The sequence below is a fragment of the Streptomyces sp. NPDC059832 genome, from assembly GCF_042731715.1.
Taxonomy (GTDB): domain Bacteria; phylum Actinomycetota; class Actinomycetes; order Streptomycetales; family Streptomycetaceae; genus Streptomyces.
This window is the reverse complement of record NZ_JBHWIY010000035.1, coordinates 1-55,571: the sequence shown is the minus strand read 5'-3', so window position 1 is coordinate 55,571 and position 55,571 is coordinate 1. Positions and strand designations below refer to the sequence as shown.

Below are 55,571 nucleotides of genomic sequence, written 5' to 3'. Positions count from 1 at the left end.
GGAGGCGCAGGTCATGCCGCCGATCGCGAGCTCGACCTCTGCGGCGGTGCCGGTGGCGTTGCCGGTGCCGGTTGTGGCGGTGTGCGCGGACACGATGTCCTCCCTGGCGGAGACGTTGATACCCCTGGGGGGTATGCATTGCTGATTCAGGTATACCCCCCTCCCCTATGAAACGCAAGGGCGGATATGCCGCGCGGGCCCGGAACATGAGCGTTCGATCACCCGATGTGCGTCTGACCTCACGTATCTTCGCCTGGCATTGAGGCTGCATCCTCGGTGTACTGACCCGTAGGCTGGCCATTGGACTAGACCTATTGACGTTTCCTGTCGATGTTCCCTGTCGATGTTTCCTGGAGGATTGGGATCCCATGAGCAACCGTGCAGTCCTGGAGGTGATCGCTCTCGACGCGGAGGACGCGGTCGCTGCCCAGGCGGGTGGTGCGGACCGGCTTGAGCTGGTCACCGACATGGCGGCGGACGGCCTGACCCCGTCCTGTGCGACCTTCGCGGAGATCCGGGCGGCGGTGGACATTCCGCTGCGGGTGATGCTCAGGGTGGCGGACGGCTTCGCGGCCGGCGACATCGAGGTGCTCGTGGCCAAGGCGCGTGAGCTGCGCGCGGAGGGCGCCGAGGAGTTCGTCCTCGGCTTCCTCGACGCGCAGGGCCGCCCGGACCTGGTCGCCGTCGAACGGCTCGTCGCCGAGCTGGACGGCTGCCGCTGGACCTTCCACCGCGCGATCGACCGGGCCGCCGACCGGGACGCCCTGCGCAAGCAGCTGGCGGACCTGCCCGGCCTGGACACCTACCTCACCGCCGGCTCGTCCAAGGGCGTCGACGACGGCATCCCGACACTGCTGGTCGAGGCGGCGCGCTCCGGCGAGCCCGGGTACGAGCCGCAGATCCTGGTGGGCGGCGGCCTGCGCCTGGAGCACCTGCCGGAGCTGCTGGCCGCGGGCATCGACGCCGTGCACATCGGCGGCGCGGCGCGCCCGCACGGGTGGTCGGGGCCGGTGGACGCGGCGGCGGTGCGGGAGTGGCGGGCGGTGCTTGACGCGTAGCGGGGCGGGGGTGGGGATACGGGGCGGGGTGGGGCGGGTCGCCTGCGGCGGGCCTGTTCCCCTGCCCGCCCCTTCCCGTAACCGGGGGCTCCGCCCCCGGACCCCCGCTCCTCAAACGACGGAGGGGCTGGATTCGGCTCGCGGTGCCAGTTCGTCCGGCAGGGGCGTCGCGTGGACCACCGTCAATCCCGACACCGCACGCGTCAGCGCCACGTACAACCGGCGCAAGCCCGTGCGTTCGTCCGGTTCGCCGTCGACCACCGCGGCCGGCTCGTCCAGTACCACGTAGTCGTACTCCAGGCCCTTCGCCAGCGACGCCGGGACCAGGGTCAGACGGGACTCGGCGGTCGTCTCCTCACCGGGGGAGAGGTACGCGTGCCCCGCCGCCATCAGGGCCTCCGCCAGCGCGGGGATCCGCGCGTCGGCCGCGATCAGGCCGATCGACCCCTCCCGCGTCAGCGACTCCTCGCACGCCGCCAGCACCGCCGCGTCCAGCTCCGCCGGACCGGCGGCCTCCCGCACCTCCAGCGAACCCGGCGACTCACGCACCGATTCCACCGCCGCGAGGCCCGGCGAGATCACCGGCAGCAGCCGGGAGGCGTACGCGATCACCTCGCGCGGCACACGGAAGCCCGCCGTCAGCTCCTCCACCACCGCGTCCGACTTGCCGAGATGGTGCAGCGCCTGCGCCCAGCTCTCCGTCGACCACGGCGTCGTGCCCTGCGCGAGGTCGCCGAGGACCGTCGCCGAACCGGTCGTGCAGCGCCGGCCCACCGCCCGGTACTGCATGGGGGACAGGTCCTGCGCCTCGTCGAGCACCACATGGCCGAGCGAGTGCGTACGCGCCACCAGATCGTTCGCCTCGTCGATCAGCACCGCGTCGGCCGCCGACCACTTCGCCGACTTCACGCTCCGGGCAGGCTTCGTCCACAGGATCGTCTTCTGCTCGTCCTCGCTGAGCAGCCCCTGCGCGTGGGCGGCCAGGAACTCCGCGTCGATGAGCAGCCGCAGCACCAGCTTCGCCGGGTCGACGGCCGGCCAGATCGCCTTCACGGCCGCCTTCACCGCGGGGTTGCGGGCCACCGCGTTCTGCACCCGGTCGTCGGGCGCCTCGCCCGCCTCCTCCATCCGGACCAGGACGGAGTGCGCGATGCGCTGCGGAAGCGCTTCGTGGGCGGCCCCGTACCGCATGTCGCGGGCCAGCAGCTCGGTGACCATCTCCTCCAGCTCGTACGCGGGCACCCGCCAGCGCCGCGAACCGCGCACCACCACGACCGGCTCCGTCGGGAGCGTCACATGCGAACGGATCGCCCGCCGCAGCACCTGGGCCATCCGGGCGTCGCCCTTGACGACGGCGGCGTCCGCCGCGTCCGAGCCGCGCACCTCGATGCCGGCCGTCACCAGATCGTCGACGGTCGCCTGCTTCACCGCCAGCTCACCGAGGGCCGGCAACACCTGCTCGATGTACTGGAGGAAGGACCGGTTCGGCCCGATGACCAGCGTGCCGGTGCGGGCCAGCCGCTCGCGGTGCGCGTACAGCAGATACGCGACCCGGTGCAGGCCGACGGCCGTCTTACCGGTACCGGGGCCACCCTGCACGCAGACCGTCCCGCCGAGCTCGCTGCGGACGATCTCGTCCTGCTCGGGCTGGATCGTCGCGACGATGTCCCGCATCGGACCGACGCGCGGGCGCTCGATCTCCGCCTGGAGGAGCTTGCTGGTCTGCTCGGCCTCGGCGGGGTCGGTGAGGTGCTCGTCCTCGTACGCGGTCAGCTCACCGCCGGTGTAGCCGAAGCGGCGGCGCTGACCCACGTCCTGCGGGTCCTTCCTGGACGCCCGGTAGAACGGCTGCGAGACGGGCGCGCGCCAGTCGATGACCATCGGGTCGCCGTCGGCATCGTGGACATGGCGGCGCCCGATGTAGAACTGCTCGCCCTCCGCACCCTCGGCCTGCTCGGCACCGACCCGGTGCAGATAGTCCAGGCGCCCGAAGAAGAGCGGGGTGTGGGCGAGATCGGCGAGCGACTTGATGCGCTCGTCGATCTGGGCCTGCAGGACGGCCGCGTTGACCCAGTTCGCGGTGACATCGCGGATGTCCAGGGCCTGGGCGTCCTCACGCATGGCCCGCAGGGCGGAGCGGGACGCGGTGAGATGGGCGCGTTCGCGAGCCAGGGGATCGGTGGTGGTGTCGCTTTCGTGTTCGTGCGCGGGCACGGTGTTGCCTCCGGCTTTTCAACGCAGGACGGCGGACCGCAGCTCGTCCCCGGCCGGTGCTCGGGGGCGATGCGGTCCGCTCGGGGATCGATCACGGGTACGCGCAACAGGTGCGCGTACGGCTGTCGGCCGGTTTCCGTCCGGTCGGCGGCGCTCCCCCGGCTGCCGGCGCGCGCCCTGGGGCGAAAAGCCCTCGGGCTGCCGGTACCACGGTGCGGGAGGCGGGCAGACCGGCGATTGTATCGACCACGTTCGCCCGGGGCGAGCGGATTAATTCCGGGTCCGTCCCGTAGGGGACGGCATGCGACCGCAGACCTACTCGCACCGCCGCCGGATTCCGCCCCCGGGCCGATGCCCGCACGGGCCGGGCGCAGGACCATGGAACACATGAGCACAGTCAGCCTGAACCCCCGCAGGACCGGTCCCGCGCACGGCGCGACCGCGGCCACCGGTCACCACCGCACCCACCGTGTCGGCGACGCGGTCCACGCCGTCAAGGTCTTCGCCCGCGCCGCGTTCGGCGTGGTCGTGCTCGGTGAGTACGCGGAGGAGGCGGGCGTCCGCCGCCACCACGCCCACTGAACACGCGCCGGTCGGCCGCCGGTCAGCTGTCGGTCAGCAACTCGTCCGCGTCCACGATCCGGTACGCGTACCCCTGCTCGGCCAGGAACCGCTGGCGGTGCGCCGCGAAGTCCTGGTCGATCGTGTCGCGTGCGACCACCGAGTAGAACCGTGCCTCGTGCCCGTCCGCCTTCGGCCGCAGCACCCGGCCGAGCCGCTGCGCCTCCTCCTGGCGCGAGCCGAACGTCCCCGAGACCTGAATGGCGACGGTCGCCTCCGGCAGGTCGATGGAGAAGTTCGCGACCTTCGAGACCACCAGGACGTTGAGTTCGCCCTCCCGGAACGCGTCGAAGAGCTTCTCGCGCTGGGCGTTGCTCGTCTCGCCCTTGATCACCGGGGCGTTCAGATGCTCACCCAGCTCGTCGAGCTGGTCGATGTACTGCCCGATGACCAGGGTCTGCTCGCCGCGGTGCTTGCGCACCAGCGCCTCCGTCACCTTCCGCTTCGTGGCGGTCGTCGCACAGAACCGGTACTTCTCCTCGGCCTCGGCGGTCGCGTACGCCAGCCGCTCCGAGTCCGTCAGATTGACCCGCACCTCGACACAGTCGGCCGGCGCGATGTAGCCCTGCGCCTCGATCTCCTTCCACGGGGCGTCGAACCGCTTGGGCCCGATCAGCGAGAAGACGTCCGACTCGCGGCCGTCCTCACGCACCAGCGTCGCGGTGAGGCCCAGGCGCCGCCGGGCCTGGAGGTCGGCGGTGAACTTGAAGACGGGCGCGGGCAGCAGGTGCACCTCGTCGTAGATCACCAGCCCCCAGTCGCGGGAGTCGAACAGCTCCAGGTGCGGATAGACGCCCTTGCGGCGGGTCGTCAGCACCTGGTACGTGGCGATGGTGACCGGCCGGATCTCCTTGCGCGTACCGCTGTACTCGCCGATCTCGTCCGCAGTCAGCGAAGTCCGCTTCACCAGCTCGTGCTTCCACTGCCGGGCCGAGACGGTGTTCGTCACCAGGATCAGCGTGGTCGCCTTGGCCTCGGCCATGGCACCGGCCCCGACCAGCGTCTTCCCCGCGCCACAGGGCAGTACGACGACACCCGAGCCGCCGTGCCAGAACCCCTCGACGGCCTGCTTCTGGTACGGCCGCAGCGCCCAGCCGTCCTCGGCCAGCTCGATGGGGTGCGCCTCGCCGTCGACGTAACCGGCGAGGTCCTCGGCCGGCCAGCCCAGCTTCAGCAGCGTCTGCTTGATCTGACCGCGCTCGGACGGGTGCACGGCCACGGTGTCCGGGTCGATCCGCGCCCCGACCAGCGGCTGCACCTTCTTCGACCGGAGGATCTCCTCCAGCACGGGCCGGTCGGTGGAGGTCAGCACCAGACCGTGCACCGGATGCTTGGAGAGGGTGAGGCGGCCGTACCTGGCCATCGTCTCGGCGATGTCGACGAGCAGCGCGTGCGGAACGGGATAGCGCGAGTACTGCACGAGCGCGTCGACGACCTGCTCGGCGTCGTGCCCGGCGGCGCGCGCGTTCCACAGCCCGAGCGGGGTCAGCCGGTAGGTGTGGATGTGCTCGGGGGCGCGCTCCAGCTCCGCGAAGGGCGCGATGGCCCGACGGCAGGCGTCGGCCTGGTCGTGGTCGACTTCGAGGAGCAGTGTCTTGTCGCTCTGGACGATCAGGCAGGACACACATACCTCCGGAAGTAGGATCGTCCCGTGACAGACAGCACACCCGCCATGGCTCGGGCTTTGCCCCGTGCCAGACGCTCTAAAGGCGTCTCGGCCAGTGCGCCGGGAATGCGCGCTGCCATCTACGTACGACTTTCACGCGAAACAGAAGAGTCTACCTCGCCCGAGCGTCAGCGGGCTGCGTGCGAGGCGTTGTGCCAGGCCAGAGGCTGGAACGTCGTTGCAGTGGAAGAAGACATCGACGTGTCCGGCTATTCCCGGGGGCTGGACCGCCCGGGGCTGCAAAGGGTCCTTTCCCGTCTCGCCGAGTTCGACGTGATCGTCTTCTTCAAGATCGATCGTCTGGCCCGGTCCACGGTGGACTTCGCCGAGATCATGAAGATCACGCAGAGCGCGAGCGTGGCCCTGGCGTCGGCAAGCGAACCGCTGGACCTCACGTCGTCCATGGGCCGCGCCATGGCGAAGGTGATCGCGGTCTTCGCGGAACTGGAGTCGGACACCATAGGCATGCGCGTCTCCAGCGCCCATGAGCACCTGCGCCGGGAAGGGCGCTACACGGGCGGCAGAGTGCCGTACGGCTATCGGGTGGCCCCGAACCCCGACGGGGCGGGGAAGGTGCTGGAGATCAACCCTGAGGAAGCCGAGACTATCCACGGGATCGTGGAACGCGTCCTCAACAAGGACTCCCTCCTCAAGATCGCATCCGACCTCACCGCCTCGGACAAGCCGTCACCCGGCCACTCGTCCCGCCAGACGACGGGCAAGCGCAGCGATTCGAAGCAGTGGTACACGTCCACGCTGCGCAGTCTGCTGACCAACCCCCAGTTGCTGGGGCAGGTCATCGAGGACGGCAAGCCGATCCTGATGACGGACGGCCTTCCGCTGGTCAACCGCACGCCGATTCTCGACATGGACACGTGGCAGGCGTTGCAGGACGAGTTGGGCAGCCGGCGGGCCAACCCCGGTGATCGGCGCCGGGAAGGTACGTCGCTGCTGCGCGGGATCGTCTACTGCGCGGTGTGCCGGACGCGGATGTACACGTACATCGCGAAGGGGCGGACCCGGTACCGCTGCATCGGCCGGTTGAAGGCGCGGCAGGCAGGCGTGGAGAGCACCTGCTACGGCGTGAGCATCGCCGGTGAGGGCATGGAGCAGCACGTCACGGACATGTTCCTCAAGGCGTTCGGCGCGTTCCCGGTCGTGCGCATGGTGGAGCACGTCGGGGAGGACTTCCGCCCACAGATCCGACAGGCCCGGGAAGCATTGGAAGACCTGGAGAGGGACCGTTATGACCGTGGTCTCTTCAAGGGCGAGGAAGGCGCAGCACGCTACGCGGCGCAGTACGCCAAGCTGGAGGAGCGGTTGGCCTCGCTGAACGAGAAGCAGCGCACCGCCAAGCCTGCGGGCGTCGAAGCAGTCCCAACCGGTCGCACACACGGCCAGTTGTGGAAGGACGCCGACACGGCAGGGAAGCGAGATCTGCTGCTGAACGCCGGGACGTACGTCGAGGTCGGAATGTCTCGCAAGGGCGGCCCGAGGCTCGACACGTCCCGCCTGGCGGTCCACTTCGGCGAGGACGGCGAGATCCGCCGTGCGGACGCTGACGGCAAGGACGTTGAAGCCGTCATACAGCGCGCCGTGGCTCGGGACCTCGAACTGTTCTGAGCCCGTCTGGGCGCCTCTCACGGTCCGTCGCTGGGGAAACCTGGTGGCGGGCCGTTCGGCGTTCCTGTGAGCGTGTGTGACGACGGGGCGCTGTCAGCCGACGCCGCTACGGTCGCTGGAGAGCGGGTGCGAGGGCGGGCCGTTGCCGCTGTGCAGCCTGCCGCAGGTGTGCCCTCGCGTCGGCCATCGACGTGGACCACGTAAAGCCGCTCGCGCTTGGTGGCGAGGACACAGACGGGAACGTGCACGTGCTGTGCCACGACTGCCACCAGCTCAAGACGCGCGGAACTTCGGGGTTACGAACACCCCGTTCTGACGCTGCTTGGGCTCAGTTGCCGTGCGGGTCGACCCTGTTGATGGGGTCGCCTGCGCAGTACATATAGGAGCTGCCGTAGCCCCGTTCTTGAGCAGCGCCAGAGGCGGGCCCTGCCAAGTACGCAGCAACAGCGTTCCCAGCCCCATCAACGACTGTGAGCCCTGCCGGAATGGCCGTTCCGCCACTGACGACGATGACGGGCTGACCGTCGCGGTACTCAATCGCCAGCGTGCCGATGCCCTCGGGACTGGCTGTTTGGGTGCGGATCTCGAACAAATCAAGCAGAGTGAAGGCGTCGGCTGTGCCCCCCGAGAATCCAACAAGGACACGATTCTGCGCCGTATATGCGCCCACCGGGTTTCCAGATCCATCCACGACCGTCAACCCTGCCTGAATGACTGTCCCGCCGCTGACAACAAGCTGGGGTTGCCCGTCGATGTAGCGCAGGCTGAGCGCGCCGATGTCGTCGGGGTTGACCTGGTCGGCCGGGATCAACGTGGGCTCGGTTGCTGCGGGCTTGTACTGGACCGGGGCCGGTCCCTTGGCGCTCCGCACGGCCGAAGTGCCCATCTCGTTCTCGTCGCTGCCTTCCAACGCCATGCGAGCGTCGGTCGTCTCAGTCGGCAACTGAACCGGGGCCGGTCCCTTGGCGTTGGGCGTGGTTTCAGACATGACTGTCTCCCGCTGTTGGTGAGGGTGTGGGTTTCGGGCACGGACGGGAAGGCTCAATCGCTCTGCCGTCCGTGTTACCGCTCAACTGCCGTAAAGATCATCGGCCTCTGAGGGGACGGCGTCGGGAAACTTGAAAGAGTTCCCCAAAAGTCCACGTGCTCCGGCTTCCGTGGCGGAACCAGCCGCGTACACCGCAACAGCGTCCCCGGACCCGTCAACAACCGTCAGCCCAGCTGGCAGGACCGTCCCGCCGCTGACAACAATCAAGGGCTGACCGTCGCGGTACTCGATCGACAGCGTGCCGATGTCCTCGGGGTTGACCTGGTCCGCCGGGATCAACGCGGGTTCGGTTGTCTCGGGCGTGAGTTGGACCGGGGTCGGTTCCTTGGTCTGCGTGACCTGCCGCTCGGAAATCGAGCGTTCGTCAGCCCAGAAGAGCATCCCTGATACAGAAACTGGGAGTTTGTTCAGGGAGTCAGTCATTGAAAAGGTGGTGCTGGAAACGACCTTTCCTGCGATGTATGGAGCAACGGGATCGCCGGACCCGTCGACAACCGTGAGCCCTGCCGGAATGACTGTCCCGCCGCTGACGACGAGTTGGGGCTGACCGTCCACGTAGCGCAGGCTGAGCGCGCCGACATGCTCGGGGTTGACCTCGGCGGCCGGGATGAGAGCAACGTCGGCTCCCTCGGTTGCTGTCTCCGGAGCTTGGTCGCCTGAACCGGTCGGCTCGATCTGTGCCGCAGCGTTCCGGTATCCGTAGTAGTAGAGCCCTGAGTGATCCCGTGCCTCGCCGGAGTAGCGCGCCGAGCTAATCGACTCTTCAGACATGCCTATGCACCCTCCTTGGCCGACGCGTTGCCAGCCTGGTCAGAGCGTCGCAGCACGGAGCGTGACCGGTCTATGACTCTTAGCGGAACGGCCGGGAATCGACTTGGTGGCGCGAATGGCATCGCCCGTGTGGCCCTCGACTCCACTACCCCACCCCTCGGGAGGTGTTCCCCCATACCCAGACGGCCCCGCCCCCCTTGCTCGGTACCCGGGTGCCCCGAGCTGACCCGAGCCGGCGGACGCTGCGCCGAGCACGAGCGTGAGGCGAACGCGGACCGTGCGTCCCGTGGTGGTGCTGTCTATGGCACACGCTGGCAGCGCATCCGCAGGGCCTACCTCTATAGGCATCCGTGTTGCGTGCTGTGCGGTTGTCTCGCCAATGTTGCGGACCATCACCCGTTGTCCGATACGCCCGAGTCTCCACCGATGACCAGGAAGCGCAGTTGCAGCACGACGCGCTGACCGAGGCAGGCTGCGCCCGGATCTTCACGGACAAGGCGAGTGGCAAGAACACGGACCGCCCGGAGCTGACGGCCGCTCTGGACTATGCCCGCCCCGGGGACACGCTGTGCGTGTGGAAGCTGGACCGGTTCGCTCGCTCGCTGATCGATCTGGTGAACATGGTGGACGCTCTCGCGGCCCGTGGGATCGGCTTCAAGGTGCTGACGGGCGCGCTGGCGAGCATCGACCCGAACACCCCGGACGGGCGGCTCATGCTTCAGGTGGTGGGCGCGATGGCGGAGTTCGAGCGGAGCCTGATCAAGGACCGGACCCGGGCGGGTCTGGACGCTGCCAGGGCTCAGGGGCACGTGGGTGGCCGTCCGGCCGTGATGGACGCGGACAAGCTCGCTGCGGCCAAGGCCAGGAAGGCCAAGGGTGAGAGCGTCACGGCCATTGCCAAGGCCCTCGGGGTGTCCCGCGCGACGCTGTACCGGGCGCTGGATGAGAGCAAGTAGCCGTAACTCCGAGAGACCGTCTGCCCGCTGTGGTGGACGGTCTTTCTGCTGTCCGGGACCAGAGGGAGGGCGGTTCGAAAGTTCAGCCGAAAGACCCGTCGGCGATCCCGGCCCAAGCTCGGAATGCGTGCCCTAGGTCCAAGCCTGTTTCCCCGCCCTCACGCTCCGCTGACCTGCGGAAACAATCCGTCAACGGGGTCAGAATGGCCTAGTTAAGGGGTGGACGATGAGGGGTCCGGTCACGCGCGTCGGCCGTTTCTGCTGCGGGGACGGCCGGGGAAAGCCGGTCGTGGCCAAACGTCCAGTGTGCCGCATCCGGCGGTCATGGCGCGTGTGTTGTCGGGCACGGGGGCCGGGACGGGCCGGGACGGGGCGAGGCCGCGGGGCCGGCTCACGCCGTGGCGTCGTCGGCCAGTTCGGCGACGCCGGTGATGCGGTGCAGCGGGTAGGTGCGGACCTCGTCCGCCGTGTGGTCGTACGCCGTGACGAAGCCGCCCTCGACCCGGACCGGGGCGATGACGCGCTGGCTGGCGGCGCCGTCCGCGTTCACGTAGCCGATCCAGAGCGCCGAGCCGGTCATCGCGGCGGCCTGGACGGTGGCCAGGGTCTCGGCGGAGGTCGTACGGGGCAGGGCGCCGGGCGTCGCCGCGGGGGCCTCCGGGGTGTCCTTGCGGACCACCGTGGCGGCCGTGTCCCCGGCGCGGATCGCCCGTACCGCCGCGCCGAGCAGGGTGGCGTCCGGCAGCGGAGGGCCCTCGGGCACGGGGACGGGGGCCGTGCGGGGCGGGGTGCGGCGGGCGCCCGCGCGGGTGATCAGGACGTCGCCCTCGGCGGACTCGGCGGCCGGGGCGTAGCCCATCTCGCGCAGCCCTTCGAGCAGCGAGGCCGGGTCGACCTGCGCGGCCAGGGCCGTCGGCGCGAGGCGGCGCAGGCGCAGGGTGGCCGAGCGCTTGTCGGCGAGGATCTCGTTCAGCACGGCCTCGTCGTCGCAGCGCACGTACGAGGAGGCGGCGCCGATCCGCAGATGGCCGTGGCGGCGGGCGACGTCGTCGATGAGGTAGCTGAGCGGCTGCGGGACGGGCGTGCGGCTGTGGGCCGCGAGGAAGGCGTGCAGGTCGGCCGCGGACTGCCCGGCGTCCAGGGCACGGCGTACCGAGCCGGGGGTGAAGCGGTAGACCGTCGCGCCGCCCTTCGACTCGATGTCCGCGAGGGCGGAGAGCATGTCCGCCAGGGGGCGTTCCAGCGGTCCGGGGGCGACGGCCGTCAGGTCGGCCTGGAGCAGGACGTGGTCCAGCGGCTCCGGGATGAGCGGCGCGAGCAGCGCGGCGGCCTCGGCCGGCCCGGTGTCGAGCAGGGCGCGGGTGTGCGTGGCGAGCGCGCCGCGGCCGGTGATGCCGAGGAGCTCGGACTCGTTGAGCGTCCACAGGGCGATCCGGGACCGCAGATCGGTGGTGTCCCCGGGGGAGGTGGAGGCGCCGCGCAGGGGGCGTTCCCAGCGCAGCCTGGCGAGGACGGTCTCCGGGTCGGGGGCGGTGCCGGGCGCCAGGGCGGCGAGCAGGGCCAGGACCCGGTGGCGCACCTCCGGGGCGGCGGAGCGGTCGAGTTCGGGGCCCAGGGCGGTCAGGGCCCGGCCCTTGGCGTCCTGGCCGCCGACCAGCCCGGAGGTGCGAGTGGCGGCGAGCCAGGCGGTGGCGAGGACCGCCCAGCGTTCCTGCGCGGGGAGTTCGGCCCAGTCGTCGTACGCGGGGGTCGGCGCGTAGCGTTCGTCGGCCTCCCCGTCGGAGGCCAGCAGCCCGGCGGCGTAGGCGAGTTCGGCCCAGAACGCGGCGACCTGCTCGGGGACCTCCAGGGTGGCGGCGGTCTTCTTCAGCTCGCGGACGCTGAGTCCGCCGGCCCGCAGTATCGCGGGGCCGCCGCCGTTCCAGCTCTTCAGCAGCTCCTCGACGGTGTTCACGGCCAGGAACGCCTGGCCGGCCGCGGCGCTGTCCACAGCCTGTGGATCACGGTCGGCGACCGCCTCCACGGCGGGCGGCCGGGGTTCCGGTACGCGATGGGCGCGCCCGGCCCGCAGATGCAGGGCGGCCTCACGCGGCAGCACCACGGTGCGGGTCGACACGGGCAGCAGCAGCCCGTGGTCGCGCAGCCACTTCACGGGCGGGGTGGGGTTCGGGGTCACTTCCCCGTACGGCGGGCCCCACACCAGCCGGTCCAGTACGGACAGGGCCTCGGCCGGGGCGGTGTCCAGCAGCTCGCCCATCCTGGCCCGGTCGGTGAAGAGCGCGGACAGGGAGGACACGGCGGAGACCGGGTCGTGCGTGGCGGGCAGTCCGGCGGCGGCCAGGATCTCCTGGAGGCGGCCGGGGGACATGCCGGAGGTCGCCTCGGCGACGGTCGGCCCGAGACCGGTGGGGGAGGCGTGCTGCGGGGACGGCGCGAGGATCTCGCGTGCCGTGCGCACCAGCCGCAGCCGGTCGTCCTCGCCCCAGACGAGGGCCTGTTCGCGCAGTGTGGCCAGGGCACCGGGCAGCGCGTCCACGATCGCCGCGCCCGCGTCGTCGCGATGCTCGCCGTCGTCCCGGCCGTCGCCGGTGAGCAGCCCGAGCAGCGTCTCGTACGGGGCGGGGTCGGCGGCCACCGCGAGCGCCTCGGCGGTCTGCAGGGCGAATTTGTCGAGGTGCTCCAGCGCGCGTACGACGGAGGCGCGGGTGCCGGCCCTCGTCGCGAGCTGGGTGATGTCGCCCGGCACCGGGTTGAGGAGGTCGGGGCGGGCGCGCAGCAGTCCGGCCAACGACTCGTCGTCCCGGGCGCGGAGTGCTTCGGCGAGCGTCCGCGGTGGTGTGGTCATCCCCATCCGTCCCACGGTAGTCGCTCCGGACAGGCCCGAGAGCCTGTCGGGTGGTCACCGATCGGATGGCGGACGTGGTCTGGTGCGTGCGATTCCAAGGCGGAGGAGGGAGTCGACGCGGAGCGCCGGCGACCGACGGCAACGCGGGAAGCGTGCGTGCCAGGGCGCGTCCGCCCGGTCGGAGGCCACCCGGCAGGCTCTGAAGGGCGCTACCGTCGGTGCAGGGCGGTAGAGGGGAACGATCGCGTGGGGATCGAGAGCGACCAGCTGGTCTACGACTATCTGAGTCGGGTGGGGGACCTGGCACAACAGCAACAGCTGTCCTCGGCCGCCCGGATGAGGCTGGTGTCGACGCTCCGGGGCGAGATCGACCGGCAGCGCGGGAAGCAGTCCGGGGACAGCCCGGCGGCGGTCCGCCGCATCATCGGAAGGCTCGGCCCCCCGGACGAACTGGTGGCCGCCGCCCTCACGTCGGGCGACGGCACGGTGGAGCTGCCGGAGCGGCCCGAGCGGGCGGAAGCCGCACCGGGGGAGGGGCGCGGCATCCCCCGTCCGCGCAAGGGGATGCTCCGGAAAGACGGTTCCGGCAAGGGCGCGTCGCAGCCGGAGGAGTCCGGTTCCGGTACGCCGGACGTGGCGGCCGGCCGGGTGCCCTCGCCGCCGCACATGGCCGGTACGGACGAGCTGGGGCCGTCCGGCAGCGAGCCCGACTGGTGGCGGATCGAGCCGGGGCCGTTCGGTGACGGGGTCGATGTGCCGGGGTTCACCGGCGGTGTCGAGATCCCGGACATGATGAGGCCGCCGTCCCGGGACGCGGTGCCGCGCCCGCGCGCGGCGGCCGACGAGCCGCTGGACGAGGAGCCCGGTGAGGACACCGGTGCCGAGGGGGAAGAGGAGGAGGCGGCGCCGCGACGCCGCCGGCTTCCGCGGCTCCGCCGCCGTGCGCCGCGCGAGGACGGGGCGGGTGGGCGCGGGATCTCCCACCCGCTGCTGCTGCTCGCCGCCGTACTGCTGGTGACCGGCGCCGTGACGGGTTCCTGGCTGGCCCTGGCGGGCGGCTGGCTCCTCGCGTACAGCTCGCGCACCATGTCCCGCGCGGAGGCGAAGTGGGCCGCGATGGGGCTGCCGGGCATGGTCGTGGCGGGCGCCCTGGTCTGGCTGTGGGGCAGGAGCGACGGCCGGTGGGGCGAGCCCATCGGGACCGGGCAGATGGGCGACGCGATCGGCCAGATGTGGCCGTGGGTGGTGCGGGGGGCGGCTGTCGCCTCCGCGCTCTACCTGGTGTGGAGGTCGCGGAGGCAACGGTCGTGACGGCCGGTCGCCGGCCGGCCGGTCGGGCGTGGCCCGGAACGTCGGCCGGTCATCTTCGGCCGGAGGGTCGGCCGGTCGGCTTCGCCCCTGAAACGTCGGCCGGTCGCTCTCGCCCCCTGAAGCGTCGGCCGGTCGGCTTCGTCCGGAACGTCAGCCGGTCATCTTCGCCTGGAACTCGTCGAGGATCTTGCCTGCGGCGGTGTAGCCGATGCCCGCGATCCACAGCCGGTCGTCGACCTTGAAGACCTTCCCGTCCTTGGACGCCTTCAGCCCCTTCCACAGGCCGCTGTTCATCGTCTTGGCCGTCCCCGCCTTCGCCGGGTCGCCGTACGTCGACGTGAAGACGACATCCGCGTCCGCGAGGTCGATCTTCTCGGGCGACACGTCGTACGAGAAGCCGTCCTTGGCCTTGTCGGTGATCGCGGGGCGGCCCACGCCGAGGTCGGCGAGGATCGAGCCGATGTAGTTCTGCTTGCCGTAGATGCGGATGTCGGCGCCCTCGACGAAGCGGACGAAGTTGACGTCGGTGGCGGCGGCCTTCTCCTTGCCGCCGATCGCCTCGGTCACCTTCGCGACATGGGCGTCGTAGTCGGCGACGACCTTCTTCGCCTCGGCCTGCTTGCCGAGCGCCTCCGCGTGCAGCTGGAAGTTCTCCTTCCAGGCGGTTCCGGTGGACTCCGTCATCACGGTGGGGGCGATGGCCCGGAGCTGCTCGTAGCGGTCGCCGTCACGGACCTTGCTGGTGAGGATCAGGTCCGGCTTCAGCGAGGCGACGGTCTCCAGGTTGGGGTTGGCGATCTCGCCGACCTCCTCGATGCCCTTCGTCCGGCTCGCGGGCAGGTAGGAGGGGAAACTGTCCTCCGACGCCGAGTGCGTCGCGCCGACGGGCTGCACGCCGAGGGTGAGCGCGGAGTCCAGCTCGCCGGTGTCGAGGACCACGACGCGCTCGGGGTGCACGGGGACCTTGACGTCACCCATGGCCGTCTTGACGGTGTGGGTCCTGGCGTCTCCGGAGTCGGAGCCGGAGTCGGAGGAGCCGCTGGCGCTCCCGCCCGACTCCGAGAATCCACAGGCGGAGAGCGCGAGCGCGCCGACCAGGGAGAGCGCGCCGAGAGCGAGGCCGCGGCGGCGGGTGGAGGGGGCCATGGGATGCCTTTCGTAGGGATGGGGGTGGTCGTCGGTCGCGGGTGCGCCGGGGGGACCGGGGCCGGGGCGCGGGCTACGAAGCCGGGTCGGCCTGCCAGGGAGCGCCCGGCACCACGAGCGGCGAACCGGTCACCGGGTCCGGGACGATCACCGCTTCCAGGCCGAAGACCTCGCGTACGAGACCGGCCGTGACGATGTCCTCGGGGCGGCCCTCGGCGACGATCCGGCCCGCCTTCATGGCGACCAGGTGGTCCGCGTACCGGGCGGCCTGGTTGAGATCGTGGAGCACGGTGACGACGGTCCGGCCGCGGGTGCCGTCCGCCGCCGGGGCGGTGAGCCGGCGCACCAGGTCCAGGACCTCCACCTGGTGCGCGATGTCGAGGTACGTGGTCGGCTCGTCGAGCAGCAGCAGATCGGTCTCCTGGGCGAGCGCCATCGCGATCCAGACCCGCTGGCGCTGGCCGCCGGACAGCTCGTCCACGGACCGGTCGCCGAGCGCGGTGATGTCCGTGCGCTCCATCGCGTCCGTCACCGCCCGCTCGTCCTCCTCCGACCACTGCTGCCACCAGTGCTGATGCGGCTGGCGTCCGCGGGCGACGAGGTCGCAGACGGTGATCGCCTCCGGGGCCACCGGGGTCTGCGGCAGCAGCCCGATCGACTGGGCGATCTTCCTGGTGGGGATCTTCGACAGCTCGGTGCCGTCGAGGAGCACGGCCCCGCCGCGCGGCTTGAGGAGCCGTCCGAGCGCGCGCAGGGTGGTCGACTTGCCGCAGGCGTTCGGGCCGACGATGACCGTGACCCGGCCGTCCGGCACGTCGAGGTCCAGCGCGTCGACGACGGTGCGGTCCTCGTACGCGAGCGTCAGCTCCCGCGCGGTGAGCCGGCCGGCCGACGTCGCCGTCGCGGTCGCGGTCGCCGTGGTGTCGGACCTGGGGGTCGAACTCATGCTGTGCCTCCACTACGGCCGCGACCGCCGCCCTGACCGCGGATGATCAGCCAGATCAGATACGGGGCGCCGACCGCCGCCGTCAGAACGCCCACCGGCAGCTCGGTGGGCGAGAAGAGCCTGCGCGCCAGCAGATCCGCGAACACCACGATCACCGCGCCGAGCAGCGCCGAGCAGAACAGCGGGATCTGTGCGGTGCGGGTCATCCGGCGGGCGATCTGCGGGGCGAGGAGCGCCACGAAGTCGACCGGCCCGGCCGTCCCGGTCGCCACGGACGCCAGGATCACTCCGAGCGCGACCAGCCCCAGCCGCACCCGCCCCAGCCGCACCCCGAGCGCGGTCGCGGTGTCGTCGTCCATCGAGACGGTGCGCTGGGCGCGGGCCGCCCACAGGACGGCGGGCAGCAGGATCAGCAGCGTCCAGCCGATCGGCGCGGCCTCGGACCAGCCGCGGCCGTTGAGCGAGCCGGTCATCCAGATCTGCGCCTGCTGGGCGACCAAATAGTCGCCCTTCGTCAGGAACAGCGTGGTGACCGACCGCAGCGCGATGGCGAAGCCGATGCCGATGAGGACGAAGCGGGTGGCGTGCAGCCCGCCGCGCCAGGCGAAGACGTACACGAGCGCCGCCGCGGCCACCCCGCCGATGACGGAGAGGTACGGCAGCACGGTGTACGAGGTGATGCCGAAGGTCATCGCGCCGACCGTGAGCGCGCTCGCGCCCTGGCTGATGCCGATGATGTCGGGGCTGGCCAGCGGATTGCGGGCGACCGTCTGGATCAGCGCACCGGCGATCCCGAAGGCCGTGCCGACCAGCAGCCCCACGGTCATCCGCGGCAGCCGTAGCGTGCCGACGACCAGTTCGTCCGGGGACGGCTGCCCCAGGACCACCTTCACGACCTCGCCGGGCGCGACGAAGCTCTCGCCGACGCAGAGGTACGCGACACAGACGGCGGCCAGCAGCACGGCGAGCACGGTGGCGACGAGGGCCGCCCGCCGGTGCAGCAGGAACCGCCCCCGCGCCCCGATCCGTACGACGTGGTACCCGGCCGGCCGCACCCGGACCGCGGTCTTGGCGCTCATGCGGGCACCGCCTTCCGGCGTACCAGGGCGACCAGGAACGGAACCCCGATCAGCGCCGTCATCACGCCCGCCGGGACCTCGCTCGGAGGGAAGACGATGCGGCCGATGACATCGGAGACGAGCAGCATCACGGGCCCGATCAGTGCTGCCATCGGCAGCACCCAGCGGTGGTCGGAGCCGACGACCGCGCGGGCGATGTGCGGGACGGCGAGCCCGATGAACGCGATCGGCCCGGCCGCCGCGACCCCGACCCCGGTCAGCACCGTGGCCCCGACGCCGCCGACGATCCGTACCGTCGCGACGTTCTGCCCGAGCCCCTTCGCGACATCCTCGCCGAGCGCCAGCGCATCGAGCCCACGGGCGACGGACAGCACGAGCACCGCTCCGACCAGCAGGAACGGCCAGATCTGCTGGGCCACTTCGGCCTCGCGCCCGGCGATCGAGCCGACCTGCCAGAAGCGGAACTCGTCCAGCGCGGACGCCTTGGTCGTCAGTACCGCCGAGACCACCGACACCAGCAGCGCGTTGATGGCGGCGCCGCCCAGCGCGAGCTTCACGGGGGTGGCGCCGCCGCGCCCGCTCGACGCGATTGCGTACACGGCGACGGAGGCGATTGCCGCACCCGCGAAGCCGAACCACACGTACCCCGTCAGGGTGTGGATCCCGGCGAACGCGATGGCCAGCACCACACCCACCGAGGCGCCCTGACTGATGCCGAGGATGCCGGGGTCGGCGATGGGGTTGCGGGTGATGCCCTGGAGCACCGTGCCCGCGAGGGCCAGCGCGGCGCCCACCATCAGCCCGATCAGGGTGCGCGGCACACGCATGTTCCGGATGACTTCGGCGTTGTCGGAGTGCCCGCCGTGCAGCAGGACGTCGAACACCTCGGACGGGGGTATGGAGCGGGCCCCCACGGCCAGGCTGAGGAGTACCGCCACGAGCAGCGCCGCAACGGCCGCCGCCGTCGCGAGTGCGCGTCTGGAGCGGCGTGGAGCGGCGGCTGACATCGGACCCAATCAAGTGGCGGAGAACAAGTGGCGTGAACGGCGCGAAGGTAAGGCTTGGCTAAGTCTAAGCACCGTCATTCCGGGCCCGGAGGCCGCACCGGGCACGGACGCGCCGCCCGCCCCCACGACAATGGTTGCCATGCCCTCTCACCCCTTGACGGTCGGCTTCGACCTCGACATGACGCTCCTGGACACCCGGCCCGGCATCAAGGCCGCCTACCTGGCGCTTTCCGCCGAAACGGGGACGCCGATCGACGCCGACCTGGTGGTGAGCAGGCTCGGCCCGCCGGTCGACGAGGAACTGCGGAACTGGTTCCCGGCCGAGAAGGTGGCCGCGATCGCCGACCGCTACCGCGAGATCTACCCCACACACGCCATCGCCCCCAGCCTCGCGCTGCCCGGCGCCCGGGAGTCGATCGCGGCGATCCGGGAGAGGGGCGGCCGGACGATAGTCGTCACCGCCAAGCACCGTCCGAGCGCGGAACTCCACATGTCCCACCTCGGCATCGAGCCCGACGCCGTCATCGGCGGCCTGTGGGCCGAGGCCAAGGGCCACGCCCTGCGCGAGCACGGCGCACACATCTACGTGGGCGACCACACCGGCGACGTACGGGGCGCCCGCACGGCCGGCGCCCTGTCGGTCGCGGTCACCACGGGCCCCTGCGACGCGACGGAACTCCGGGCGGCGGGAGCGGACGTCGTCCTGTCGTCCCTGACGGAGTTCCCGGCGTGGCTGGAGGGGTACGCGGCGCGCTGAGGTCTGCGGGAGCGCCTACGCCTTGGCCGCGCACTCGGCCCAGAGCAGCTTCCCGCCCTGCCCCGGCAGTCCGCCGCGCATCGGGTACGCGCCCCAGGACTCCGCGTAGAGCGTGACGAGGTAGAGCCCGCGCCCGCGTTCGGCCAGTTCCTCCGGTGTCCCGGCGCCCCGTCGGAACGGGGCGGGGATGTGCGGATCGGTGTCCCAGACGCTCAGCCGGATGCGGCTGCGCCCGGCGTCGCGCAGGCGCAGGGAGTACGGCCCCGAGGAGTAGAGGTAGGCGTTGGTGACCAGCTCACTGGCCAACAACTCGGCGATCTCGGTGAGTTCGGGCATGCCGTGCACGCGCAGGACGTTGCGGAGGGTGGCACGGGCGACGCCGGGGGCGCGGGGATCCTGCGGGAGTTGGAGGGTGTATGTCCAGGGCGGGGATACCGTGGAACCGACCATGGAAGTCTCCGTTCACGGAGGGAAGTTGAAGGATGCACTTCGAGTTGCCCGGTGACGAGGCCGCTCCGTCGAGCGGGGTGCTTCCGGGCGGGTGGCCTGAGACCAAGCTAGCGGCATGAGGCATAAAGTATTTGCTCGATTGCCAATCGGTTGAGATATGCACTCGTGTGAGTGACGTTGCCAACGCGTTTCTGATTAGGGAGAGTTGACGCATGGCGTCCAGAAGCACCCCCGGCGTGCGGCGCCTGCGCCTCGGGACCGAGTTGCGCAGACTGCGGGACCGCGCTGGGCTCACGGCCACCGAGGGCGCGCGCCTGCTCGGCATCAGCCAGGCTCAGCTCAGCAACATCGAGGCGAGTCGATTCGGTGTGAGCGAGGAGCGGCTGCGCGCAATGGCGCGCAACTACCGCTGCTCGGACCCCGCGTACATCGCAGGACTGCTCGATCTCGCCGGGGAACGTTCGTCGGGCTGGTGGGAGACATTCCGGGAGGTACTGCCCTCCCCGTTGCTGGACATCGCAGAACTGGAGCACCACGCGACCGCGCTGCGGTCTGCCAACACGTCCCACGTCCCGGGACTGCTCCAGACCACGGACCACGCCCGCGAGATCTTCCGGCAGGTGGTGCCGGAATTTTCCCGCTCGGACATCGAGCACCGTGTGAACCACCGACTACAGCGCCAGGCCCTCCTGGACCGGCCAAGCCCGCCGGCGTACTGGGCAGTCATCCACGAAGCCGCCCTCCGCGTGCCGGTCGGCGGTCCAGCCGTCACCAGGAACCAGCTCCGGTATCTGCTTGAGCAGGGCGAGCGGGCACACATCACGGTCCAGGTGATCCCGTTCGCCATCGGCGCCTATCCCGGATCGGGGCAGACCATCCTGTATGTGCACGGCTCGGTGCCCCGCCTCGACACGGTCTCACTGGACCAGTCGCACGGCCCTGTCCTGGTGGACGCTGAGGCGGAGCTGGAGGCCTACCGCCTCCTGCTGGCGCGCATGGAGGCCGTGGCACTGACGCCGGACGAGTCCAGGGATTTCATCCACAGTCTGATCGCCGACCAGTGAAGGAGCCGGACATGCGCCAGCGCTCATGGCAGAAGTCTTCGTACTGCGGGCAGGGCGAGTCGTGCCTGTACGTCGCCGCGCGCAGCGGCGCGGTCAGCCTCACCGAGAGCAGCGACCCCGCCGGAGCGATACTCCGTACCACTCCCGCCGCCTGGGCCGCCCTCGTGCGCACTCTCAAGGAGAGCCACCGGCAGGACTGATTCCCGCGTCAGGCCAGACCCGGCCCGTGCGGGGGTTCAGCCCCTGTCGGCGCCAGTGGCCACGTGGTCGTTGATCTGGCGCAGTCGCTGCCAGGCGGCGGGGTCGGTGCCGTCGCCGAGCGTGTAGTGCAGGGCGGGCCGGGTGGCCGGGCCGAGACGGATGGGCGCGAAGGCCTTGTGGTCCCCGCTGAGGTCGGTGACGGCGTCGGGGCCGAGGGTGAAGGAGAGTGGCACCGGCGGCGGCTCGTGGTGGGCCGGGGTGGTCAGATCAGCGCGTGCGGTGCGCAGTTGGCCGATCATCGTGGCGAGGTTGTGCCTGGCCGCCAGGGATTTGGCCAGTTCGGGCATGGCGTCCAGCGGAGTGTGCTGATCGGCGCGGTAGCCGACGGCCAGCGTGATGTGCTCCTCGACGCCGAGGTGGGTGCGGACGGCACGCACGGTGGCGATCGCCGGGTGGTCGGGGGTGCCGATCGCGACCGCCCAGGTGGGCAGGGACTGCTGGGCGCGGGTGCGGGCCAGATCGGTCAACTGGCGTGGTGACCAAGGAACGCTGACGGGTTCGGAGGTTGCCCATCCGGCGGGCGGGGCTCCGGTGAGTGTGCGCCAGGCCTGTTCCAGGGCGCCGCCCAGGACGAGATGCTCGTCGGCGGGGTGGACCGTACGGATGGAAAGCAGCAGCTGCCGTTCGCCTTCGGTACCGGGGCGGGGTCGGAAGGCGTCCGCGACCTGGGGTCTGTCGTCGGCGGCGTGGGTGAATCGCCCCTCCTGCCAGCGCAGTACGGCCCCGGAGAGGCCGTCGTAGTAACCGCACTCGGGGTCGCCCACGACCCAGCGGGAGGGCAGCCCGTCCAACAGTGTGCGGGCGGGGAAAGTGAGCCGGGTGCTGGGCGGAGTGACGATCTGGAGTTCGCGTCCGGTGCGGGCCGCGTTGCGCACCACGTCAGTCAGCCAGGTCGTGGCAGCGATCACGGGGCGGCCCTGGATGACGACGGCGGCCTTCGCGGTGAGCAGATCGACGCCCAGGGGTGTCGCTTCCGCGACGGCGTCGGCGAGGTCGGTCACGACCTCGGTGTGACCGGCCTCGCGCGGCCAGACATCGCCCCCGTGCACGGCGACCAGCCGCCCGGCGACGGACCCGGCCAGCCGCGCGGCCCCCTCCACAGAACTGGTCGCCCGTACCTCGGTCCACCACACGGGCGACTCCGCGTGCACGTCGGGCCCGAGCAACCGGGCTACCTCGCCCGGCACTTGGACGTACCGGGGTGCTTCGAGCGACACCAGCGCCTGCCCGTCGGCTGTGCACAGCTGAGCGACGGACCCGTCACCCGCCCGGTTCACGAGCAGATCGGGACCGCCGGCGAGGAGCCCGGCCAAGAGCGTCTTGGTGTCCGGCATCTGCGGGGTGAGGGCTATGACGTCCTGGGTCATGTGCTGCTCCTGAAGCGCGACTCGGCAGAGCCACGGACGCTTCCGCCACCCGTGGCACGGGATGGAAGTCGTCTCTCGGCGGTCAGAGGTGGTCGGTCAGGTTGGGGCCCAAGCCGTCGTCGTCCGCGTCCGGGGTGGAAACGCCGAAGCCCACTGCGTGACCGAAGTACGTCGGCTCGCCCGGATCGGGTTCCACGCCAAGAACGGAGGTGATTTCGCGCAGCGCGTTCGCAAGTCGTGGCGCGTTTCGGTTGTAGACCTCGGGGTGTGGACGTCCGGAGAAGTCGAACCAGCTCCAGATGTCGTGGTGAACGGCAACCTCGGCAGAAATTCCAATAGAGAAAGGGGATAGTGAAAGGTTTACCAGTCCAAATTCTTTGCGGGGATTCCCCTTGCTGTCGAACCAAGTCCCTGAACCAGTGACATAGAATTCCCTGATGTATGCGTTCGGGTATGCGGTGGGGCGACTTCCCAGTACTCTTTCGGGAAGATCTGGGGTGTGCAGTGGCGTTTCGGGGATCGACAGGCTGCTCAGCAATCCGGTCCACCCGCAGTTTGGGGCGTACCAGTTGTATTCGATCTTGGTGGCGGTGAGCAGGTCATGGCTGCTCAGGACTTCGATAAATTGTGATGCTTTGATCAATGTCGCAGCGATTAGTTCGGACTCTGGTCCGGTTGGCGTGGATTCTTCGAGATCCCAGTACCAGGACCCGCAGTGCTTAGGTGCGCGCATCAGGGTTGACATACATGCTCCTTACGGAAAAATGGGGCCGTCGGGAGGTACGGTGATCGCCCCGTCCTCGAAGCGCACCAGGTAAGTGGCTTCAGATTCTTTTGCCGCAAGTTCAATCTCTCTGAAAGCCTTGGTGGTGAGGTCGCCCAGCGGCTGGTGGACATCCAGAATCGCCACGCGTTGAGTCATGGGGTATTCCAGTTGCCCAGCAGACTTTCGGGCGGCTTTCCCGATTGCATTGATGGTTTTGACGTCTTTGAGTTGGTATCCGTAGTCCATTGTCCCGTCGGCGTGTCGCGTAAAGACGTCGATGTCCCATACGTCATTGGACTCTCCGAATTCGAACCCTATGCGACTGAAGCCGCGGTTCTGAAGTTCGGTGGCGTGAGTCAGTGCCATGTATGCGGCAGGAACCATACTGCCCTTCGGGTCGCTCCTGGAAGGTCCTTTCTTGCACATTTCCAGAATTTTCTGGTACCCCTCCGAGCTGTTTAGATGTCCCCGGTTGATGAGTTCAGCGACGCCGGCTCCGTAAGGATCCTTACGCAAGGCGGCGATCACCGATGCCTTGTCCTTGGCATCCATTCTTGCTCGATCGAGCTCGCCGAGGACCCCGGCTTCCTGGTCCCCCCTTATGGGGCCCGAGTGCGCCTGCGCGAAGTCGTCCGCTCTTGTTCCGTACCTGACAGAATCGATACCCGGCACACCTGCCGAGCCACTGTCGCCGCGCGCTGCAGCCCCGTCCCCAGATGGGCCGTCGGTGCCTGGCGCCTCGCCATGGATTGGGCCTGATGCGTCGCCGCCAGGGTCTGCGCCCTTGTCCGGCCAGCTCTCTCCGGGACCGTGATTTCCAGCGCCGCCACGGCCCCCGCCGCCGTCCCGGGCCGCGCTCCCCTCGCCTCGCGGCCCATGCGCACCGTCTCCCCCGCCGCCCGCGTCATGGCCGCCGCGCGGCGGCAGGCCGTCGCCCGCATGGGCGGTCGCTCCGGGCGCGCGTCCCCCCACTCCCACCGGCTCGCGGTCGCCGTGCGGTTGGCCGGCGCCCCGTTCGGCGGCGGAGGGTTCCTGCCTGGCCGGGGTCAGGTCGGGTTTGCCGTCGGGGCCCAGGGGGACGAACTTGCCGTCCTCGTCGACCCGGTAGCGGTGGTCGAGGTCGAGGGCTCCGTCGGGGAACCTGGTCTTCGGGATCTGGAGGTGGTCGCTGACATTGGCCAGGACCTGGGAGACCTTGGGCAGACCCGAGAGGGCCTTGGCGGCCTTGAACGTGCCGGAGAGCGGGTCGAGGGCGTCGCCGATCTTCGCCATGGTGCCGGCGGCCTTCGCGATCGTGCCGCCCTTGCCGAGCTTCGCGGCGGCGGCAAAGGGCCCGGCGGCGAGGGTGAGCACGTTGAAGGAGAGCACGGCGTGGGCGCGAGCGGGATCCTCGTTCGCCATGTCGTACGCGATGAACTGCTTGCCGAACTCCTTCGCGTACGGCTTGCTGTCGCGCTGCCAGTCGGACAGGTGCTCGTCCTGGCCGAACAGGTCCATGCCGTAGGCGTAGCCGCCGACGACGGTGCGTCGCAGACCGTCCCAGGCCTGGTCGCGCGCCTCGCCCCCGTGAAAGCCGACGAGGGTGATCAGGCCGTCGATACCGCCCCCGATGCTGTCCTTGACCAGGCCGTCCCACGCCCAGCTCTTGGCCCCGTGCCCCCACCACCCCAGGCTCCAGCGCTCATAGGTACGCCCCTCGGGGCTGCCCCACGGCAGGTCCTTCATGTCCTTGAGCGCGCCGGCGCTCTGGCCGTACATGCCGAGCCCGTGGCTGCCGTCGTCCACGATCCACGCGGGGCGGCAGGCAGCGGGGCTGATCGCGTTGATCTTGTTGGCCGCGTTGCGTTCGGCCTCCTGGAAGGCCGCGCGCGCCGCATCCACTCCGTCCATCAACGCCTGGTGCGCGTCGGTCTTTTTCTCGTCCTGGGTCCAGTCGTCATCGCCCCGGACGCTGTCGACGAAGCCGATCGCGTCCAGTTTCAGCTGCTTGAGACGGTCGGCGTGCGGCTTGGCCTCGTGGATGAACGTGTCCAGGGCGTCGGCGAGCGACTCGATGTTCCCCGCGAATTCGTCGGCCGTGTCCATCACCGGCCGGGTCGAGGAGAACAGCTTCTCGGCCTCGGGTGCCTTGTAGTACGCGGCCGTCGCCTGGAAGCGGGAGTGGATGTCCTTCCCGCCGTTCCGGATGCCCGTGGCATGCGTACGCAGAGCGGACGCGGCCTTCTCCAACTGGCCGAAGTCACCGGTGTACTGGGGTATCCCACCCGGTTCGATCACGGCGGCTACTCCCCGCCCCGGTGGCCGGGCTTCTGCCCGACCGCCCTGATCTCGGCGGGGGTCGGGGCCTTCGCCGCCTCGCGCTGGGCGCGGGCGGCCATGGCCAGATCGCCCTCGATGTACTCGGTGGTGGCCTTGACGGTGCCGTCCATCGACTTCTTCGTGCGGGCGGCCATGAACCTGATCCGCTGCTGGGTGTCCGCGATGAAGTTCGCCACCGCGGCGCCGACCGGTCCCGCCGGTGCCTCGCCGCAGTACGGCCCGCTGATCGTCCCCGCGTGCAGCGCGGCGTCCTCCACGTTCTCGCCGTAGCCTCTGACGCCCTTGCTCAGGTCGTCGGCGGCCAGCCCCACCAACGACAGAACGGACTCCACCCCGCTCGGCCTGATGTCCCACCCCGTCATGCCGTCCCCCTGCATCCCCCGGCCGATACGTCTCGTCACCCGCGTCCGGCGATGTGCGTGCCGCCGCCGACGGGATCTTCATCTGTATCAAGGGGTTCTTAGCACTGGCAACGCAATTCAAGCCAAACGTGTGCTGGATTGAGTACGCAGTGTGCTGCCAGGGGGCTGTGGCGACCGGGGCTCGCCGAAAGCTGGGGGGCTTGAGCAGCCTTTTCCGTCTCCTGTCGCAAACCCGAGAGGGTGTGGTCCGGCGACTGGACGGTGCGGCTGATGGTGTTTGCGCTAGGGAATGAGGATGGCAGGTGCTTCGGTCGCGCTACCGCTTCGGCGCCCCCGCCCGTACCGACCGGATCACTCCCGCCGCCGCGATCAGGAAGCCGACGCCCATCAGCATGCACAGCGACCAGGCGATCGACGGGAGCGGGTGGGTGCCGAGGAAGAGGGGGGTCATGGTGGCCAGGGTGGACAGCGCGCCGATGAAGAAGACGATCGCGCCGATCCGGACCAGCCGGTCACCTGCGCCAGAAGGTGTAGTACTCACCCCACAAGGGTAGTTCCCGGCAGCGGCGCACGACCCTGCGGTCAACCCTTCGGTCGACCTCGCGGTCAACCCCGTGGTGACCGGCGTGCGCGGCAGGCGCCGTTTCCGGACAGAGTCCGGATGACCAGGCTTGACGAGGGGTACCCCCCCTGGGGAGGCTGCTGCCAGCAGGGGAGCACCACCACTGGATAGCCTGACCTGCTGAGGATTTGTTCCGGCATACAGGTTGCATACGGGTTGAGATGGGGTGCGTGCTTTGCCGACTGGCAAGGTCAAGTGGTTCAACAGCGAGAAGGGCTTCGGCTTCCTCTCCCGCGACGACGGCGGCGACGTCTTCGTGCACTCCTCCGTGCTTCCCGACGGTGTCGATGCCCTCAAGCCGGGCCAGCGCGTCGAATTCGGGGTCGTCGCAGGTCAGCGAGGGGACCAGGCGCTCTCGGTGGCGATCCTGGACCCGACTCCGTCCGTCGCGGCCGCGCAGCGCCGCAAGCCGGACGAGCTCGCTTCCATCGTGCAGGACCTGACCACCCTGCTGGAGAACATCACGCCGATGCTGGAGCGCGGCCGGTACCCGGACAAGGCGGCCGGCAAGAAGATCGGCGGCCTGCTGCGCGCGGTCGCCGACCAGCTGGATGTCTGATTCCGCTCGGCGTCCGGTCCCGGGCGCGGCCCGGGACCGGACGCGCGGTCAGACGAACGACAGTGCGTCGGGGCCGAGGGGCGGTACCAGTCCCTCGGCCGCCGCGCGGGTCAGCAGTCCGCGGATCGCCGCGTAGCCGTCCTCGCCGAGGTCGGCCGTGAACTCGTTGACGTACAGCCCGATGTGCTGGTCCGCCACCGCCGGGTCCATCTCCTGGGCGTGCTCCAGCACATAAGCCCGGGACGTCTCCGGGTCGTCCCAGGCCATCCGTACCGAGGTGCGCACCGACTCGGCGAGCAGCTTCAGCGTGTCCGCGCCCAGCGATCGCTTGGCGATGATCGCGCCGAGCGGGATCGGCAGCCCGGTCGTCTCCTCCCAGTGCCGGCCCATGTCGGCGAGGTTGTGCAGCCCGTAGTTCCGGTACGTGAACCGGGCCTCGTGGATGACGAGACCGGCGTCCACCTTCCCGTCGCGCACGGCGGGCATGATCTCGTCGAACGGCATCACGACGATCTCGCCGACACCGCCCGGCACCACCTCGGCCGCCCAGAGGCGGAACAGCAGATAGGCGGTGGAACGCTCACTCGGTACGGCGACGGTCCGGCCCGTCAGGTCGGTGTCCGCCCCGTCCCTCGTGAGGACGAGCGGGCCGCAGCCCCGGCCCAGCGCCCCGCCGCACGGCAGCAGCGCGTAATCGTCGAGCACCCACGGCAGCACCGCGTACGAGACCTTGAGGACGTCGAGCTCACCGCGCTCGGCCATCCCATTGGTGATGTCGATGTCCGCGAAGGTGACGTCGAGGGCGGGCGCGCCGGGGACCCTTCCGTGCGCCCAGGCGTCGAAGACGAAGGTGTCGTTCGGGCACGGCGAGAAAGCGATCCGCAGCGGGTTCCGCAGCGGGTCAGGAGTGGTTTCGGTCATGGTGGGTCCAACCTTCCAGTACGGGTACGAGCTTCCCGAACGCCTCGGTGAGCGCGGCCAGCGCGTCGCCGATGCGCCAGGCGTCCCGGTCGCGCGGGCCGACGGCGTTCGAGACGGCCCTGATCTCCAGGACGGGCACGCCGACCCGGTCGGCGGCCTCCGCGACCCCGAAGCCCTCCATGGCCTCGGCTCCGGCCTCCGGGTGCGCGGCGAGCAGGGCGGCGGCGCGTTCGGCGGTGCCGGTCACGGTGGAGACGGTGAGGATCTCGGCGGCGAGCGCGCCGGTGGCGGCGGCCACGTCCCGGAACAGCGACCGGGGCGGGAAGTGGTGGTCACGGCCGAAGCCCAGGCCGGTGATGGGTACGAAGCCCTCGGGGGTCTCGGCGCCCAGATCGGCGGCGACGATGCCGCTCGCGACGACGAGCGAACCGACCGGGGCGACGGGTGCGAATCCGCCGCCGATGCCGGCCGAGACGACGAGGTCGTACGGCCCGGAGGCGAGACCGAAGGCCGTCGCGGCGGCTGCGGCGGCCGGTCCGACGCCGCCCGCGAGGACGTCGAAGGGCCCCGCGCGGTGGAGCTCGGCGCCCGGCACGTGATGCGCCCGCGCCTCGGAAACGTCCCCGAACGCACGCGTGACCGCGTCCCGTTCTGCTGGGACAGCGGTCACGACGAGCACACGCACGGGGGAAGCCTCCGAGGCCAGGAGGGGGTCAAGAGGGTGTCAGGAGGACTTCTTCAGCTCGAAGTGCCAGACACCGGTCAGTTCCTTGCCCTTGGTCTCCACGATGCTGATCTGCGTCTTGTTCGTGGTCTCGCCGGTCTGGCTGGAGAAGAAGGCGCTGCCCGGGATGGACCGGTAGGTCTTCTTGTACGGCTCCTGCTCGGCCTGCTGGCCGTTGATGAACAGGGTCCAGCCGTTGTCCGCGATCTCGGGGTCGACGCCGAAGCGGACCTTGTCGTCCATCGCGACCTCGACGGACTTCTCCGCCTTCTTGTTGAGGCAGCTCTGGTACTCGGACTTCTTGAGCGGCTTGCCGTCGTTGTAGCAGGCAGCCTCGGTGCTCACCGAGTTGCCGCCGACCGTTACGGTCGCGAGCGGCGTCGGCTTGTCGCAGGCGGAGAGGACAAGGAGTCCCGCGGACACGGCACCAAGAGCGACGCCGATTCGGCGGCCCTTACCGGAGAAGAACGCAACGGTCATGGGCCGAAGGCTATCGGTCGCTCCGGCTCACGCCACGCGGGGGTGCGGCGAGCCGCGTCGCGCGGCGCCCAGCAGACCCCGTACGGACGTTGCGGCACCGAGGGCGAGGATGGCCGCGGCGACCGACATGCCCAGTACGCCGTTGAGGGGGAGTGCGATGCCGATGCCGCCGCCGACCACCCAGGCCATCTGGAGCACGGTCTCGGACCGGGCGAACGCGGAGGTGCGCACCTCTTCCGGCACGTCGCGCTGGATCATCGCGTCCAGCGAGAGCTTCGACAGGGCCTGGGTGAAACCCGCGGTGGCGCTGAGCGCGGCGACCATGACCGTGCTGTAGAAGAGCGCGGCGAGCACGGCGACCCCCAGGGCCAGGGCCAGCACCGACGCGACGATCACCTCGGGGCCGCGGGCCCGGAGCCAGGAGCCGACCGCCGTGCCGAGCGCGTTGCCGACGCCGGCCGCGACGCCGACGATGCCGAGCGAGATGGCGGCGCTCTGCCCGGCGAGCGGGTACTCGCGCAGCAGGAACGCCAGGAAGAAGATCAGGAAGCCGGAGAGCGCGCGGTGCGCGGTGTTGGCCTGGAGCCCGTTCAGCACGGACGGGCCGACGGACCGCAGACCGGGCCGTTTCTCGCCGTTCCGCTCCCGGCCCCGAGCCCTGCCCTTCCGGGGCCCCTTCGCCCCGACGGGGGCCGCCGTGCCGTGCGGCGGCACCAGCTGGGCCTTCCGCTCACCCTTCGAGGAGTCGACCTTGTGCGGCAGCGTGAAGGCGAGAACGGTCCCGCCGATGAAGATCGCGCACGCGCCGTACAGCGGCCAGCCGGGCCCGACGGTCTGCAGCCCCGCCCCGATCGGGGCGGCGACACCGGTCGCCAGCAGCCCGGCCAGGGTGACCCGGGAATTCGCCTTCACCAGGGAGAAACGGGGTGGCAGCAGACGCGGCACCACCGCGCTGCGCACGACCCCGTACGCCTTCGAGCAGACCAGGACGCCCAGCGCGGCCGGATACAGCTCCAGGCCGCCGGTGGCGACCGCGCCCGACATGGTGAGCGCGAGCACCGCGCGGGCCAGCATCGCACCGGCCATCGCGGCGCGCCGGCCGTGCGGCAGCCGGTCCAGGAGCGGGCCGATCACGGGGGCGAGAAGGGTGAAGGGCGCCATGGTGACGGCGAGGTAGAGGGCGACCCGGCCGCGGGCCTCGTCCGTCGGCACGGAGAAGAACACCGTCGAGGCGAGCGCGATCGTGATCATCACGTCGCCCGCGCCGTTCACGGCATGCAGTTCGATCAGTTTGCCGAGCCCGGACTCCCCGGCGCCATGGGCGTGCGTCACCTTCCGGATGCCCCTGGCGGTGCCGGTGAACGGCAGGTGGAGGGCATGTCCGACCGCCCGGCCCGTCCTGCGGAGCGGGCCGGGCCCCTCGTGCGACCTGGCGGAAGTCACTTCGTCATAGTGCCCCAGTCCCGGTGGTGGCGAACCGGCATCGGCACGGGGCGCGGTGCACTCCGCCCTGTCGGGCCAGCGATCCGCCCCGGCCGGGCGGGGCGGGCCCGGCACGGAGCCGTGGCCATTCGTGGGCGGCCGAGGGCCGGTCCCCGTAACGGATTCGCAGGGGATTCGCCAGGGATTTGCCGGGGACACGACACCGGATAGGGCCTTGTTTGGGACGGGCAGGTGGGCGGGGGGCGGCGGAGAGGGTAGCGTGCGTAGCGCGCCACCGGCGGTTGTTCTCGGCCGCGCGCCTCTCGGCGATCCCGCAGAATGGGTTGCAGAAGGTGTGCCCGAGGCAGGCAGCAACGGGTGTGGACGTCGACGCGGCCCTCAGGTCCGCTCCGCCCGCATCCGTCATGGCCGAAACCGATGGATGTGCTGGCGCACTCGTGAGACTGGCGTAGGAGAGAAGCGAGACCTGTGAGTGCTGCGACGACGCGAAGCCGTACGGCCCGTACCCCTGTCCCCGACCGTCTGTGCGCCGAGGCGGTAGACCTTGCCCGCGCGGCGGCCGAGGAGGCAGCCGCGCCGGGGGCCGTCGGTGAACATGTGGCCGTGGTCTCCGAGGGAGACCGGGTCGTCACGCACTTCTTCGAGTGCCAGGAGCCCGGCTACCGGGGCTGGCGCTGGGCGGTGACCGTCGCTCGGGCCTCCCGCGCGAAGTACGTCACCCTCGACGAGACGGTGCTGCTGCCCGGCAGCGACGCGCTGCTCGCCCCGGAGTGGGTGCCGTGGAGCGAGCGGCTGCGCCCCGGCGACATGGGGCCCGGCGATCTGCTGCCCACCGAGGCGGACGACATCCGCCTGGAGCCCGGCTACACCGGCGAGGACGAGCCGCCGCCGAACTCCGCGGTCTCCGAGGTGTCGCAGGAGATGGCCGACCTCGTCGACGTGGAGGACGCGGAGCTGACGACGCGCCCCGCGACGACGAGCCGGGGCTCGATCGGGGCGGTCGCGGACGAGCTCGGCATGCGGCGGGCGCGGGTGCTGTCCCGGTACGGGCTGCATGCGGCGGCCGACCGGTGGGACGAGGCGTTCGGCGCGAAGACGCCGATGGCCCAGGCGGCGCCGGCCTCGTGCGTCAGCTGTGCCTTCCTGGTGCCGCTGGCGGGTTCGCTCAAGCAGGCGTTCGGGGTGTGCGCGAACGAGTTCGGTCCGGCGGACGGGCGGGTCGTGTCGCTGGCGTACGGGTGCGGTGGGCATTCGGAGGCGGCGGTGATGCCGAAGCCGCCGAAGCCGGCGCCGCACGCGCTGGACACGATGCAGGTGGACGAGTATCCGTTGCGGCCGGCCCGGGACTCCGGCTCGGTCCCGGCGGAGCCGGACGCGCCGACGGAGGACCTCGGCCACTCGTAGGCGGTGGCCGGGGGCGTGGCTTCCCGCGGGCCGCGGGTGCGGGCTGCTCCGGCGGGCCGGGGCCGTCCTCAATCGCCGGACGGGCTTGAGCGGGATGCCGGGCGCCCCGGCGGACCGCCCTGTCCTCAATCGCCGGAGGGCTCGACTCTGCCGTCTGCCCGGGGATTTTCCCGCCCGCCCGGAGAATTTCCTGCCCGGCCAGGGATTTTGCCGACCGTTCAGGGATTTTCCGCTCATTCGGGGTTTTTCCCGCCCCCGGAGACTTTCCGCGCGTTCGGGTATTTCCCGCTGCCCGGTATTTCCCGCCCGCCCGGCGATCCCAGCCCGTCAGGCGATTGGGGATCGAGGACGGAACCCTTGCCGTGGTGGGCGCCGCGACCCCGGCCGTGATCCGCCGGACCGGCCCTGGGGGCGGAGCCAAGGGCTCGAACCGGCCGATGCGCTGTTCCGCGGCCCCCGTCCGGTGCGAGGACCCGGTACCTTCGGGCGCACACTTGGCGGCATGGGCAGTGCGTAACCGGAAAGAGTGGAGTCAGAGCGTGAGCATGAATGCGACCGAGGGGGCCGATCCGTTCGGGACCGCACGGCTGCGGCGCGGTGTGCTCGACGCCTGGGGCGCCGGCCCCGCCAGGTTCCGCGAGGACGCCAACGCCGAGGAGGACCTCGCGCTCGGCGGCTACCGCGACCGCCTCGTCGTCGAGCTGGCCCAGAACGCCGCCGACGCCGCCGCCCGCGCACAGGTCCCCGGCCGGCTCCGCCTCACCCTGCGCCCGGCGACCCCGGACACCCCCGCGGTCCTCGCCGCCGCCAACACCGGCGCGCCCCTCGACGCCACCGGCGTGGAGTCGCTCTCCACCCTGCGCGCCTCCGCCAAGCGCGAGGGGCACGAAGGAGCCGTCGGCAGGTTCGGCGTCGGGTTCGCCGCCGTGCTCGCGGTGAGCGACGAGCCCGCCGTCGTCGGTCGGCACGGCGGCATCCGCTGGTCCCTCGCCGAGGCCCGCGACCTCGCCGCGCGGGCGGCCGTCGCCAGCCCCGGCCTCGGCGACGAACTGCGCCGCCGCGACGGCCACGTACCCCTGCTCCGGCTTCCGCTGCCCGCCGAGGGCACCGCACCCGACGGGTACGACACCGTCGTCGTCCTCCCGCTGCGCGACGGCGGCGCCGAGGACCTCGTGCTCCGGCTGCTCGACGCGGTCGACGACGCCCTGCTGCTCACCCTGCGCGGCCTCGACGAGATCGTGATCGAGACCCCGGGCTCCGTACGGACGCTGAGCCGCTCCGAGCACGGCCCGTACACCCACGTCGAGGACTCCGCGCACGGCACGAACCGCTGGCGCACCGTCACCCACCACGGCCCGGTCGAGCCCGCCCTGCTCGCCGACCGTCCACGCGAGGAACGGCTGCGCCCGCACTGGTCGGTCACCTGGGCGGTCCCGGTGGACGCGGAGGGCGCCCCGGTGCGCCCCCGCACCCTCCCGGTCGTCCACGCGCCGACGCCCACCGACGAACCCCTCGGCATCCCCGCGCTGCTCATCGCCTCGCTGCCGCTCGACACCGCCCGCCGCCACTTCGCGCCGGGACCGCTCACCGACTTCCTGGTGCAGCGCGCCGCCGACGCGTACGCCGAACTGCTCGCCGGCTGGCAGCCGGTGTCCGTCGACACCATCGACCTCGTACCGGGGCCGCTCGGCAAGGGCGAACTGGACGGTGCGCTGCGCGGCGCGATCCTGGAGCGGCTGCCGCGCATCGCGTTCCTGGCGCCCGCCGCCCCGCGCGACACCACCGCCGAGGTGGTCCGGTGGGACAGCTGGGATGTGCAGGCGGACGGCCTCGCCGAGGCGGCCACCACGGCGCTGCGGCCCATCGAGGCCGAAGTGCTGGAAGGCGTCGGCGCCGAGACGGTACGGGTGCTCGCCGAGGTCCTGCCGTGTCTGCTGCCCGCCGGACTGGAACGCCGCAGCGAGCTGCGCACGCTCCAGGTCGCCCGGGTCCCGCTGACCGAGGCGATCGACCGGCTCGCCGGTCTGGAACGCGACCCCGGCTGGTGGCGGCGGCTGTACGACAGCCTGTCCGGCATCGACCCGGACCGCCTCTCCGGCCTGCCCGTACCGCTGGCCGGGACCCCGGAGACCACGGACCCCGGCACCCCCGCCGTGCCCCGCACCACCATCGGGCCCCGCCAGGTCCTCCTCCCGCTTCCCGACGCAGCTGCCGGACCGGTGCTGGAACGCCTCGCCCGGCTCGGGCTGAAGGTCGCCCACCCGGACGCCGCCCACCCGCTGCTGGAGAAGCTGGGCGCCCTGCCCGCCACCCCGCGCGCCGTGCTGACGACCCCGCAGGTGCGGGCCGCCGTCGCCGGATCGCTGGACGCGGGCGAGATCTGGGACGAGGACGCGCTGGACGGCGACGAGCTCGCCGAGACCGTCCTCACCCTCGTCCGGGACGCCGAACTGGCACCCGGCGACGAGCCCTGGCTCGGCGCGCTCGCCCTCCCCGACGAGGACGGCGAACCGGCCCCCGCCGGTGAACTCGTGCTGCCCGCGAGCCCGTTCGCCGCCATCATGCGAGAGGGTGAACTGGCGCTCTGCGACCAGGAGCTGGCCGACCGCTGGGGCGAGCAGCCGCTCACCGCCTGCGGCGTGCTGGCCACCTTCGCCCTCGTACGGGCCACCGACGTGGTGCTGGACCCGGACGAACTGGAGCCGCGCGAGGGCGACTTCGCCGAGCCCGACGACGCCGGTCTGCTGGACGCGGTGGACGTGTGGTGCGAGGACATCCTCGACCAGCTGCCCGACACCCCCGTGCCGCCGGTCGCCACCGAGATCGTCGCCGTCCGCGATCTGGACCTGGTCGACGACGAGGCCTGGCCGCAGGCGCTCGCCATGCTCGCCCGGCCGCCGCTGCGCGACGCGCTGACCCAGCCGGTGCGGGTGCTGCTGCCGGACGGCACCACGCAGTCGGTGCGCCCCTACACGGCCTGGTGGCTGCGCGACCACCCGGTGCTCGACGGTCGCCGTCCCGCCGGACTGCGGGCCGCGGGCGGCGACCCCCGGCTGGCCGGGCTGTACGACTCCGCCGACGCGACCGGCTTCGACGACGCGCAGGTGCTGCGCGCCCTCGGCGTACGGACGTCCGTGGCCGCCCTGCTGGACGAGCCGGGCGGCGCCGCCGAACTCCTCGGCCGGCTCGCGGACGAGGACCGCCCGGTCGGCCCCGTGCAACTGCACTCCCTGTACACGGCCCTGGCCGATCTCGACCCGGAACAGGTCACGCTGCCGGACGAACTGCGGGCCGTGGTCGACGGCGAGGTACGGGTCGTCGACGCGGCGGACGCCGTGATCGCGGACGCCCCCGATCTGCTGCCGCTCACCGACGGGCTCCCGCTGCTCCCGGTCGCCCCGACGCGCGCGGCCGAGCTGGCCGAGCTGTTCCAGGTGCGCCGGCTCGGCGAGAGCGTCGAGGCGGAGGTGTCGACGGAGGGCGAGGAGCATCACGTACCGGACGCGGTACGGGCCCTGCTCGGCGCAGGGACTCCGGACGCGTACGTCGAACACGGGGAACTGCGCGCGGGCGGCGTCGAACTGGACTGGCGCCGGGCCCCCGACGGCACGGTCCACGCCGCCACGCTGGAGGGCGTCGCGGCGGGCCTGGCCTGGGCGGCGGGGCAGTGGCCGCGCCGCTTCGAGGTCGCGGCGCTGCTGGAGGATCCGTCCCGTACGGAGGAGCTGGCCCGGGACCGCTGGTTCGACTGACGGGCCCCGACCGATGCGCATCGGGGCCGGGCATATGGAATGTCCGCAAGAAATCCCCAATGACCGCACAACCCTTCACGTTTGAGGATGGTCTCGTCTGTGAAGCCATCAGGCTTCGCAGACGATCTTGGGCCTGCGGGCGGTCATGTTCCGCGGGCCCCTTCTCCAACTTGGGGAATGAACATGCGCATTCGTGCCACCGTGGCCGCCGTCAGCGGCGCCCTGGCTCTTTCCGCCCTCGTCGTACCGTCGGCCGCCCAGGCCGACGACGCGCACGCCGCGATCGGCTCCGTCGCCGATGCCGCGCGTGCGGCCCAGTCCGATTCCGCCGTGCAGTCCGGCGCGAAGTCCGGCGCACGCTCCCTCGCGGTCGCGAACACCGTGGGCCAGCTCAACCTCACCTTCTCCAAGTTCACGGTGAACGGCGGCAAGCCGATCGCCGTGGGCACCGCCGCCACGAAGATCGTGCCGACCACGTTCACCGTGACGCACGGCGCCGACGTGAACATCTTCGCCTCGAACTTCGAGCTGGGCGTCAGCCTCTACCGCGGTTCGTTCGACACCCCGACGAACGAGCTGTACGGCGATGTCGCCCCCACCTGCAAGAAGGTTTCCTCCACGGTCGCCACCTGCACGGGCCGGATCGCCGTCTCGCCCGTCTACGACCTGATCGGCAACTCCGACGCCACCACGTGGAAGGGGGTGGGCTTCGCCGTCGACTACAACGGCCAGAACCCGAACAACCCCGACCCCTCCCAGATCGGGTTCGCGCTCCAGGACGGCCTGGGCAACACCAGGGTCCAGCGCTTCTCGAAGCTGACCGTCGACGCTGCTCCGGAGCCCGTCAAGAAGGGCAAGACCATCACGGTCACCGGGAAGCTGTCGCGGGCCAACTTCGACGACCTGAAGTACCACGGCTACGCCACGCAGTCCGTGAAGCTCCAGTTCCGCAAGAAGACCAGCTCCACGTACACCACGATCAAGACGATCAAGACGAGCAGCACCGGCACCCTGAAGACCACGGTCAAGGCCTCGGTCGACGGTTACTGGCGCTACAGCTTCGCGGGTACGGCCAGCACGCCGGCCGTCACCACCGCCGGCGACTTCGTCGACGTGAAGTAGTCCCACCAGGTCACATCGGTCACATCGGCCGCACCGGGCCGCAACCGTGGCCATCCGCGGCCATCCATGGCCACCTGTGATCACCCGTGAACAGCGGGATCCCTCCGCGAGGGGTCCCGCTGTTCACGCATCCGTCCCGTGCATCCCCATCCGGCCCCCAAGGCCTTTCTCCACGGAGAAACCCATGCGCATACGTGCCACTGTCGCCGCAGCCTCCGGCGCCCTGGTCCTGTCCGCCCTCGCCGTTCCGGCGGCGCACGCGGCAACGGCCGATCCCGTCATCTCCAAGGTCACCGTCAACGGTGGCAAGGACGTCGTCCTGGGGACGACGGCGCCGAAGACCGTCACCGTCTCGGTCACCGCCTCGCACGCCTCCGGCATCGAATCCGGCTGGCTGCTCCTGTGGCACGGGAAGGACCTGGACGAGGGCCTGGACGGCGTGCTGACGCCGAACGAGGACGATGCGACCTGCAAGGCCGCCAGCGCCACCACCAGCACCTGCTCGCTCACCATCACGATCGACCCGAGGGTCGACCTCACGAAGAACGTGCAGGCGGGCTCCTGGCACATCCTCACGGGTGCGGAGGCCAAGGACGGCTCCAGCACGTACTACGACTCCTACGCCACGGCGAGGATCCAGCGGCTGTCCAAGCTGACCGTCAACGCCTCGCCGGAGCCGGTGAAGAAGGGCAAGACGATCACGGTCGCCGGGAAGCTGTCGCGGGCCAACTGGGAGGACCACGCCTACCACGGCTACACCGGCCAGCCCGTGAAGCTCCAGTTCCGCAAGAAGACCAGCTCCACGTACACCACGGTCAAGACGATCAGGACGAACAGCACCGGCACCCTGAAGACCACGGTCAAGGCCTCGGTCGACGGTTACTGGCGCTACAGCTTCGCGGGTACGTCCACCACCCCGGCCGTCACCACCGCGGGCGACTTCGTCGACGTGAAGTAGCGGCGGCGCGGGGGACGGAGCTCTACACCGGGAAGCGTCGGCCGACCAGCCGCCAGGCGTACTCCAGGCCGGCCGACGCCACCACCGCGATGGCCACCGCGGTCCACGGCATCGTCGTTCCCACCAGCTTCAGCGCGAAGAAGTCCTGCAGCCACGGCACCACCAGCACGACCAGGAACGCCAGCCCCATCGCCAGCACCAGGCCGATCCGCCACCAGGTGTACGGGCGGGCGATGATCGCCAGCACCCACATCGAGACCAGGAACAGCGTGAGCGTGGCCGCGCTGGTCTCCGCGTCGAGGGCACCCGTACCGGAGTAGTGGTGCCGGGCGATCAGATACGTCACGAAGGTGGCGACGGCCGCGATGACGCCCGACGGGATCGCGTACCGCATGACCCGGCGCACGAAGTGCGGATGCGCCCGTTCCTTGTTGGGGGCCAGCGCCAGGAAGAACGCCGGGATGCCGATCGTCAGCGTCGACAGCAGGGTCAGATGGCGCGGCAGGAACGGGTAGTCGACCTGGAAGCAGACCACCAGGACCGCGAGCAGCACCGAGTAGACGGTCTTGGTCAGGAACAGGGTGGCGACCCGGGTGATGTTGCCGATCACCCGGCGGCCCTCGGCGACGACGGACGGCAGCGTCGCGAAGCTGTTGTTGAGCAGCACGATCTGGGCGACGGCCCGGGTCGCCTCGGAGCCCGAACCCATGGAGACGCCGATGTCGGCGTCCTTCAGCGCCAGTACGTCGTTGACGCCGTCGCCGGTCATGGCGACGGTGTGGCCGCGGGACTGGAGGGCGGCGACCATGTCCCGCTTCTGCTGCGGGGTGACCCGGCCGAAGACCGCGTTCTCCTCCATGGCCGTGGCCATGTCGTCCGGATCGGTGGGCATCCGGCGCGCGTCCAGGGTGTGCTCGGCGCCCGGCAGACCCAGCTTCCCCGCGACCGCGCCGACGGAGACCGCGTTGTCGCCGGAGATGACCTTGGTGGCGACCCGCTGGTCGGCGAAGTACGCCAGAGTCTCCCCGGCATCGGGCCGCAACCGCTGCTCCAGGACGACCAGTGCGCTCGGTACGGCCCCGGCCGCGATGTCCGGCCCGTCGAGCGCACCCTGTGCGCGGGCCAGCAGCAGCACCCGCAGGCCCTGCTCGTTGAGCTGCTCGATCTCGGCGAGCGCCGGGTCCTGCTCGGGCAGCAGCACATCGGGGGCGCCGAGCAGCCAGGACGACTCCCGGCCGCCGCCCTCGTCGAACGCGGCGCCGCTGTACTTGCGGGCCGAGGAGAACGGCAGCGTCTGGGTGCACAGCCACTCCTCGCCGTCCGGGTAGGCGTCGACGATGGCCTGGAGGCTGGCATTGGGCCGCGGGTCGGACGAGCCGAGGGCGCCCAGCACGCTGCGTATGTACGTGTCGTCCGCACCGCCCAGCGTCCGCACCTCGGTGACGTCCATGCCGCCCTCGGTGAGGGTGCCGGTCTTGTCCAGGCAGACGACGTCGACCCGGGCCAGGCCCTCGATGGCGGGGAGCTCCTGCACCAGGCACTGCTTGCGGCCGAGCCGTACGACCCCGATCGCGAAGGCGACCGAGGTGAGCAGCACCAGGCCCTCGGGGATCATCGGGACGATGCCGCCGACGGTCCGGGCGATCGATCCCTTGAGGTTGTTGTCGTTGACGACGAACTGGCTGATGATCAGGCCGATCGCGGTCGGCACCATCATCCAGGTGACGTACTTGAGGATCGTGGAGATGCCGGTGCGCAGCTCGGACTGGACGAGGGTGAAGCGGGACGCCTCCTCGGCGAGCTGGGCGGCGTAGGCCTCGCGGCCGACCTTGGTGGCGGTGAAGGCGCCGCCGCCCGCGACGACGAAGCTGCCGGACATCACCGGGTCGCCGGGGTGCTTCAGCACCGGGTCTGCCTCGCCGGTGAGCAGCGACTCGTCGATCTCCAGGCTGTCGGCCTCGGCGACCGTGCCGTCCACGACCGCCTTGTCGCCGGGGCCCAGCTCGATGAGATCGCCGAGGACGATCTCGGAGGTGGATATCTCGGCCGAGACCCCGTCCCGCCGCACCGTGGGTTTCGCCTCGCCGATGACCGCGAGGCTGTCCAGGGTCTTCTTGGCCCGCCACTCCTGGATGATGCCGATGCCGGTGTTGGCGATGATCACGAAGCCGAAGAGGCTGTCCTGGACCGGCGCGACGAACAGCATGATCAGCCAGAGCACGCCGATGATCAGGTTGAACCGGGTGAAGACGTTGGCGCGGACGATCTCGCGGACGGAGCGGGACGAGCGCACGGGTACGTCGTTGACCTCGCCGCGGGCGATCCGCTCGGCCACCTCGGCCGCGGTCAGCCCGCGTGGGTCCACCGCCGGGGCAGGCAGCTTCACCGGGTGGACCGGGTCGAGCTCGGCCCCGGCGTCGATCATGGCCGAACCGGGGTGACCGGTGGAGCCGGTTGCTTCGGGAGTCTGCTCGCCGAAGGAATGGGATGCCCGCTGCGTCATGGTTTCGACGGTACGGGGGGATGGTCCGGTTCACCCACTGAGGGGTCCGAAGATCAGACCGGGGGAGGAGGGGAATGGTCCTGCGGTGGTACGAGGACCCGGTGCCGCACTGTCAGGCGGTGGCGCCCGGCGCGCCCTCGGCGCCCGTTCCGGTGCCGGACGATCCGTCGGCCTCGGCGGCCGCCCGCTTGATCGCGGCGTCCCGTCCCCGTACGTACCAGATGCCGATCAGGCCGAGCCCCGCACCGGCCAGGCAGGTCCACACCCACCACAGGTGCCCGTGGTCGTCGAACCAGCCGTAGAACGGGAGCTGGACCAGGAAGAGGGCGAACCAGAGGATCGTGCCGCCGGTGATGGTGGCGACGACGGGCCCCTCCAGGGGCTCGGGTGCCTCGTGCTTCGGTGTCCACTTCGCCATGACCTCAGTGTATGGGGCCCCCATGCGCGAAGCCCTCCCGGTCCAGGCGGCCCAAGGGTCTACGCGCGGAGATAGCGATCTTCGCCTTATGTATTCATACTGAATCTGCTTACGGCTGACTCGAATTATTCGTGTAAAAGTCCAAAGCTGACCACTTTCACTCCCCCTCTACGTACGACTGAGGTCATACATGTCCCCCTCGGCCACCGCTCCGGTCGATGCCAGTCAGCCCATGGCTCCGCAGCCACAAGGCGGCCTGGATCGTTTCTTCAAGATCTCCGAGCGGGGGTCGTCGGTTGCACGCGAGATCCGCGGCGGATTCGCCACGTTCTTCGCGATGGCGTACATCATCGTGCTGAACCCGATCATTCTCGGCAGCGCCAAGGACATGTACGGCCATCAGCTCGACGGTGGCCAGCTGGTCACCGCCACCGTGCTGACCGCCGCGTTCTCCACGCTCCTGATGGGCGTCATCGGCAACGTGCCGATCGCGCTGGCGGCCGGCCTCGGCGTCAACACCGTCGTGGCCCTCCAGCTCGCCCCCCGGATGAGCTGGCCGGACGCGATGGGCATGGTCGTCCTCGCGGGCATCGTGGTGATGCTGCTGGTCGCGACCGGACTGCGGGAACGCGTGATGCATGCCGTGCCGACCTCGCTCCGCAAGGGCATCGCGATCGGCATCGGCCTCTTCATCCTGCTGATCGGCCTGGTCGACTCGGGCTTCGTCTCCCGTGTCCCGGACGCCGCGCACACCACCGTGCCGCTCCAGCTCGGCGGCGACGGCCACCTCATCGGCTGGCCGGTCCTGGTCTTCATCCTCGGCGCGCTGCTCACCCTCGCGCTGATCGTCCGCAAGGTGCCGGGCGCGATCCTGATCTCCATCGTCGCGATGACGGTCGTCGCGATGATCATCGACGCGGTCGCCGATCTGCCGGGCCAGGCGTGGGGGCTGACCGTCCCGCAGTGGCCGGGCAATCCGGTAGCCACCCCGGACTTCGGACTGATCGGCAAGGTCAGCCTGTTCGGGGGATTCAGCAAGGTGGGCGTGCTCACCGGCATCCTGTTCGTCTTCACCGTGCTGCTGTCCTGCTTCTTCGACGCGATGGGCACCATCCTCGGTGTCGGCGACGAGGCGAAGCTGACGGACAAGGACGGCAACTTCCCCGGCATCAACAAGGTGCTGTTCGTGGACGGCATCGCGGTCGCCGCGGGCGGTGCGAGCTCCGCCTCCGCGGGCACCTGCTTCGTGGAGTCCACGGCAGGTGTCGGCGAGGGCGCCCGCACCGGCTTCGCGAGCATCGTGACGGGCCTGCTGTTCACGGTGGCGCTGTTCCTGACGCCGCTGGCGACCATGGTCCCGTCGCAGGCGGCCACCCCCGCGCTGCTGGCGGTGGGCTTCCTGATCATCTCGGGCTCGGTGCGGGACATCGACTGGAGCGACTACACGCTCGCCATCCCGGCCTTCCTCGCCATGCTGATGATGCCGTTCACGTACTCGATCACCAACGGCATCGGCATCGGCTTCATCGCCTTCTCCGTGCTGCGGGTGGTGGCCGGACGCTGGCGCGAGGTGCCGGTGCCCATGTACGTGGTGTCGGCGGTCTTCGTCTTCTACTACGCGATGCCGGCCCTCGGCCTCACGTGACCTCTTCGGCCCTGATCCCCGCGGTCCCCTCCGGGCCGTAGAACCTCTCCGTCTCGTCGACGGCCGCCTTGAAGCGCTCGTCGAAATCATCGCGAATGAGCGTCCGGACCACATAGTCCTGGACGCTCATTCCGCGTTTGGCGGCATGCTGCCGGAGCCGGTCGAGCAGCTCACCGTCTATCCGCAGGCTGAGCACAGTCGATCCCATGGCAAGCAGGGTTACGGCCCGCCGCGTCGTTTCGCGTCACTTTCCGGATCCGACTCACTCGTTCGGGTGATCGATTGGGTGAAGTGCCTCTCGCGCGTGTACCACGAATGGTCTTTAGGGTAGGTAATGAGTTACGCTAATAAACATGCCTGACCTGATCCACGACGGCGACAGTGCGGCCGCCGTGAGCTCCCTTCGCTCCGCCGTGATGCTGCTCAGCCGACGCCTCAAGCACCAGCGTGTCGACGAGTCGCTGAGCCCCACCGAGATGTCGGTGCTCGGCACGCTCGCCAGGTGCGGCTCGGCCACACCGGGCGAGCTGGCCCGCAAGGAGCATGTGCAGCCTCCGTCGATGACTCGCATCGTCGCGCTGCTGGAAGCGAAGGGGCTGGTCAGGCTGGAACCGCACCCCGATGACCGTCGCCAGAAGGTGGTCAGCCAGACCGAGCAGGCGGAAGCCATGCTCGAAGAGAGCCGCTCCAAGCGGAACGCCTGGCTGACCGCCCTCGCCGAGGGCCTGGACGAGGACGAGTGGGCGACGCTCCGCAAGGCGGCGCCCGTGCTGGAGAAGCTCGCCCACCTGTAGCGGGGCGGGCCGCGCCGGACCACAGCCGGCGCACCGCCCGCACCGCCGCACCCCGTCAGTCAGCGAAACGCATACGCCCGAGGAGGCGAACCCTTTTGAGTACGGGATCCGGAGCAGACTCCGCCCCCGCACCGACTTCCACCCACGAGAGCAAGCCCGGCGGGACCTTCTCGTCGCTGAAGATCCGTAACTACCGCCTGTTCGCCACGGGCGCCGTGATCTCCAACACCGGTACCTGGATGTCCCGCATCACGCAGGACTGGCTCGTCCTGAGCCTCACCGGGTCCGCCACCGCCGTCGGCATCACCACGGCGCTCCAGTTCCTTCCGATGCTTCTGTTCGGCCTCTACGGCGGTGTCATCGCGGACCGTCTCCCGAAGCGGAAGCTGCTCCTCGTCAGCCAGGCGGCGCTCGGCCTCTGCGGGATCGCCCTCGCGGTGCTCACGCTCTCCGGTGTGGTCCAGGTGTGGCACGTCTACCTCATCGCGTTCCTGCTCGGCATGGTGACGGTGGTCGACAACCCGGCCCGCCAGTCGTTCGTGTCCGAGATGGTCGGACCCGCCCAGCTGCGCAACGCGGTCAGTCTCAACTCGGCGAACTTCCAGTCCGCCCGGCTCATCGGCCCGGCCGTCGCCGGTGTCCTGATCACCACGGTCGGCAGCGGCTGGGCCTTCATGTTCAACGGCCTGTCCTTCGCCGCGCCGCTCGTCGGCCTGCTGATGATGCGTACGAGCGAGCTGCACAAGACCACCGTCGTACCGCGCGCCAAGGGACAGCTGCGGGAGGGCCTGCGCTACGTCTCCGGCCACCCCGAGCTGATCTGGCCGATCGTCCTGGTCGGCTTCGTCGGCACGTTCGGGTTCAACTTCCCGATCTGGCTCACGGCCTTCGCGGACGAGATCTTCCACGGCGGCGCCGGGATGTACTCGTTCTTCAACATCCTCATGGCGGCCGGTTCCCTCGCCGGTGCCCTGCTCGCCGCCCGCCGCCGCTCCTCCCGGCTGCGGATGCTGGTGGCCGCGGGCACGGCGTTCGGTCTGCTGGAGATCATCGCGTCCCTGTCGCCGTCCGTCTGGCTCTTCGCGATCCTGCTGGTCCCGATCGGCATGATCGGCCTGACGACCAACATCAGCGCGAACACGAGCGTCCAGATGGCCGCCGACCCGGCCATGCGCGGCCGGGTGATGAGCCTGTACATGATGGTCTTCGCCGGTGGTACGCCGGTGGGCGCCCCGATCGTCGGCTGGATCAGCGATGCCTACGGGGTCCGTACGGGCATGGCCGTCGGCGGCGCGTTCTCGCTGGTGGCCGCGCTCGGCGTCGGCCTGATGCTGGCCCGCGTCGGAGGCCTGCGCCTCCGCGTCGACCTGCGACCGGGCCGCCCGCACGTCCGGTTCGTCCCACGGGAGGAGCAGCTGGCCGCGGCGGCGTGAGCGCCCACTGCCCTCCTCCCGGCAGGGGAGGAGGGCAGTCGGTTGTTCACGGGTGCGGCCCGGCCCGTCATTCGCAGGTGAACTCGTCGGTCCTGAGGACGATGCCCGCCGGGGTGTCCGTCAGGTCGATCTCGGTGCCGAAGAGAACGGTCAGCTCGGTCGTGTACGCGCCCTGCCGCGGGTTCCGGAAGACGTGGCACTTGCCGCTGTACGGGTCGGCGATCACATAGACCGGGACCGCCGCGGCCGCGTAAGCGGCCAGCTTGGGGCCGTAGTCGTTGTGCGAGGTGCCCTTCGAGATCACTTCGGCGACGAATTCGACCCCTGTGTACAGCCAGTTTCCCTTCCCGTCCGTCGGGGCCCCTTCCGCGAGCGCGAGCACATCGGAGGCGAACCCGTTCAGGTGCCCCGGGAAGTCGACCCGCACGTCGGACTTCACCCGCGCACGGGGATACGTCGCGCGGAGCTGCTCGTAGATGTCGGAAATGATGTCCCAGCGATTGTTGCGCTGAGGCGACATGAAGATGTTTCCCCCGACGATCTCGGCCTTGATTCCCTCGGGGACGGGCATCTTTTCGAGCCACTCGAACATGGAGTCCAGAGTGCGCTCGTCGCTCTCTTCGGCCATCTCGATCCTGTCGGTCTCTACGACGGTCATCGTGGCGCTCCTCCCCGCTGCCGCGCGGGCGCGGGCAGCCGCGTAGTACAACGATACGTACGGAGGCCGAGACACGCCGGTACGGTGCGACACTCGGCCCATGAGCCGTCTCAGACTCTTCGTTGCCGTGCTGCCGCCCGCCCCCGCCGTCGAGGAACTGCGCCGTGCCGTCGCCCCGCTGCACGCGCTGCCCGAGGCCGAGGGGCTTCGCTGGACCGGTGTGTCCGGCTGGCACTTCACGCTCGCCTTCCTCGGGCCCGTGGACGAGGAGCTGCTGCCCGAACTGGAGGAGCGCCTCGCACGGGCCGCCCACCGCACCGACCCCTTCCCGCTGCGCATCCACGGCGCCGGCCGGTTCGGCGGGCGGGCGCTCTGGGTGGGAGCCGCGGGCGCGATCGACACGCTGCGGCTGCTCGCCGAGCGCGCCGATGCCGCCGCCCGCCGCACCGGCATTCCGATGGACGAGCACCGCCGCTACCACCCGCACCTCACCCTCGCCCGCAGCCGCCACGCCGAGGTGGACCTGCGCCCCTGCGCCGAGGCGCTCGGAAGCTTCGAGGGCACCGGGTGGGAGGTCGGCGAGCTGGCCCTCGTACGCAGCGATCTGCCGGTCTCGGGGGTGCCGGGCGAGCAGCCCAGGTACGAGGTGGTCGCATCCTGGTCGCTGGGGCACTGAGACCGGCGGTTAGGCTCGAAGGGTGGATCCGAAGACCAGAAACCGCATCATGGCGGCCGTGCTCGTGCTGATGTTCGTCGTCGTCGCCGTGGCGGCCGCCGTCGGGGCGTGACGCGGCCGGGGCCCCGGGCCGCCCTCAGTGCCCGTGCCGCAGCCGGCGGACCCGGCGGCGAAGGCCCCGCAGGGGGCGGCGCCGGGCGACCGCCGGCCAGGTGAGGAAGCCCATGACCGCGGCCGGCGCGGCGGCGATGACGAGCGGCGGAACGAGTTCACCCATGGCACGACAGGGCCTGGGCCTGCCGCATCCGGCCGCGCACCCCCTCCTCAGACGGCGAGGGCCCGCGCGGTCTCCTCGGCGAACGCTTCCGGGTTGTCCAGCATGATGTTGTGCCCGCACTCCGGGACCGCCACCACCCGTACCCCGTGCTCGACGAGCGTCTCCTCGCCGGGCAGCGGCCCGTCGCTCTGCGGCCTCAGGAAGGTGCGCGGAATCTTCAGGTCGAGCAGCAGCTCACGCATCGTCGGCGTCGTCCCGCGGGCGAGCTGCACCGCGCTGCGGTGCAGCGCCTCGCGGCCCGCCAGGCGCATGGTCGCCCACCAGTGCGGCCCCACCCGGTCACGTACCTCCGCCCAGCCGTGCGCCAGGAACTCCTCCTCCGAGTACGCCGCGATGCCGCTGCTGCCCGGCCGCGCGGGCCCGGGGGCGACCGGGTCCAGATTGGCGTCGACCAGGACCAGCCGGGCCACCAGGCGCGGATGGCGCGCCGCGAGCACGATGGCCACCGCGCCGCCCATGCTGTGCGCGATCACGTCCGTGTCGTACGCGCCGGCCGCCTCCAGCGCCGCCGCCACCGCGTCGGCGTGCTCCTCCAGCGTGTAGCCGAAATCCGTGGGACGGTCGCTGATCCCGAAGCCCAGCAGGTCCATGAGCAGCGTCCGGCCGCCGGCCAGCAGGGGATGGGTGGCGCTCGCGGTGAAGTACGGGCCGGACGAGGCCCCGAGCCCGTGCAGACAGACCCTGGTACGGGTACTGCCGGGCAGGCCGGGCAGCTCCACCCACCTGATGCGCGCGCCGTCGGCCGTCACCTGGGCGTTGTGCATGTCTTCCTCCTCGTCGCCAACCATCGGGACGACTATACATCGGCATCGAGGTATAACGATCGTCGGAGAGGATACGCACATGCTGGAACTGGCCATCCTTGGATTTCTGTACGAGCAACCGCTGCACGGCTACGAGCTGAAGCGCCGGGTCGCCCACCTCACCGGGCACGTCCGCCCCATCGCGGACGGCACGCTGTACCCGGCGATCAAGCGCCTGGAGCGCGCCGGATGGCTGGAGCGCCGCACCGAACCCGGCAGCAGGGCGGCTCCCCGCCACACCCTCACCCTGACCGGCCCGGGGCGCGAGGAGCTGCGGCGACGCCTGCGGGAGGCCGACGAGGTGGACATCAGTGACGAGAACCGCTGGTTCACGGTCCTCGCCTTCCTGCGTCATCTGCCGTCCCCGGCCGAGCAGGCGGACGTGCTGCGGCGCCGGCTCGCGTTCCTGGAGGAGCCGAGCAGCTTCTTCTACGAGGGGGAGCGACCGCTGGGCGCCGAGTCGTTCGACGACCCGTTCCGGCGGGGGCTGCTGAGGATCGCCCGCGCGACCAGCGAGGCGGAGCTGAGCTGGCTCGGGGAGACCCTGAAGGAGCTGGACGCGCCCTGAGCCGAGCGCCCTTCGCGGACACACGGAAACGGGCCGCCGCCGTCCTCGCCCCCCTGCGGGGACGGGACGGCGACGGCCCGGTGGTCCGGTGGTCCGGTGGTCCGTCAGGCGGTCCTTACCAGGCGAACGCCTCCGGCGACGGCCCCGGACCCGGGAAGATCTCGTCCAGCGAGGCCAGCAGCTCCGCGGAGAGATCGAGCTCCAGCGCCCGCAGCGCCGAGTCCAGCTGCTCCCGGTTGCGCGGTCCGACGATCGGCCCCGTCACCCCGGGACGGGTGAGCAGCCAGGCCAGGCCGACCTCGCCCGGCTCCAGGCCGTGCTTGTCGAGCAGATCCTCGTACGCCTGGATCTTCCCGCGCAGCGCCGCGTCCTTCAGCGCGTCCGCGCTGCGGCCGGAGGCCGAGCGTCCGGCCGTGCCCTCGCGCTCCTTCTTCAGCACGCCGCCCAGCAGTCCGCCGTGCAGCGGGGACCACGGGATGACACCGAGGCCGTACTCCTGCGCGGCCGGGATGACCTCCATCTCGGCGCGGCGTTCCATCAGGTTGTAGATGCACTGCTCGCTGACCAGGCCCAACGAGCCCCGCAGGGCGGCCAGTTCATTGGCCTGGGCGATCTTGTAGCCGGCGAAGTTCGACGAACCGGCGTAGAGGATCTTGCCCTGCTGCACCAGGACGTCGATCGCCTGCCAGATCTCCTCGAAGGGGGTGTTCCGGTCGACGTGGTGGAACTGGTAGAGATCGATGTGGTCCGTCTGGAGCCGCTTCAGCGAGGCATCGACGGAGCGCCGGATGTTCACGGCGGAGAGCTTGTCGTGGTTGGGCCAGGCCTCGCCTTCGGCGGCCATGTTCCCGTACATCTTGGTGGCCAGGACCACCTTGTCGCGGCGTTCGCCGCCCTGGGCGAACCAGGTGCCGATGATCTCCTCGGTGCGGCCCTTGTTCTCGCCCCAGCCGTACACATTCGCGGTGTCGAAGAAGTTCAGACCCGTGTCCAGCGCCGCGTCCATGATGGCGTGGCTGTCCACCTCATTGGTCTGCGGGCCGAAGTTCATGGTGCCGAGGACGAGGCGGCTGACCTTGAGTCCGGTGCGTCCGAGCTGCGTGTACTCCATGGACACCAAGCCAACGCCTTCGAGTCCGCTCGAAGCAAGGGCGACCGGCACCGCCCCGCCGGGGCGTAGCCTGGCTGCCGTGAATTCCGTACCGCGCGTTCTGGCCGTACTCGACGATCTGCTCCGCGACGCGAGCCGTGACGATCGCGGCGCGCTGTGGCAACTGGCCGAGCAGGGACGGGAGTTGGATGCCAACCTGGTACGCCTGCCGCCCGGCGGCGAGGTCGGTGCGCACCAGGAGGACGTCCTGGACGTCCTCCTGGTCGTCGTCGCGGGCCATGGCCGGATCGACACGGGGAGCGGTTCGCTGGAGTTGGCGCCCAGCACCGTCGCCTGGCTGCCCCGGACCTCCCGCCGCTCCCTCGCCGCCGGCCCGGACGGCCTCACCTGCCTGACCGTCCACCGCCGCCGCCCCGGCCTGACCATCAAGTCCTCGGCCGCCCCCGCCCTCTCGTACGAGGGCGGCGAGGCCCCCTGCATGCTGGACCGGGTCTGCCCGGGGTGCGGCCGGCTCTCGCAGGACCCGGAGCCGGTGTTCTGCAGCCGGTGCGGGGATCGGTTCGCCGAAGGGTGAGCGCCGACTGCCGCGAGGGTGGCCGGGAGCGGTCGCGGGGTGACCGGATCTCAAGTGCTCCGGACCGCTGAGAATATGACCGAGCGTCTAAGGGCTGTCCCGTAATCCCTGGTGGATCAGCGTGCGGCGTCAGATGCGGTGCATCGCAAGGCGGAGGGACGCCCGAATACTGGATGTATTCGGGCGTTCCGACAACGCGGCGAGGTGCCGTAGCTGTCGTCGCACGCCCGCCAGGGATTACGGGACAGCCCTTAGTCTGTTGACTCCATGTAGTCCACAGGGGGTCGCATGCACAGCGAGGGTACGGCCGGTCGCGATTCGGACCACGGGCAAGGCGACGGATCCCCCCGCAGCGCCGACGGCGGTCGGGCGGGCGGCTTCCCCCGGAGCGATTCGACCGAGCACGCGCAGGCGTGGCCGGACACGCATCCGACACCGGAGTCCTCACCGTCGCCGGACCGGGCGGCGACCCCCGCACCGCACCACGTGATCGACGGCCGTTACGAGCTCCTGCACAGCCTCGGACGCGGTGGCATGGGCGAGGTCTGGGAGGCGCTGGACACCCGCCTGGACCGTCACGTCGCGGTGAAGGGCCTGCTCGGCCGGGACGCCATCGGCGCGGCCACGCAGGAGCAGATGATGCAGCGGGCCCGGCGGGAGGCCGCGGCCATCGCCAAGATCAGGCACCCGAACGTGGTGGCGGTGCACGACCGGGTCGAGTCCGGCAACCAGGTCTGGATCGTGATGGACCTGCTCAACGCGCGTTCGCTGGCGGACCTGATGCGCGAGGAGCGGCGGCTGCCGCTGCGGCGGACGGCCGCGATCGGCCTCCAGGTGCTGGGCGGGCTGCGGGCGGTCCACGAGGCGCGGGTGGTCCACCGCGACGTGAAGCCCGCCAACATCCTTTTTGCCAAGGACGACTTCGCGATCCTGGCGGACTTCGGCATCGCGACCTTCGACGGTGCCGTCCCGCTCACCAGGGCCGGTGAACTCATCGGCACCTTCAAGTATCTGGCGCCCGAACTGCTCGGCCAGACCTCGCAGGAGAGCGCCGCGACACCCGCGTCCGACCTGTGGTCGCTGGGCGTCACGCTGTACGAGATGGTCGAGGGCAGGCACCCCTTCGACCGGCCGAACGAATACGAGGTCCTGGTCGCCGCCTGCCAGTCCGACCCCCTTCCGATGGAACACGGCGGGGACCTGGCCGAGGTCGTGGGCCGGCTGATGCACAAGGACCCGCGCCGGCGCCTGAGCGCCGAGAGCGCGGAGGAGATGCTGCGGAAGATCCTCCGTGATTCGGCGGCGAAACCGGCCCCCGTACCCGAGCCTGTGCCACCACCCGCCCCCGTACGCCCCCAGGCACCGCCTCCGCCGCCCCAGGTGCCGAAGAAGCGCGTCCCGGGATGGCAGAAGGTCTCGGCGGCCGTGGTGTGCGGGGCCCTGCTGGCCGGTCTCGGATGGTTCGCCGCGGACCGGATGCGGGGGGACGGCGAGGCGGACGCGGGTGGCCGGCCCGGCCAGGGTTCCGAACCGGAGCCGTACATCAAGACGCACCCGATCCTGAAGGTGGGCGTCAAGGCCGATCAGCCCGGACTGAGCGAGAAGACCAAGGGCGGCAAGTACCGCGGGTACGAGATCGACGTGGCCTATGCCATCGCGCACGACATGGGCTACACCCGCGACCGGGTCGCCTTCGAGCCCGTGAGCAGCGAGAACCGGAGCACGATACTGCAGAAGGGCGATGTGGATCTGGTCATCGCCACCTACAGCATCACGCCGGAGCGCAAGCACGCGAAGCCGCCCGACTACAGCGTCGCGTTCGCCGGCCCGTACTACGTGGCCAGCCGGAGCTTCATGGTCCGCAAGAAGGCGAAGAGGGTGTCGATCGACGACTCCAGGATGCTGCGGAAGAAGCGGTTCGAAGTGTGTACCGCGAGGAGTTCGACGTACGAGACATGGCTGCCCAAGGCGGGCTACAACATGACGGGGTCGCTGCCGAACGGCTACGACAGGTGCGTGCGCGACCTGTTGGACCCGACATCGTCGGTCTACGCGGTGAGCACGGACGACGTCATCCTCGCCGGGTTCGTCAAGAACAACCCCTCCGAGCTGAAGCGGCTGGACAGCGGTCCGGGCGCGGAGGGCTACGGCGTCGCCATGAATCCGGACGCGAAGGGGCTGAAGCGGGAGGTGTGTTCGTCGCTGAAGAAGATCATGACCGACGGGGTCTGGGAGCAGCTGTACGCCCACCACCTCGCCCCGCTGCTGAACAGGTCGAACCCGCCGAACAAGCCGAAGCTGGCGGAATGCCCGTCCTGACGGCTACCGCGCCCAGGCGGCCGCGTACGAGGACGATCCGCCCCATACCCCGTGGCGCGAACGCGTCGCAGCACTCGCGGCGGAGGCGGACGGGCCCGCGACCTGACCGTGCCCGGTAGCCTCACGCCATGGGGCTCGACATCACGGTGATGATCGCCGACTGGTCATGGCTGGGCGAAGTGCCCGAGCGCGAGCGGCTGTTGCGGTTGAGGAATGCCTGGTACGCCGACGAGACGGGCCTGTGGGACCACGATGCCCCGGTGATCGAGGGTGATTGGGAGTGGCCGAAGGGGCCGAACGGCGCCTTCTTCGCGCTCTACGAGTTCCTGCACACCCTCGGCTCGTACAAGCCGCACTTCTGGGCCACGCACTACTGGGAGCGCGTCCGCGACCACGCCGATCCGGTGTTGCGGGCCGGGCTGGACGCCTTCCTGCTCGGGCTGATCTGGGGTGGCATGGACGGCGAGTCGGGGGAGACGGATGGGGACTTCTTCTCCGACGACCCGAAAGTCGCGTACGGCCTGCTGGTGGCACGGTCACCGGACAGTGTCCGGGAGCTGGCCGCGACCTGGGAGGGCATACGGCCACGGCTCGACGGCTTGCGCGAGGCCTTCACCGTGTACTCCGCCATCCCCGACGGCCGGGGCGGCGACTTCGACGCGTTCGCCCTCCTGCTGGCGGAGTGGGGACGCATCCTTGCCGAGGCCGCCCGGCGGGGCTGGGGTGTCGTGGGGCTGAGCGAGTAGGGGCGGTCGATCGGGCAGGGACGGCGGCTGCGCCGACCCGGACGATGAGCACCGCTCAGACAAAGAAATCCTCGGCGTCGGGGTCGGATATGCCCATTAGGAACCGGGAGAAGGCATCCATTTCATCCTCCCCCAAGAAGTATCCTCCGGTGTGGTGGAGATGGAAGAAGCGCCCTTTCCGGTCGGCCAGGAGAATTCCATACTCGGAAGACTCGTAGCCAATAGGGAAAAGCTCTGCGCCCAGGTTGAATGCTAATTCTTGAATAAGTCTCGCGTCGCCGTCATATCCAAGTGTCGGCTTCATGATCCAGGAGAAGTCGTGTGTTCTTGGGTGATTGAGGCGGAGTGAGCCGTAAGTGTGGATAACGCGCACTGCGGCCGGTACGGGCGACATGGTGATTCCTTGTCGCTGGGCGTCTTGTACCCGGACCTGGATGAGTTCATCGGCTTGCTCGCCGATGTCGCGACCTGGGAACCAGCCGTTTTGGGTCAACCAGTCGAGCACCTCTGGGGCTGGTTGCGCCGGAGGGTGACTCATTTCGGAATCGGCCCCTTCGATGCCTGCGGTCAACTTCTCCGCCATCCCCGAGGCGGTGCGTTCGGCGAGGCGGTGACCAGTTCTCCGTCAGGACATTACCTGCGTGCCCAACCTCTGCAGCAGCAGTCGGCAGACCTCGCACGGTTCGGTGGTCTTGCCGTGATCGGGGTGTCCTTGGCCGCGGATCATCTTGGAGATGATGGCGGATCCCGCGAAGTGCGGCGCGGCTTCGTCGAGGGTGGTCGTGCGGCCGTCACTCCGTGCGGAGTCGAGCCCCCACAACTGGTCGGATACCAGGGCCGATTCGGCGCAGCGCCCGGTGAACGGCTTGCGCACGTCGGCCGGCAGCGATTCGGCGAATGACCAGATGGCCGGATGGAGATTGGCGGTGCCTTCCCCGACCAGGCTGGTGTGGCTCACCACCTGGCCGCCGATCAGCAGGGAAGAGGCTACGGCAGGGAATTGCTCAGACAAAGAAGTCCTCCACGTCCGGAGTGTCAGCGTTGGTGATGAATCGAGAGAATGCATCGTACTCATCTTCGCCGAGGAAATATCCACCTGTGTGGTGAAGAAGAAACCACCGGCCGATTTCATCCACCAGGATGATTCCGAACTCTGACGATTCGAACCCCACTGGAAAGAGTGGCACACCCAGGCCGGACGCAATTTCTGCAATCAATCGAGCATCGCCGTCATATCCGCCTGTCGGCTCCATCTCGAATGAGGAATGCGATGCTCTTGGATGCGTCAAATCCAGAAGCCCGTACGTGTGGATAACACTAACGGCCGCATCCACGGCTTTGAGCGGAAACCCCTGCGCCTCTGCGTCCTGAAGTCTCACTTGGATAAGATCTCGTGCCGAATCACCGATGTCTCGCCCAGGAAACCAGCCATGTCGAGTCAGCCAATCGAGTACTTCTGTGGTTGGTCGAGTCGGAGGCATGGTGCGTTTCCTGTTCTGTGGGTGGATCTTTAAGCGTGTACGCGAATTCCGAGCTGAGGTAGGACATGCGTACAAGTGTCACACGGGGGCAGGAAGTCGCCGTGTCGTCCTCGTACTTCTCCTGTCTTCTTCATGACGAAATCTCCGATGCGTCTGGTGTGCATAACGCCTCCTTCCAGAGCCTGGCGAGCATCAGCGACTGTGCGGATACTTGTCCCAGTTGGGTCAAGTTGGCTCAGCCGGTCACTGATCAGCGAGATCTCGGCACACTTCCCGTGGCCATTACCCTTCTTCTCGATGATGCCCGCCTTGGCGTCGTCGTCAATTTGCTTGAGTATGCCGTCCAGCACTTTGTGTGTGTGCGGAACAGTTTGCCCGTGCATTTTAGTGGTGCTGGAGTGGGCTGTGATCGTGTTGTCGTGGAGGAAGCTTCCGGCACAGCCGGAATCGAGTTGGTTCTGGCCGGGGTGCGCCGCTCCGGGAGGGGCGTCGAGGGCGTCGTCGGCGAGAGCGGATGCTTCCCGTTCCAGAACAGGAAGCTGATCCTTCAGGGGAAGGTGCGAGACGTCCAGGGCCGGGCGCCGGTAGTGACGCATCTTGTCCGCGCTCTGGCCGTGCCAGTCGGGCTGGGGTTCCAGGGGCTTGCCGTGCGGCTCGTTGCCGGGGCCGTCGCCGCCGGGGTGATCCGGACCGTCGGGGCCGCCAGGGCCGTGCGGGCCGTCGGGGTCGTGGGGGACGCCGTCGTCATGGGGAAGCACGTCGTCGGACCCGTGGTGCGGGGCGCCCTCGTCCGTGCCGTGGTGCGCGGCGTCGTCGGCATGGCTGTTCGGCGTGTGGTCGCTGTGGTGGGGCGGCGTCGGGTCGTGCGGTCCCCCCGGTCCGTCGCCGTGTCCGCCGGTGTGGTGGTTGGCGGGTGGTTCGTGTCCGGCGGTGGGGTGGTGGCCGAGGTCGTCGGCGTGGCCGCCGGGGAGGTGGTCGCCCACTCCTGCGCCGGGGAGGTGGTTGCCCGCGTTTCCGCCCGGGAGGTGGTCGCCCGCGTGGCCGCCGGGGAGGTGGTCGCCGGTGTGGCCGCCGGGCAGGTCGTCGGCGATGCGGCCGGTGTCGGCGAGGTCGCTGCCGACGTGGATGACGTTGTCGCCCGCGTTGGCGCCGACGTGCGCGACGTTGTCCGCGGTGTGGGCGCCCACACCGACCAGGGCCGGTTCCCTGGCCGGCATGTCGGTGTGCGGGGCGTCCGTGTGCGGGGTGTCGGTGTGTGGGTTGTCGGTGTGGGGGACGTCGGGGGAGGGCTCGACGGGTGCGTCCTCGGCCTTCTGGACGGTGTCGCCGTGTTCGTTGAGGAGGTTGCCGTCGTGGTCGAAGTACTGGACGGGGACGTCGGTGTGGGTGGGGAGTTTGGTGGTGTTCTCGGGCAGGAGGGGCGCGTCGTCGGGGAACTTGACGTTGCCGTCGGGGAGTTTGACGCCGCCCTCGGGGATCGGGGCGCCGTCGGGGAGGTGGACGGTGCCGTCGGGAAGCTTGAGGGAGCCCTCGGGCAGGGTGATCGCGTCGTCGGGGAGTTTGGGGATCTCGATGTTGCTGATGCCCTTGAGGCCCTTGGTGATGTCACCGATCTTGGAGAGGCCCGCGCCGGCGCTTTTGGCGATGTAGGTCATGGGGTCGATGACCTTGCCGGCCTTGCCCGCGACGGACAGCACCTTCGCGACCGCTCCGGCTTTGCCTGCTCCTGCGGCGGCGCCGCCGGCGCCTCCGGTGAACACGGTCGTCAGGACGTTGAACGTGACCGCTCCGGCCGCCCGGCCGGGGTTCTTGCCCCACTCGTCCCACGCGACCAGGGCCTTGCCGGTCTCCTTCATCGCGGTGCGCGAGTCACGCAGCCAGGA

The 55,571-nt window shown here is 70.3% G+C and carries 52 protein-coding genes and 1 pseudogene (1 of these 53 running past the window's edge); 22 read left to right on the top strand and 31 right to left on the bottom strand.

All coding sequences use genetic code 11. The features are described from left to right. Positions 1-93, bottom strand: the start of a protein-coding gene (locus ACFV8T_RS37495; protein ID WP_385336270.1) for a heavy metal translocating P-type ATPase. Its footprint begins 2,187 nt before the window's first position; 93 of the gene's 2,280 nt are visible here — the first part of the coding sequence; the start codon lies at positions 91-93; the stop codon falls past the left edge of the window. 275 nt (positions 94-368) lie between these two features. On the opposite strand from ACFV8T_RS37495, the gene ACFV8T_RS37490 reads away from it, so the two are divergent. Continuing rightward, positions 369-1,058 carry a copper homeostasis protein CutC gene (locus ACFV8T_RS37490; protein WP_385336268.1) on the top strand — a complete coding sequence of 230 codons (690 nt, stop codon included), beginning with the start codon at positions 369-371 and terminating at the stop codon, positions 1,056-1,058. A 111-nt stretch (positions 1,059-1,169) separates the two neighbouring features. Here ACFV8T_RS37490 and ACFV8T_RS37485 read toward each other — a convergent pair whose 3' ends face one another. Beyond that, positions 1,170-3,272 (bottom strand): HelD family protein, encoded by a 2,103-nt coding sequence (locus tag ACFV8T_RS37485; RefSeq protein ID WP_385336266.1) that lies wholly within the window; start codon positions 3,270-3,272, stop codon positions 1,170-1,172. A gap of 387 nt (positions 3,273-3,659) precedes the next feature. Here ACFV8T_RS37485 and ACFV8T_RS37480 point away from each other — a divergent pair, with 387 nt between their 5' ends. After that, a complete protein-coding gene (locus ACFV8T_RS37480) occupies positions 3,660-3,854 on the top strand; it encodes a hypothetical protein (RefSeq protein ID WP_385336264.1) in 195 nt (64 codons plus the stop codon). A gap of 22 nt (positions 3,855-3,876) precedes the next feature. Here the strand turns inward: ACFV8T_RS37480 and ACFV8T_RS37475 are convergent, their stop codons facing one another. Next, positions 3,877-5,517, bottom strand: a complete 1,641-nt coding sequence (locus tag ACFV8T_RS37475; protein WP_385336262.1) for a DNA repair helicase XPB — start codon at positions 5,515-5,517, stop codon at positions 3,877-3,879. Positions 5,518-5,544: 27 nt separating this feature from the next. On the opposite strand from ACFV8T_RS37475, the gene ACFV8T_RS37470 reads away from it, so the two are divergent. Together ACFV8T_RS37470 and ACFV8T_RS37465 are read left to right on the top strand one after the other, a co-directional pair. Then, positions 5,545-7,182 (top strand): recombinase family protein, encoded by a 1,638-nt coding sequence (locus tag ACFV8T_RS37470; RefSeq protein ID WP_385336260.1) that lies wholly within the window; start codon positions 5,545-5,547, stop codon positions 7,180-7,182. Positions 7,183-7,343: 161 nt separating this feature from the next. Then, a pseudogene (locus ACFV8T_RS37465) lies at positions 7,344-7,565 on the top strand (HNH endonuclease); the annotation flags it as partial. Here ACFV8T_RS37465 and ACFV8T_RS37460 read toward each other — a convergent pair. Next, complete coding sequence (locus tag ACFV8T_RS37460; protein WP_385336259.1) at positions 7,511-8,170, bottom strand: hypothetical protein; 660 nt, start codon at positions 8,168-8,170, stop codon at positions 7,511-7,513. The pseudogene ACFV8T_RS37465 and the gene ACFV8T_RS37460 overlap by 55 nt on opposite strands. Positions 8,171-8,251: 81 nt before the next feature. Next, positions 8,252-9,001: a hypothetical protein gene (locus tag ACFV8T_RS37455; protein ID WP_385336257.1), complete on the bottom strand. Its 750-nt coding sequence runs from the start codon at positions 8,999-9,001 to the stop codon at positions 8,252-8,254. Between the two features lie 443 nt (positions 9,002-9,444). Here ACFV8T_RS37455 and ACFV8T_RS37450 point away from each other — a divergent pair, with 443 nt between their 5' ends. Then, on the top strand, positions 9,445-9,957 hold the full coding sequence (locus ACFV8T_RS37450; protein ID WP_385336255.1) for a recombinase family protein: 513 nt from the start codon (positions 9,445-9,447) through the stop codon (positions 9,955-9,957). Positions 9,958-10,348: 391 nt separating this feature from the next. Here the strand turns inward: ACFV8T_RS37450 and ACFV8T_RS37445 are convergent, their stop codons facing one another. Beyond that, positions 10,349-12,808: a helicase-associated domain-containing protein gene (locus ACFV8T_RS37445; RefSeq protein ID WP_385336253.1), complete on the bottom strand. Its 2,460-nt coding sequence runs from the start codon at positions 12,806-12,808 to the stop codon at positions 10,349-10,351. Positions 12,809-13,048: 240 nt separating this feature from the next. Here ACFV8T_RS37445 and ACFV8T_RS37440 point away from each other — a divergent pair, with 240 nt between their 5' ends. Continuing rightward, entirely contained in the window at positions 13,049-14,113 is a 1,065-nt protein-coding gene (locus ACFV8T_RS37440; RefSeq protein ID WP_385336251.1) for a hypothetical protein, read from the top strand. Positions 14,114-14,263: 150 nt separating this feature from the next. Here the strand turns inward: ACFV8T_RS37440 and ACFV8T_RS37435 are convergent, their stop codons facing one another. From ACFV8T_RS37435 to ACFV8T_RS37420, 4 genes are all read right to left on the bottom strand, one after another. Then, positions 14,264-15,259, bottom strand: coding sequence for an ABC transporter substrate-binding protein (locus tag ACFV8T_RS37435; RefSeq protein ID WP_385336249.1), 996 nt, complete (start codon positions 15,257-15,259; stop codon positions 14,264-14,266). A 73-nt stretch (positions 15,260-15,332) separates the two neighbouring features. Further along, positions 15,333-16,205, bottom strand: a complete 873-nt coding sequence (locus ACFV8T_RS37430) for an ABC transporter ATP-binding protein (RefSeq protein ID WP_385336247.1) — start codon at positions 16,203-16,205, stop codon at positions 15,333-15,335. Continuing rightward, on the bottom strand, positions 16,202-17,284 hold the full coding sequence (locus ACFV8T_RS37425) for a FecCD family ABC transporter permease (RefSeq protein ID WP_385336245.1): 1,083 nt from the start codon (positions 17,282-17,284) through the stop codon (positions 16,202-16,204). The genes ACFV8T_RS37430 and ACFV8T_RS37425 overlap by 4 nt, the downstream gene beginning before the upstream one ends. After that, positions 17,281-18,291 (bottom strand): FecCD family ABC transporter permease, encoded by a 1,011-nt coding sequence (locus tag ACFV8T_RS37420; RefSeq protein ID WP_385336243.1) that lies wholly within the window; start codon positions 18,289-18,291, stop codon positions 17,281-17,283. The genes ACFV8T_RS37425 and ACFV8T_RS37420 overlap by 4 nt, the downstream gene beginning before the upstream one ends. Positions 18,292-18,430: 139 nt before the next feature. Here ACFV8T_RS37420 and ACFV8T_RS37415 point away from each other — a divergent pair, with 139 nt between their 5' ends. Continuing rightward, the gene (locus tag ACFV8T_RS37415; protein WP_385336241.1) at positions 18,431-19,048 is read left to right on the top strand and encodes an HAD family hydrolase; all 618 of its coding nucleotides are present in this window, start codon (positions 18,431-18,433) and stop codon (positions 19,046-19,048) included. Between the two features lie 15 nt (positions 19,049-19,063). Here ACFV8T_RS37415 and ACFV8T_RS37410 read toward each other — a convergent pair whose 3' ends face one another. Continuing rightward, a complete protein-coding gene (locus ACFV8T_RS37410; protein WP_385336239.1) occupies positions 19,064-19,498 on the bottom strand; it encodes an ATP-binding protein in 435 nt (144 codons plus the stop codon). Positions 19,499-19,710: 212 nt separating this feature from the next. Between ACFV8T_RS37410 and ACFV8T_RS37405 the strand changes: the two genes are divergently transcribed. After that, on the top strand, positions 19,711-20,562 hold the full coding sequence (locus ACFV8T_RS37405) for a helix-turn-helix domain-containing protein (RefSeq protein ID WP_385336237.1): 852 nt from the start codon (positions 19,711-19,713) through the stop codon (positions 20,560-20,562). Between the two features lie 11 nt (positions 20,563-20,573). Then, positions 20,574-20,762, top strand: a complete 189-nt coding sequence (locus tag ACFV8T_RS37400; protein WP_385336235.1) for a DUF397 domain-containing protein — start codon at positions 20,574-20,576, stop codon at positions 20,760-20,762. Positions 20,763-20,798: 36 nt separating this feature from the next. On the opposite strand, the gene ACFV8T_RS37395 is transcribed toward ACFV8T_RS37400, so the two are convergent. The 5 genes from ACFV8T_RS37395 to ACFV8T_RS37375 form a co-directional block, all read right to left on the bottom strand. Next, positions 20,799-22,190: a DUF6177 family protein gene (locus ACFV8T_RS37395; protein ID WP_385336233.1), complete on the bottom strand. Its 1,392-nt coding sequence runs from the start codon at positions 22,188-22,190 to the stop codon at positions 20,799-20,801. 82 nt (positions 22,191-22,272) lie between these two features. Then, entirely contained in the window at positions 22,273-22,935 is a 663-nt protein-coding gene (locus tag ACFV8T_RS37390; protein WP_385336231.1) for a hypothetical protein, read from the bottom strand. A 9-nt stretch (positions 22,936-22,944) separates the two neighbouring features. Continuing rightward, positions 22,945-25,233 carry a hypothetical protein gene (locus ACFV8T_RS37385; protein WP_385336229.1) on the bottom strand — a complete coding sequence of 763 codons (2,289 nt, stop codon included), beginning with the start codon at positions 25,231-25,233 and terminating at the stop codon, positions 22,945-22,947. Between the two features lie 5 nt (positions 25,234-25,238). Continuing rightward, complete coding sequence (locus tag ACFV8T_RS37380; RefSeq protein ID WP_385336227.1) at positions 25,239-25,637, bottom strand: DUF6507 family protein; 399 nt, start codon at positions 25,635-25,637, stop codon at positions 25,239-25,241. Between the two features lie 316 nt (positions 25,638-25,953). Then, positions 25,954-26,178 (bottom strand): hypothetical protein, encoded by a 225-nt coding sequence (locus tag ACFV8T_RS37375; protein WP_385336225.1) that lies wholly within the window; start codon positions 26,176-26,178, stop codon positions 25,954-25,956. 256 nt (positions 26,179-26,434) lie between these two features. Here ACFV8T_RS37375 and ACFV8T_RS37370 point away from each other — a divergent pair, with 256 nt between their 5' ends. Then, positions 26,435-26,818 carry a cold-shock protein gene (locus tag ACFV8T_RS37370; protein WP_072485776.1) on the top strand — a complete coding sequence of 128 codons (384 nt, stop codon included), beginning with the start codon at positions 26,435-26,437 and terminating at the stop codon, positions 26,816-26,818. Between the two features lie 48 nt (positions 26,819-26,866). Here ACFV8T_RS37370 and ACFV8T_RS37365 read toward each other — a convergent pair whose 3' ends face one another. From ACFV8T_RS37365 to ACFV8T_RS37350, 4 genes are read right to left on the bottom strand one after another with little or no spacing between them, the layout of a single operon-like run. Continuing rightward, positions 26,867-27,739 (bottom strand): 1,4-dihydroxy-6-naphthoate synthase, encoded by an 873-nt coding sequence (locus ACFV8T_RS37365; RefSeq protein WP_385336223.1) that lies wholly within the window; start codon positions 27,737-27,739, stop codon positions 26,867-26,869. Further along, entirely contained in the window at positions 27,720-28,424 is a 705-nt protein-coding gene (locus ACFV8T_RS37360; RefSeq protein ID WP_385336221.1) for a futalosine hydrolase, read from the bottom strand. The genes ACFV8T_RS37365 and ACFV8T_RS37360 overlap by 20 nt, the downstream gene beginning before the upstream one ends. Positions 28,425-28,463: 39 nt before the next feature. Continuing rightward, positions 28,464-28,943 carry a DUF2771 domain-containing protein gene (locus tag ACFV8T_RS37355; protein WP_385336220.1) on the bottom strand — a complete coding sequence of 160 codons (480 nt, stop codon included), beginning with the start codon at positions 28,941-28,943 and terminating at the stop codon, positions 28,464-28,466. Between the two features lie 27 nt (positions 28,944-28,970). Continuing rightward, positions 28,971-30,386, bottom strand: a complete 1,416-nt coding sequence (locus ACFV8T_RS37350; protein ID WP_385336218.1) for an MFS transporter — start codon at positions 30,384-30,386, stop codon at positions 28,971-28,973. Between the two features lie 468 nt (positions 30,387-30,854). Between ACFV8T_RS37350 and ACFV8T_RS37345 the strand changes: the two genes are divergently transcribed. From ACFV8T_RS37345 to ACFV8T_RS37330, 4 genes are all read left to right on the top strand, one after another. Then, positions 30,855-31,790: a DUF3027 domain-containing protein gene (locus tag ACFV8T_RS37345; RefSeq protein ID WP_385336216.1), complete on the top strand. Its 936-nt coding sequence runs from the start codon at positions 30,855-30,857 to the stop codon at positions 31,788-31,790. 545 nt (positions 31,791-32,335) lie between these two features. Next, positions 32,336-35,542: a sacsin N-terminal ATP-binding-like domain-containing protein gene (locus ACFV8T_RS37340; protein ID WP_385336320.1), complete on the top strand. Its 3,207-nt coding sequence runs from the start codon at positions 32,336-32,338 to the stop codon at positions 35,540-35,542. Positions 35,543-35,725: 183 nt separating this feature from the next. Further along, positions 35,726-36,664 carry a hypothetical protein gene (locus ACFV8T_RS37335; RefSeq protein ID WP_385336214.1) on the top strand — a complete coding sequence of 313 codons (939 nt, stop codon included), beginning with the start codon at positions 35,726-35,728 and terminating at the stop codon, positions 36,662-36,664. A gap of 184 nt (positions 36,665-36,848) precedes the next feature. Next, positions 36,849-37,622 (top strand): DUF5707 domain-containing protein, encoded by a 774-nt coding sequence (locus tag ACFV8T_RS37330; RefSeq protein WP_385336212.1) that lies wholly within the window; start codon positions 36,849-36,851, stop codon positions 37,620-37,622. 22 nt (positions 37,623-37,644) lie between these two features. On the opposite strand, the gene ACFV8T_RS37325 is transcribed toward ACFV8T_RS37330, so the two are convergent. Further along, on the bottom strand, positions 37,645-40,125 hold the full coding sequence (locus ACFV8T_RS37325) for an HAD-IC family P-type ATPase (RefSeq protein ID WP_385336210.1): 2,481 nt from the start codon (positions 40,123-40,125) through the stop codon (positions 37,645-37,647). Positions 40,126-40,237: 112 nt separating this feature from the next. Then, complete coding sequence (locus ACFV8T_RS37320; RefSeq protein WP_385336208.1) at positions 40,238-40,543, bottom strand: DUF2530 domain-containing protein; 306 nt, start codon at positions 40,541-40,543, stop codon at positions 40,238-40,240. Between the two features lie 190 nt (positions 40,544-40,733). Between ACFV8T_RS37320 and ACFV8T_RS37315 the strand changes: the two genes are divergently transcribed. Further along, positions 40,734-42,188, top strand: coding sequence for an NCS2 family permease (locus ACFV8T_RS37315; RefSeq protein WP_385336206.1), 1,455 nt, complete (start codon positions 40,734-40,736; stop codon positions 42,186-42,188). On the opposite strand, the gene ACFV8T_RS37310 is transcribed toward ACFV8T_RS37315, so the two are convergent. Next, positions 42,181-42,396 (bottom strand): ribbon-helix-helix protein, CopG family, encoded by a 216-nt coding sequence (locus tag ACFV8T_RS37310; protein WP_072485765.1) that lies wholly within the window; start codon positions 42,394-42,396, stop codon positions 42,181-42,183. The two genes, ACFV8T_RS37315 and ACFV8T_RS37310, sit on opposite strands and share 8 nt — an antisense overlap. Before the next feature lie 145 nt (positions 42,397-42,541). Here ACFV8T_RS37310 and ACFV8T_RS37305 point away from each other — a divergent pair, with 145 nt between their 5' ends. Both ACFV8T_RS37305 and ACFV8T_RS37300 read left to right on the top strand, forming a co-directional pair. After that, positions 42,542-42,982 (top strand): MarR family winged helix-turn-helix transcriptional regulator, encoded by a 441-nt coding sequence (locus ACFV8T_RS37305; RefSeq protein WP_266415935.1) that lies wholly within the window; start codon positions 42,542-42,544, stop codon positions 42,980-42,982. Positions 42,983-43,077: 95 nt separating this feature from the next. Continuing rightward, complete coding sequence (locus ACFV8T_RS37300; protein WP_385336203.1) at positions 43,078-44,415, top strand: MFS transporter; 1,338 nt, start codon at positions 43,078-43,080, stop codon at positions 44,413-44,415. Between the two features lie 67 nt (positions 44,416-44,482). Here the strand turns inward: ACFV8T_RS37300 and ACFV8T_RS37295 are convergent, their stop codons facing one another. After that, positions 44,483-45,073 carry a Uma2 family endonuclease gene (locus tag ACFV8T_RS37295; RefSeq protein WP_385336201.1) on the bottom strand — a complete coding sequence of 197 codons (591 nt, stop codon included), beginning with the start codon at positions 45,071-45,073 and terminating at the stop codon, positions 44,483-44,485. A 100-nt stretch (positions 45,074-45,173) separates the two neighbouring features. On the opposite strand from ACFV8T_RS37295, the gene thpR reads away from it, so the two are divergent. Continuing rightward, a complete protein-coding gene (gene thpR / locus ACFV8T_RS37290; protein WP_385336199.1) occupies positions 45,174-45,749 on the top strand; it encodes an RNA 2',3'-cyclic phosphodiesterase in 576 nt (191 codons plus the stop codon). A gap of 136 nt (positions 45,750-45,885) precedes the next feature. Here thpR and ACFV8T_RS37285 read toward each other — a convergent pair whose 3' ends face one another. Together ACFV8T_RS37285 and ACFV8T_RS37280 are read right to left on the bottom strand one after the other, a co-directional pair. Further along, complete coding sequence (locus ACFV8T_RS37285; RefSeq protein ID WP_385336197.1) at positions 45,886-46,026, bottom strand: hypothetical protein; 141 nt, start codon at positions 46,024-46,026, stop codon at positions 45,886-45,888. 47 nt (positions 46,027-46,073) lie between these two features. Continuing rightward, complete coding sequence (locus ACFV8T_RS37280) at positions 46,074-46,850, bottom strand: alpha/beta fold hydrolase (RefSeq protein WP_385336318.1); 777 nt, start codon at positions 46,848-46,850, stop codon at positions 46,074-46,076. 79 nt (positions 46,851-46,929) lie between these two features. On the opposite strand from ACFV8T_RS37280, the gene ACFV8T_RS37275 reads away from it, so the two are divergent. After that, complete coding sequence (locus ACFV8T_RS37275) at positions 46,930-47,457, top strand: PadR family transcriptional regulator (protein ID WP_385336195.1); 528 nt, start codon at positions 46,930-46,932, stop codon at positions 47,455-47,457. Positions 47,458-47,572: 115 nt separating this feature from the next. Here the strand turns inward: ACFV8T_RS37275 and ACFV8T_RS37270 are convergent, their stop codons facing one another. Next, a complete protein-coding gene (locus tag ACFV8T_RS37270; protein WP_385336193.1) occupies positions 47,573-48,568 on the bottom strand; it encodes an aldo/keto reductase in 996 nt (331 codons plus the stop codon). Between the two features lie 79 nt (positions 48,569-48,647). On the opposite strand from ACFV8T_RS37270, the gene ACFV8T_RS37265 reads away from it, so the two are divergent. From ACFV8T_RS37265 to ACFV8T_RS37255, 3 genes are all read left to right on the top strand, one after another. Then, positions 48,648-49,142, top strand: coding sequence for a hypothetical protein (locus ACFV8T_RS37265; protein WP_385336191.1), 495 nt, complete (start codon positions 48,648-48,650; stop codon positions 49,140-49,142). Positions 49,143-49,430: 288 nt separating this feature from the next. Then, on the top strand, positions 49,431-51,461 hold the full coding sequence (locus ACFV8T_RS37260) for a serine/threonine-protein kinase (RefSeq protein WP_385336189.1): 2,031 nt from the start codon (positions 49,431-49,433) through the stop codon (positions 51,459-51,461). A gap of 128 nt (positions 51,462-51,589) precedes the next feature. Next, on the top strand, positions 51,590-52,207 hold the full coding sequence (locus tag ACFV8T_RS37255; protein ID WP_266415918.1) for a hypothetical protein: 618 nt from the start codon (positions 51,590-51,592) through the stop codon (positions 52,205-52,207). A 55-nt stretch (positions 52,208-52,262) separates the two neighbouring features. On the opposite strand, the gene ACFV8T_RS37250 is transcribed toward ACFV8T_RS37255, so the two are convergent. The 4 genes from ACFV8T_RS37250 to ACFV8T_RS37235 form a co-directional block, all read right to left on the bottom strand. Further along, positions 52,263-52,790, bottom strand: a complete 528-nt coding sequence (locus ACFV8T_RS37250; protein ID WP_385336187.1) for an SUKH-3 domain-containing protein — start codon at positions 52,788-52,790, stop codon at positions 52,263-52,265. A gap of 42 nt (positions 52,791-52,832) precedes the next feature. After that, the gene (locus tag ACFV8T_RS37245; protein ID WP_385336316.1) at positions 52,833-53,273 is read right to left on the bottom strand and encodes a YwqJ-related putative deaminase; all 441 of its coding nucleotides are present in this window, start codon (positions 53,271-53,273) and stop codon (positions 52,833-52,835) included. Then, positions 53,212-53,688, bottom strand: a complete 477-nt coding sequence (locus ACFV8T_RS37240) for an SUKH-3 domain-containing protein (RefSeq protein WP_266415913.1) — start codon at positions 53,686-53,688, stop codon at positions 53,212-53,214. Before ACFV8T_RS37240 ends, ACFV8T_RS37245 begins: the two co-directional genes overlap by 62 nt. Before the next feature lie 29 nt (positions 53,689-53,717). Next, a partial coding sequence (locus ACFV8T_RS37235; protein ID WP_385336185.1) for a YwqJ-related putative deaminase occupies positions 53,718-55,571 on the bottom strand: 1,854 nt, incomplete at its 5' end.

What these genes read in the sequence shown, in the direction of transcription:
- ACFV8T_RS37490 (WP_385336268.1), top strand. Translation starts at nt 369, where the DNA reads ATGAGCAACCGTGCAGTCCTGGAGGTGATCGCTCTCGACGCGGAGGAC.
- ACFV8T_RS37480 (WP_385336264.1), top strand. Translation starts at nt 3,660, where the DNA reads ATGAGCACAGTCAGCCTGAACCCCCGCAGGACCGGTCCCGCGCACGGC.
- ACFV8T_RS37460 (WP_385336259.1), bottom strand. Translation starts at nt 8,170, where the DNA reads ATGTCTGAAACCACGCCCAACGCCAAGGGACCGGCCCCGGTTCAGTTG.
- ACFV8T_RS37455 (WP_385336257.1), bottom strand. Translation starts at nt 9,001, where the DNA reads ATGTCTGAAGAGTCGATTAGCTCGGCGCGCTACTCCGGCGAGGCACGG.
- ACFV8T_RS37445 (WP_385336253.1), bottom strand. Translation starts at nt 12,808, where the DNA reads ATGGGGATGACCACACCACCGCGGACGCTCGCCGAAGCACTCCGCGCC.
- ACFV8T_RS37435 (WP_385336249.1), bottom strand. Translation starts at nt 15,259, where the DNA reads ATGGCCCCCTCCACCCGCCGCCGCGGCCTCGCTCTCGGCGCGCTCTCC.
- ACFV8T_RS37430 (WP_385336247.1), bottom strand. Translation starts at nt 16,205, where the DNA reads ATGAGTTCGACCCCCAGGTCCGACACCACGGCGACCGCGACCGCGACG.
- ACFV8T_RS37425 (WP_385336245.1), bottom strand. Translation starts at nt 17,284, where the DNA reads ATGAGCGCCAAGACCGCGGTCCGGGTGCGGCCGGCCGGGTACCACGTC.
- ACFV8T_RS37420 (WP_385336243.1), bottom strand. Translation starts at nt 18,291, where the DNA reads ATGTCAGCCGCCGCTCCACGCCGCTCCAGACGCGCACTCGCGACGGCG.
- ACFV8T_RS37415 (WP_385336241.1), top strand. Translation starts at nt 18,431, where the DNA reads ATGCCCTCTCACCCCTTGACGGTCGGCTTCGACCTCGACATGACGCTC.
- ACFV8T_RS37410 (WP_385336239.1), bottom strand. Translation starts at nt 19,498, where the DNA reads ATGGTCGGTTCCACGGTATCCCCGCCCTGGACATACACCCTCCAACTC.
- ACFV8T_RS37405 (WP_385336237.1), top strand. Translation starts at nt 19,711, where the DNA reads ATGGCGTCCAGAAGCACCCCCGGCGTGCGGCGCCTGCGCCTCGGGACC.
- ACFV8T_RS37400 (WP_385336235.1), top strand. Translation starts at nt 20,574, where the DNA reads ATGCGCCAGCGCTCATGGCAGAAGTCTTCGTACTGCGGGCAGGGCGAG.
- ACFV8T_RS37395 (WP_385336233.1), bottom strand. Translation starts at nt 22,190, where the DNA reads ATGACCCAGGACGTCATAGCCCTCACCCCGCAGATGCCGGACACCAAG.
- ACFV8T_RS37390 (WP_385336231.1), bottom strand. Translation starts at nt 22,935, where the DNA reads ATGTCAACCCTGATGCGCGCACCTAAGCACTGCGGGTCCTGGTACTGG.
- ACFV8T_RS37380 (WP_385336227.1), bottom strand. Translation starts at nt 25,637, where the DNA reads ATGACGGGGTGGGACATCAGGCCGAGCGGGGTGGAGTCCGTTCTGTCG.
- ACFV8T_RS37365 (WP_385336223.1), bottom strand. Translation starts at nt 27,739, where the DNA reads ATGACCGAAACCACTCCTGACCCGCTGCGGAACCCGCTGCGGATCGCT.
- ACFV8T_RS37355 (WP_385336220.1), bottom strand. Translation starts at nt 28,943, where the DNA reads ATGACCGTTGCGTTCTTCTCCGGTAAGGGCCGCCGAATCGGCGTCGCT.
- ACFV8T_RS37340 (WP_385336320.1), top strand. Translation starts at nt 32,336, where the DNA reads ATGAATGCGACCGAGGGGGCCGATCCGTTCGGGACCGCACGGCTGCGG.
- ACFV8T_RS37335 (WP_385336214.1), top strand. Translation starts at nt 35,726, where the DNA reads ATGCGCATTCGTGCCACCGTGGCCGCCGTCAGCGGCGCCCTGGCTCTT.
- ACFV8T_RS37330 (WP_385336212.1), top strand. Translation starts at nt 36,849, where the DNA reads ATGCGCATACGTGCCACTGTCGCCGCAGCCTCCGGCGCCCTGGTCCTG.
- ACFV8T_RS37325 (WP_385336210.1), bottom strand. Translation starts at nt 40,125, where the DNA reads ATGACGCAGCGGGCATCCCATTCCTTCGGCGAGCAGACTCCCGAAGCA.
- ACFV8T_RS37320 (WP_385336208.1), bottom strand. Translation starts at nt 40,543, where the DNA reads ATGGCGAAGTGGACACCGAAGCACGAGGCACCCGAGCCCCTGGAGGGG.
- ACFV8T_RS37315 (WP_385336206.1), top strand. Translation starts at nt 40,734, where the DNA reads ATGTCCCCCTCGGCCACCGCTCCGGTCGATGCCAGTCAGCCCATGGCT.
- ACFV8T_RS37310 (WP_072485765.1), bottom strand. Translation starts at nt 42,396, where the DNA reads ATGGGATCGACTGTGCTCAGCCTGCGGATAGACGGTGAGCTGCTCGAC.
- ACFV8T_RS37305 (WP_266415935.1), top strand. Translation starts at nt 42,542, where the DNA reads ATGCCTGACCTGATCCACGACGGCGACAGTGCGGCCGCCGTGAGCTCC.
- ACFV8T_RS37295 (WP_385336201.1), bottom strand. Translation starts at nt 45,073, where the DNA reads ATGACCGTCGTAGAGACCGACAGGATCGAGATGGCCGAAGAGAGCGAC.
- thpR (WP_385336199.1), top strand. Translation starts at nt 45,174, where the DNA reads ATGAGCCGTCTCAGACTCTTCGTTGCCGTGCTGCCGCCCGCCCCCGCC.
- ACFV8T_RS37285 (WP_385336197.1), bottom strand. Translation starts at nt 46,026, where the DNA reads ATGGGTGAACTCGTTCCGCCGCTCGTCATCGCCGCCGCGCCGGCCGCG.
- ACFV8T_RS37280 (WP_385336318.1), bottom strand. Translation starts at nt 46,850, where the DNA reads ATGCACAACGCCCAGGTGACGGCCGACGGCGCGCGCATCAGGTGGGTG.
- ACFV8T_RS37275 (WP_385336195.1), top strand. Translation starts at nt 46,930, where the DNA reads ATGCTGGAACTGGCCATCCTTGGATTTCTGTACGAGCAACCGCTGCAC.
- ACFV8T_RS37270 (WP_385336193.1), bottom strand. Translation starts at nt 48,568, where the DNA reads ATGGAGTACACGCAGCTCGGACGCACCGGACTCAAGGTCAGCCGCCTC.
- ACFV8T_RS37260 (WP_385336189.1), top strand. Translation starts at nt 49,431, where the DNA reads ATGCACAGCGAGGGTACGGCCGGTCGCGATTCGGACCACGGGCAAGGC.
- ACFV8T_RS37255 (WP_266415918.1), top strand. Translation starts at nt 51,590, where the DNA reads ATGGGGCTCGACATCACGGTGATGATCGCCGACTGGTCATGGCTGGGC.
- ACFV8T_RS37250 (WP_385336187.1), bottom strand. Translation starts at nt 52,790, where the DNA reads ATGGCGGAGAAGTTGACCGCAGGCATCGAAGGGGCCGATTCCGAAATG.
- ACFV8T_RS37245 (WP_385336316.1), bottom strand. Translation starts at nt 53,273, where the DNA reads ATGCATTCTCTCGATTCATCACCAACGCTGACACTCCGGACGTGGAGG.
- ACFV8T_RS37240 (WP_266415913.1), bottom strand. Translation starts at nt 53,688, where the DNA reads ATGCCTCCGACTCGACCAACCACAGAAGTACTCGATTGGCTGACTCGA.